Raw genomic sequence first — 56,329 nt, 5'->3', positions numbered from 1 at the left:
CTATGTTGAAAATACGCTGATCAACGCTTTATTTGGCCTTTTGTGCTGGCCGGTGATCTTCAGGCCCCTGCCCGGGGCGTTCTTTCATCCCTTTCATGTGGGGCCGGCCGATCTGACCCGGGAGGATTTTGTCACCCGGCGCCAGCCGGGGTTCGATGAACGGCTCCGTCTGCTGGAGACCGGGGCATATCGGCAGGCGATTCTGCAAACCTTCAGGGATAAATCCGGCATTGCCAATCCATTTGTGCTCTGGCCGGCGGTCAATGAAGCTCTGCTGATCCATGCTCTGGACAGCATTCCGCCAGCGCACCTGAACGACCTGTTCCTGCGCCTGCTCGACAACCTCCGGGAACATCGCAGTGGGTTTCCGGACCTGATTCGCTTCGTTCCGGGCGCCAAAGCGCCCGAACAGCGCTATGAAATGATTGAAGTGAAAGGGCCGGGCGACCGTCTGCAAGACCACCAGATTCGCTGGCTGCAGTTTTTTGCCCGCCGGGGGATACCGGCCAGTGTCTGTTATGTGCGTTGGCAGGGCGATGGGGAATGCCCGTGAAGGTTGCCGTTCGTACCCTTTGTGAGTTCGCTGCTCGCCATGGTGATCTGGATTTCCGGTACACCCCGGCGCCCACCGCCGAAGAGGGCATTGCTGGCCACCAGAAGCTTCAGGCTCGCCGTGGCTATGGTTACAAAAGTGAGTATTTGCTGACGGGTGAGTGTCTGGGGCTGCAGGTTTCCGGGCGTGCCGATGGCTATCATCCACATAAAAATCGTCTGGAGGAGATCAAGACCCACCGGGGTGACCTGTCACGGATGCGAGCCCATCAGCGTGCCCTCCATTGGGCTCAGCTGCGGGCATACGGCGCCCTGCTCTGTCGGCAGGAAAAGTGTGCACGGGTGGAGTTGGCGCTGACCTATTACGACACCGGGCGGGATAAAGAAACCACTCTGACAGAAACCGCCACGGCGGACGATCTCTGGCAGGGGCTGTTGCACTTGTGTGATCTATACAAAGACTGGGCGGAACAGGAAGCACGACATCGGCAGCAGAGGGATGCTTTGCTGGCCAGCCTGGTTTTTCCGTTTCCCGACTTCCGCCCCAGGCAGCGGCAACTGGCGGAAACGGTGTACAAGAACTCGGCCAGAGGCGGCACTCTGTTGCTGGAAGCCCCGACCGGGCTGGGGAAGACGCTGGGTACCCTGTTCCCGGCGTTGATGGCCATGCCGACGGCCAGTCAGGACCGGTTGTTCTACCTCACCTGCCGGAATACCGCCCGACAACTGGCCCTGGCGGCTGTGGATAAGTTGCGGGCGGCCAGAAGCCCACAAGAACACTGGCCGCTTCGCACGCTGGAGTTGGTGGCCCGGGAGGATGCCTGCGAGCATCCGGACAAAGCCTGCCATGGGGAGGCCTGCCCGCTCGCACAGGGTTTTTTCGATCGCTTGCCTGACGCCCGGGCGGAAGCGGCCCAGACCTCAGAGCCGTTAACCCGGGAAGTTCTGGCGAAGATCGCCGCAGGCCACGACATCTGTCCCTATTTCCTGGCTCAGGAAATGGCGCGCTGGTGCGATCTGGTGATTGGTGACGTCAACCGGATGTTTGACCAGTCTGCGCTCTTGCACGGGTTGATTCGCCAGAACAACTGGAGAGCCAGTGTGTTGGTGGATGAAGCCCACAACCTGGTGGATCGGGCCCGGGGAATGTATTCCGTTCAACTGGACCAGCAACGCGTACTGAGATTGCGGAAGACCGCCCCGAAACCGGTAAAGAGCGCGTTGGACAGGACTGTCCGGGCCTGGCAAAGCCTGAATCGGGAGTGCGGAGAGAGCGCCGCCCCAGTGTTTCTGAGTACCCTGCCCGGGTCGCTGTCCGGGGCCTTGCAAGGCCTGGTCTCGAGCCTTGGGGATTATCTGGCCGATCACCCGCCAGATCTGGCATTGCAGGAACTGTTGTTTGAAAGCATCGCCTTTATGAAACTGGCCGACCGCTTTGGCGATCATTCGTTGTGTGCGTTCGAGCGGGCTGGCCGTGGGCGCGCCAGCCTGACGATTCAGAACCTGATTCCGGCAGACTTTCTCTGCGACCGGTTTACCGCCGCTCACTCGGTGCTGCTGTTCTCCGCCACTCTGAGCCCCGGGGGCTACTACCGTGACCTGCTCGGGCTGTCGGAGGAAGCTCGTTTCACCTCCTTGCCGAGTCCGTTCAGTGCCGAACAGCTGCAGGTACATTTCACCCCCGGTATCAGTACCCGTCAGGCGCACCGGGAGGCCTCCCTGCAGCCGATTGCCGAGGTGATTGCCGGGCAGTACCGGGCGCGGCCGGGCCACTATCTGGCATTTTTCAGCAGTTTTAAATACGCGCGAGCCGTGAGCGACGCTCTGAAAGCGCGGGCACCGGATGTGCCTCAGCGCAGCCAGCAGCCGGGTATGAGCGAAGCCGAGCGCTCCGCCTTTCTGGAGGGGTTCCGGCAGGCTGAAGGCCGTGTGGCGTTTGCCGTGCTCGGTGGGGTGTTCAGTGAAGGCATCGACCTGCCGGGCAACCAGTTGATCGGTGCCTTTGTGAGCACCCTGGGACTGCCCCCTTTCGATGCCTGGCATGAAATTCTGAAAGAGCGGCTCCAGAGCCGGTTTGGCGACGGCTATGGTTACACCTATCTGATTCCGGGCTTGCAGAAAGTGGCTCAGGCCGCGGGGCGGGTTATCCGGACACCCGACGATGCCGGAGTCATCTGGCTGATCGACGATCGCTTTCTGCAACCTCGGATTCGCCGTTTACTGCCGCCCTGGTGGTTTTCCTTATGAGTGCTGAACCTAACTAAATTGTCGTCTATGGCGTCAGTTGTTACATATCGCTATGGAAAAAATGGTGTACTTCCTTAAAATTCGTGGCCCGCAATGACAACCTGCCCGTTAAGCAAGGACACTGACTGCAAATGAACCCGACGGATCTTGTTTTCCAGAGTTATGGCCGTTGCTGCCGCAAGGACCAGTTTTTTGTCGATTTCTACGATTTTTTCATGGCCAGCTCGGACGCGATACGTGCTCGTTTTCAGGACACCGACATGGCGGCTCAGCGCCACCTGCTGCGCAACGGTGTGATGCAAATCATCCTTGTGGCCCGGGGTATGTCCGATCGCAAGCTCCGGGATCTCGGGGAAAGCCACAATCGCCACAACTACAACATCCAGCCGGAATGGTACAGCTTCTGGGAAGACGCTCTGCTGAAGACCGTGCGGGTGCACGACCCGGAGTTCACCCCGGAGCTTCGCGATGCCTGGCGGCAGGTACTGAAACCAGGCATTGATCTGATTCGCGGGGCCTACTGATCCCGGACGGGCGTTTCAGAATTGATAAATCGCAAGGGACTTGATTCGCGTCAGCGAGACGGTCATACAACTGGACTATACTCGCGATACCTTGTGAATCCTCTTCTTTCTTCAAGGATGGACTATGGCCAGATCCGGCAGTAAAGCGTTAAACCGTACCCTGATGATTGTGGTGGCTCTGGGGCTGATCGCAGCGGCCGCCTGGTATCTGATGCCGGGTGACGATGAATTGTCCGGTCCGATTGCCTCGGGGAATGGCCGGATAGAAGCAACGGAAGTCGACATCGCGACCCGCATTCCCGGCCGCCTGGAATCCTTTGGAGTTCGGGAAGGTGACATGGTTGAATCCGGTGCGTTGCTGGCGGTCATGGATACCGACGAATTGCAGGCCAGTCTGGCGTCGGCGCAAGCCAATCTGCATCAGGCCGAGCAAGGTCGCAGGCTGGCGGAAGCCGTGGTGGCCCAGCGTGAAAGCGAACGCCGGTATGCCCGCGCCGAACTGGCCCGGATCGAGTCTCTGGCTGACCGCGGCCATGCCTCTCAGGAACAGCTGGACCGTGCCCGCACCGCAGCGGAAACGGCAGAGGCAGCGCTGCAGGCCGCCAGAGTTCAGGTGGCCTCTGCCGACGCAGGTATTGAAGCGGCCCACGCCAGCATTCGTCGCATTCAGACCAACATCGACGACAGTCAGTTGACCACCCCGGTGGGCGGTCGGGTTCTGTACCGGCTGGCTGAGCCGGGCGAGGTTCTGGCGGCGGGGGGCAAAGTGGCCACCGTTCTCGATGTGACCGATGTGTACATGACCATCTTCCTGCCCACCGCCCAGGCTGGCAAAGTACGTGTAGGGGCTGAGGCCAGAATCATTCTGGATGCGCTGCCAGACTACGTGGTGCCGGCCGAAGTCAGCTTTGTGGCTGCAGAAGCCCAGTTCACGCCAAAGTCTGTGGAAACCCGCAGTGAACGTGAAAAACTGATGTTCCGGGTACGCATCCGCATCGATGCGGATCTCCTGAAGGCATACCGGGACCGCGTAAAAACCGGAGTTCCGGGTGAAGCGTTCGTGCGGACCGATGAGAGCCAGCCCTGGCCGGAAAACCTGAACGTGGCACTGCCCAATGGCTGAGAGTGTGGCCTGGCTGGAAGGCGTCAGCCATCGCTACGGGGAAACCGAGGCGTTGTCTGACATTTCCCTGGCATTTCCGGCTGGTTGCATGGTCGGGCTGATTGGTCCGGACGGGGTGGGAAAATCCACACTGCTGGGCTTGATTGCCGGAGCACGGGAGCTGCAGGAAGGCCAGTTGCAGGTACTCGGCGGCTCGATGGCCAGCCAGCGTTTTCGCAACCGGGTGGCCCCCCGCATTGCCTATATGCCGCAAGGCCTTGGGGGCAACCTCTACCACACCCTCACCGTGGACGAGAACATCGCGTTCTTTGCCGACCTGTTTGGTGTGGTGGGAGCCACGCGCAGGGAGCAGATCGACCGGCTGCTCGAAGCCACCGGCCTGCTGGCATTCCGTGATCGGCCGGCGGGTAAGCTATCCGGCGGCATGAAACAGAAACTGGGCCTGTGCTGCGCCCTGATCCACAGCCCGGATCTGCTGATTCTCGACGAACCAACCACCGGCGTAGACCCGCTCTCCCGCAAGCGCTTCTGGGACCTGATCGATACCATTCGCCAGCAGCGCAGTGGCATGAGCGTGTTGGTCGCAACCGCCTACATGGAAGAAGCGGAGCGTTACGACTGGCTGGTGGCGATGGACGATGGCAAAGTTCTGGCCACCGGCTCGCCTGCCGAACTGCGTGAGCAAACGGGAACGCACTCACTGGACGATGCCTTCATTGCCCTGTTGCCGGAAAGCCGTCAGGCTCAGGAGCGTGGAGGGGCGATGGAGCAGCGGCCGGAAAACCCGCCGGGGAATGATCAGGTACCCGCCATTGAGGCCCACGACCTGACCCTGCGTTTTGGCACCTTTACGGCGGTCCGGGACGTGAGCTTTTCCATTCCGAAAGGCGAGATCTTCGGGTTTCTCGGCTCCAACGGGTGTGGCAAGACCACCACCATGAAGATGCTCACCGGGTTGCTGACGCCTTCGGAAGGTGAGGTCCGGCTGTTCGGCGAGCCGCTGGATGCCAAAGACCTGGCCACCCGGCAGAAAGTCGGTTACATGTCTCAGGCGTTCTCACTGTATGGCGAGCTGACGGTGCGTCAGAACCTGGAACTGCATGCCCGGCTGTTTCATCTGCCGGAGGCAAAAATTGCCGCGCGTATTCAGGCTCTGGTGCAGGAATTCGGCCTTGAAGATGTACTGGATCAACTGGCAGGGAGTTTGCCGCTCGGGGTTCGCCAGCGGCTTTCTCTGGCTGTGGCGGTGGTGCATGAACCAGAACTGCTGATTCTGGATGAGCCCACCTCGGGTGTTGATCCGGGGGCCCGCAACCGTTTCTGGCATCTGCTGATGCGCCTGTCGCGGGAAGACGGGGTGACCATTTTTATCTCCACTCACTTCATGAACGAGGGCGAGCGCTGCGACCGGATCTCGCTTATGCACGCTGGCGAGGTGCTGGCCTGCGATACTCCGGCCCGATTGATTGAAGCCTCCGGCACTGACAGCCTGGAAGGGGCGTTCATGCAAACCCTGGAAGCGGTGGATAAAGAGCCAGAGACCGGGGCCGACAACCTGGCCCTGGCGCCCGCCAATCATAATGACCGGCCCAGGGCCTTCAGCCCACGACGACTGTTGGCCTACGCCACCCGTGAGGCGAGAGAGCTGCTGCGGGACCCCATTCGCATGGCCTTCGCGTTCATTGGCTCAGCCCTGTTGATGCTGATCCTGGGGTACGGCATTACCCTGGATGTGGAAGACCTGTCGTTTGCGGTGCTGGACCGTGACCAGACACCCCAGAGCCGCGATTACATTGCGGCGGTATCGGGTTCCCGTTACTTTCTGCAGCAACCGGAACTGCAGGATATGAGCGAGCTGGAGCGACGCATGCGCTCCGGTGAGCTGAGCCTGGCGATTGAGATTCCGCCGGGCTTCGGTAAGGATCTGAAACGGGGCCGGCCGACCGAAATGGCGGTCTGGGTGGATGGCGCCATGCCATTCCGGGGCGAGACCATTCTGGGGTACGTTCAGGGCATGCACATCAGCTACCTGAGCGAGCTGGCCCAGCGCACGCTGGGCGTGGTGCCCACACTGACACTGGTCACGCTGGAAGACCGGTACCGCTATAACCAGGGCTTCCGGAGTCTGGATGCGATGGTGCCGGCGGTGATCCCCATTCTGCTGATTTTTATCCCTGCCATTCTGATGGCTCTGGGGATCGTTCGTGAGAAGGAACTGGGGTCCATCACCAACCTGTACGTAACGCCGGTTACCCGGGTGGAGTTTCTGCTGGGCAAACAGCTGCCCTACATTGCCTTCAGCATGATCAGCTACGTCAGCCTGGTGCTGCTGGCGGTGTACGTGTTTGATGTTGAGATCAAAGGCAGCCTGCTGACGCTTACTCTGGGCGCCCTGCTCTTCGTAACCGCCACCACGGCCCTGGGCCAGGTGATGTCGACCTTTGCCTCGACCCAGATCGCGGCGCTGGCCGCCACGGCCATTCTTACCATTCTGCCGACAGTACAGTTCTCCGGCCTGACGGAACCGGTGTCGTCCCTGAGTGGTGCCGGCGCCCTGATCGGCCCGATCTGGCCCGCCACCTGGTTCCTGCAAATCAGCCGTGGTGTGTTTACCAAAGGCCTGTCGCTGTCGGATATGCAGGGCGCATTCCTGGCTCTGGCCGCCTTTGTACCGGTGCTGACCGTGATGGCGGTGGCGCTGCTCAGGAAACAGGGGCGCTGACATGAAGTCGTTACAGAACATCTGGCACCTGGGCCTCAAGGAACTGCGCAGCCTCTGGCAGGACAAGGTGCTGATGGTGTTTGTGCTGGTGGCGTTCACGGTGATGATCTACACCGCCGGTTCCGCCGGCTCCATGGAGCTTCACAACGCCCCGATCGCGGTGGTGGATGAAGACCAGACGGTGCTGTCGGGCCGCATTGTCAATTCACTCCAGCAGCCGTGGTTCCTGAAACCGGATCTGGTGGCGTACAGTGATATTGATGGCTTGCTGGACAAGGGTAGCCATACCTTTGCCCTGGTGATTCCCGAGGGTTTTGAACGGGATGTCCGGCAGGGCAACGCAGTGGCGTTGCAGCTGAACATTGATGCCACGCGCATGAGCCAGGCCTTTATCGGCACCAACTACATCCAGCGATTTGCCATGGCAGAAGTTGCCGAGTTCCTGCAGCCGGGCAGCTCCGCCAGCACCGGATTGCCCATTGAGTTGGTGACCCGGGTGAGCTACAACCCCAACCTGGACGGCACCTGGTTTGGCGGTGTGATGGAACTGATCACCCAGGTGACGCTGATCAGCATCATTCTCACCGGGGCGGCACTGATTCGTGAGCGGGAGCATGGCACCGTAGAGCATCTGATGGTGATGCCGTTGCGGCCTTTCGAGATCATGGCGTCCAAGGTGTGGGCCAATGGTCTGGTGGTGCTACTGGCGGCAGCCCTGTCGGTCACCCTGGTGATTCAGGGCTGGTTGCAGGTTCCCGTGGCGGGCTCTGTGCTGCTGTTTTTGCTCGGCGCCCTGATCCACCTGTTTTCCACCACCGCGATTGGTATTCTGATTGGCACGGTGGCCCGAACCATGCCCCAGTTTGGCCTGTTGTTGATACTTACCATTCTGCCGCTGCAGCTGTTGTCGGGCGGTATCACGCCCCGGGAAAGCATGCCTCAGCTGGTTCAGGACCTGATGCTGGCAGCGCCCACCACTCACTTTGTCAGCATGGCGCAGGCCATTCTGTACCGGGGGGCGGGGCTGGACGTGGTGTGGCCACAGATGCTGGCTCTGATGGCCATTGGGGCGGTGTTCTTCTCGGCCGCGTTGCTGTTGTTCCGCCGACACCTGTCGGTGTAAGCGGGTAACGCCACCACCCGCCCGGAATGGTGGCGTGAAACATCAGCCGAACTCGAAAAACGCCAGCTTGTTGCCGTCCGGGTCCCGCACGTAGGCACCGTAGAACATATCCGGAATGCGCTGCCCCGGCTCGCCATCGCAGGTGGCACCGAGTTCAATCGCCTTGCGATAAAACTTATCCACAGCCTCTTTTGAGCCGGCCGGAATGGCCACCATGTTGCCGTTGCCCGGGTGATTAGGCTCACCGTTAAATGGCTGACAGACCGCCAGCATTGGTGCACCCATGTTCTTGCCAATGAACGCAATCCGTTCCATGTCCAACAGCACTTTGGCGCCCAGGCCTTCCAGCAGATCCGTGTAGAACTGCTTTGCCCGGGCCATGTCGCTGACTCCGAGAGTGACGTATCCGATCATATGCTACTCCTTGGTGGGTTAACGCAGCTTGTACGAGTGCGTGGTGCTTTGGAGCATAGCACCAACCGCACCACCTGTGACTGCCGAATAGTTCGTCAATGACGATGGCGGTGAGCAGTGAGATGCGACTCACAGCGTCAGGCTTTGCTGTTGATTTGGGCAAATCGTCATCTGTATATTTTGCCGGCACCTTTGCGTGCGTGACTGGGGTTGCTTGAGGCCCCGGCGATATCATGGAAGACATTAAAGGGATAAGGATATGAAACAGTACAAGATTTTCACTCACCCATCCGGGCTTCAGGAAGCAGTGAAGCAGGGTTGGTCGTGGCCAGGCTTCTGCTTTAGCGGGTTCTGGGCCCTGGATAAAAAAATGTGGGGGCTGGCCGCTCTGATCCTGGTAGGTGGGGTCAGCATGGCCGTTATTTTTCTTGTCATCATGCCCTTGGAAACTGCCAAACTGGTCGCTAACCTTGCCGCTTTGGGTATCGCGATCGCTATTGGCAACAATGGAAACCAATTGCGAGAGGAAAACCTGCGTTCCCGTGGCTTCGACACCGACGGCGAGATGGTCGAAGCGGAGAATCCCGACGAAGCGATTACCAACTTCCTGGGAAGTGAAACGTCGGCAGTGGCCTGAGCAGGAGTCTCTCGGAGTTTGGAGCTCCGCTCCAGTGAGCTAAAGCCCTGGTATTTCATACTGGGGCTTTATGGATTCTTGGTGCTTGGGTTTGCCCTTTTTCCGTCAATTTTGAGCCCCTGATTTTAAGGAGTTGTTCAGAGAGAGGTTAAACGGTAGCCCGTTTGCTTCGAGTCTTCTTCACGGGCTTCATCGCCGCCCGCTCCGCCCTGGTCCTCTCCAGCGGCTGCCCCAACACCTTGTTCATCTGCTTCGCCCCGCCATTGTCGGCAAAGCGGTGCTTCACAAACTCCCGATCGATGATCATTTTGTGCACCAGTTGCTCCAGCCATTTGCGTTGATTGGGCGTCCAGTTGCGCTGAAGGTTTTGATTTCCCTCCCCCGCCAAACGTATCCCGCCCCTGTACCAGCTGTTCGCAGATCACGCGGTTGATGAGCTTATTTTATAAATAAATGCTATATACTCTTTCCGTTTTCTTGTTTTATATCAATGACACTTCTGGAAAATATGGCTGGCTCAGGAAGGCATTTTCGAAAATTTCTCAGGTCTGTTCTGGTTCTTGGCATTACGGTTGTGCTGGTGTTTACGGGCATTGTATTCGGCACTCTGGAGTATCGGGCCGGGCAGGAGCTGGAAGTTCTGAAAGCCCGGGAGCGGGCCAGAGTGCAGTTGACCTCGTGGTTGCTCACCCAGGCGTTCGACCACGCCGCCAGCGATGTACAGGCATTTGTCCGTATGCCATCCACTCTGGCGTATAACCAGAGTCGGAGCCCGGAGGATCGGCAACTGCTGACTCAGGACTTCGGAGTACAGCTGGCTCAGAAGCCGACATACAGCCAGCTTCGCTTCATTGGGATTGATGGTAGCGAGAAGGTTCGACTGGACCGGTTGTTCGGGCGGGTGCTGGTGACACCGGAGCGCCAGCTGCAGTCCAAGGCAGGCCGATATTACTTTACCGATAGCCGGTCTTTGTCCGATGGTGAGTTGTATGTCTCGCCGCTGGACCTGAACGTTGAGAACGGCGTTGTCGACGCCCCCTACCTGCCAACGGTGCGTTTTGCGGTGCCACTGACCGACCAGCCGTCAGGTCGCCGGGGTCTGGTGGTGCTGAATGTGGGCGGCGAGCTGTTGCTGGACACCTTCCGGTTCAGTATGACCACGCAGCATCAGGCGTTCTTGCTCAACAGTGAAGGATACATTCTGCATGGGCCTGACAGAGGCCGGGCCTGGGGGTTCATGTTTGGTCTGCCACCAGCCTTTGCCAGCGATTACCCAGAGGCCTGGGCTCAGGTCCAGGCGTCGGATTCCGGTGAGCTGTTAACGGAGGATGGGCTGTTTCTGTATGAAACCGTTTATCCGCTGGAGCGGATTGCGGCCCTGCCTGCGGTGGACGCGGGTACCGCCACGGCCGACAGCTATTTCTGGAAAACCGTGACTTTTGTGCCCCGGGAGCATCTGCCGGGAACGGACTTCTACCGTCAGCCCGGGGTTATGGGGGGGTATCTGGCGGGGGTGGTACTGTTGCTGGCGTTGCTGATCTATTTTCGGTTCTCCCATTTCCGGCGCCAGCAATTGCGCCGGGAGATTGTGCAACAGGCCAAGCGGTTCCGTGACATCTCCAGCGTGTTGGGAGAAGGCCTGATTGTCATGGACCGGGCGGGCCTGGTGACCTACGTGAATCCGGAAGCAGAGCGGATTCTGGGGTGGCCTCGTGAGGAACTTGAGAATCGAAAAGGGCATCAGGTATTCCATGTGCACGAGGAGGATGAATCCCAGTGTCCGATTCTTCTGGCGATGACCACACAGACGGTTTACCGGAGCAAAACCGAAGTGTTCCGGCGTAAGGATGGTGTGCCGGTGCCGGTGAGCCTCAACGCTGCCCCACTGAGCGACGATGCGGGAGCCGAGGGGGTTGTGATCTCTTTCCAGGATTTCAGCGAGATCAAGAACTATCAGGATGAAATCCAGCGGCTGGCGTATCAGGATACTCTGACCGGGTTGCCCAACCGGCGCGTTCTGGATGAGCGTCTGGCGCTGGCGTTGGGGATGTCGGACCGGCACGACCGGTGCCTGGCCCTGATGTTTCTGGATCTGGATCATTTCAAAGCGGTGAACGACACCTATGGCCACGACGCCGGTGATCAGTTACTGAAGGAAATCGCCAGGCGGATCAGTACGTGTGTCCGGAAGACCGACACGGTGGTCCGGATGGGCGGTGACGAATTTATTATCCTGCTTCAGGAAGTGGCCGGGCCTGAGAGCGCCGAGCGTGTGGCGGCGAAAATTCTGGAGGTTGTGGCAGAGCCGGTGGTACTGACAGAGGGGAAAGCTCGGGTTGGGGTCAGTATTGGTATTGCCATCGCAGAGGGCCAGACCGTGACGCCTGAGCAATTGATGGAGCAGGCAGACAGCGCCATGTACGAGGCGAAGCGCGCTGGCAAGAATCAGTATTACGTTTGGGGATAAAAACAACGAAGGGCGGGAAAATGGTCGGCGTGGCAGGATTCGAACCTGCGACCCCTTCGTCCCGAACGAAGTGCGCTACCAAGCTGCGCCACACGCCGATCAACGGCCGGTATTATACGGATTGCCGGCCGTTTTGCTACCCCTTCCCTGGGGAAAATCATCACGACATCTTCTGAACGTGCCTTGTCAGCCTGCGGTTGGCAGCAGGGAAATGTCTGCCACACGCAGGAACAGGTTGCGCAGACGATTCAGCAGGGCCAGGCGGTTGTTGCGTACGGCCTCGTCCTCTGCCATGACCATCACCTCGTCAAAAAAGATATCCACAGGCTCGCGCAGGCTGGCCAGGGACGTCAGAGCGCTGGCGTAGTCGCCTTGCTCAAACATTGGCAGAACCTTCTGTGCCTGTTCTTCCACGCGGGCGGCCAGGATCTTCTCGGCAGCATCCTGCAGCAGCGCGTTGTCCACCGTTTCACCAATGTGATCGCCACCTTGCTTGGTGAGAATGTTCGACACCCGCTTGTTCGCGCCGGCCAGAGCCTGGGCCTCCGGCAACTGGCGGAAGGCTTCCACGGCCTTGACCCGACGGTCGAAATCCAGCGGACGGGTTGGCCGACGGGCGTGTACGGCCAGGTAGACTTCGGCACCAATCCCCTGCTCGTCGTAGTGGGCGCGGAAACGCTCTAGCATGTAGTCCACCACGGTGCTGGCGGTGTTCTTTTCGGTCAGCACGGTGAAGTTCTGCTCGGCCCATTCGCACACGGTTTGCAGGTCCAGAGGCAATGCACGTTCAATGATGATGCGCAGGACACCCAGAGAAGCACGGCGCAGTGCGAACGGATCGCGGGTACCGGACGGGGGCTGGTTAATGCCGAACAGGCCCACGAGGGAATCGATACGATCAGCAATGGCGACAGCACACCCGGTCAGAGTGGTGGGCAGATCATCGCCGGCGAAACGGGGCATGTACTGCTCGTTCAGCGCCTTGGCAACATCTTCGTGTTCGCCGTCGTGGATCGCGTAGTACTGACCCATGATGCCCTGAAGGTCAGTAAACTCGAGCACCATTTCAGTACACAGGTCGGTCTTGGCGAGCATGGCTGCACGCTCGGCCAGCGCCGGGTCGCCATTGATGGCTTCGGCGATTTTCTTCGCCAGCGCAGCGACCCTTACGGATTTATCGTAGATGCTCCCCAGCTTGTCCTGGAAGACGATGGGTTTGAGGCTTTCAATCCGGTCTTCCAGTTTGCTCCTGCGGTCGGTCTCATAGAAGAAGGCCGCGTCTGACAACCGTGGCCGGATGACCTTTTCGTTGCCGGAAACGACCTGCGACGGGTCCTTGCTCTCCAGGTTGGCCACGGTAATGAACAGCGGCAACATCTGGTGGTTCTGATCGACCACGTGGAAGTACTTCTGGTGTTCTTTCATGGACGAGATCAGGGCTTCGGCGGGCACGTCCAGAAAGCGCTCTTCAAAGCGGCCCATCAGCGGCACCGGCCATTCGTTCAGGGCGGTGACTTCGTCTAGCAGATCTTCGTCGATCACGGCTGTGCCGCCGGCTTCATTTTCCGCCAGCGCGGTGACACCGGCACGGATCTGCTCACGACGTTCAGCGAAGTCGGCCAGCACATAGCCTTCCTGCTTGAGGACCACTTCGTAGTCGGCCGGCGTGGGCACGATGAGTTCTTTCGGGCAGTGGAAGCGGTGGCCACGGGTCTTGTTGCCGGGCTTGAGGTTCATGACCGGTGTGTCGATGACCTTGTTGCCGTACAGCTGAATCAGCCAGTGCACCGGGCGCACAAATTCCGTTTTCCAGGCTCCCCAGCGCATACGTTTGGGGATGGGCAGGGCCGCCAGGGATTTTTCGACCAGTTCGGGCATCAGTTCCACGGTGGGCTTGCCCTGTTCGACGGTGCGGTATACCAGCCAGGCCCCTTTGTCGGTTTCCATGGTGTCGAGCTGGTCCGGGGTAATGCCCAGAGAGGTGGCGAAACCGGTCAGTGCCCGGGTGGGGTTTCCGGCATCATCAAAAGCGGCTTTGACCGCCGGACCGCGCTTTTCCACCGACTTGTCGGGCTGAGCATCGGCCAGGTCCCGAATTCGCACGGCCAGACGGCGCGGGGCGGCAAAGCTTTCCACTGCACCAAAGGCTACGCCGGCGTCTTCCAGGCCTTTGACAATGCCCTGTGTGAAGGCATCAGACAGCGGCTTGAGGGCTTTCGGAGGCAGCTCCTCGGTACCCAGTTCGACCAGAAAATCCTGTGTTGCCATGATTATGCGTTCCCCTGTTCCTGCGGTGCCTTGTTGGCTTTCTTGCCCTTCTTGCTGGCCTTGGCCTCGGCGGCATCAGTGGCGGCCAGCACTTCCTTGCGGAGGTGCTCCGGTGCCAGCGGGAAGCCCAGTTTACGCCGACTCTCGAAGTAGGCCTGAGCCACGGATCGGGCCAGGGTGCGCACGCGCAGGATGAATCGCTGACGCTCAGTCACGGAGATGGCGTGACGGGCATCCAGCAGGTTGAAGGTATGGGAGGCCTTGAGTACCTGCTCGTAAGCCGGCAGTGGCAGGCCAGCGTCGATCAGGCGGGCGCTTTCGCGCTCGTACACATCGAAGCTGTGGAACAGGAACTCAGTGTCGGCGTGTTCAAAGTTGTAAGTGGACATTTCCACTTCCTGCTGGTGAAACACGTCACCGTAGGTGACCACACCATCCGGGCCGTTGGTCCAGACCAGGTCATAGACACTGTCCACACCCTGCAGGTACATGGCGATTCGCTCAAGGCCATAGGTCAGCTCGCCGGTGACCGGGTAGCATTCCAGACCGCCGACTTGCTGGAAGTAGGTGAACTGGGTCACCTCCATGCCGTTCAGCCAGATTTCCCAGCCCAGGCCCCAGGCGCCCAGCGTGGGTGATTCCCAGTTGTCTTCCACGAAGCGGATGTCGTGCACCAGCGGGTCCAGGCCCAGAGCACGCAGAGAATCCAGGTACAGCTCCTGAATGTTGTCCGGTGACGGCTTCAGCACGACCTGGAACTGATAATAGTGTTGCAGGCGGTTGGGGTTTTCCCCGTAGCGGCCATCGGTGGGGCGCCGACTGGGCTGCACGTACGCGGAGTTCCAGGTTTCAGGGCCGATGGACCGCAGGAAAGTGGCCGGGTGGAAGGTACCGGCGCCCACTTCCATGTCCAGGGGCTGGAGAACCACGCAGCCGTGCTGCGCCCAGAAATTCTGCAATGCCAGGATCAGACCCTGAAAGGTCTTGATATCCGGCGCGGAGTTGTTGGTTGCCTTGTCTGTCACGACGTTTGCCTGCTGATCAGTCTGTGTGTGGCGCCCGGTTTTCAGGGCACTCCGAAATTTTGAAAGGCGCATTATACGCCTGCTGGCGATGCTTTTCTAAGTGGCTCTAGGTGCTTGTTTTGCCGGAGATCAAAAGAATGTCAGCCCAACCTGGAACAGTTTCTCGACCTCTCGTATCCGGGATTTGTCCACCAGGAACAGGATCAGGTGATCGTCGGGCTGGACGCGCAGATGGTCGTGGGCAATCAGCACCTGGTTGTGCCGAACGATGGCGCCAATGGTGGTGCCCGTCGGCAGCTTGATTTCGTCCAGCCGCTTGCCGACCACCTTGGAGGAGCGGTGATCTCCATGGGCGATGGCTTCGATGGCCTCGGCTGCGCCTCGACGCAGCGCATGGACGTTGACCACGTCTCCCCGTCGCACGTGGGTCAGCAGGCTGCCGATGGTGGTCTGCTGGGGCGAGATGGCGACATCGATGTCGCCGCCCTGAATCAGGTCCACGTAGTCCGGGTTGTTGATCAGTGTGAAGACCCGTCGGGCTCCCAGACGCTTGGCCAGCATGGAGGCCATGATGTTGGCGTCATCGTCGTTGGTGACCGCGCAGAAAACGTCGGTATTTTCGATGTTCTCTTCCAGCAGGATGTCCTTGTTGGTGGCGTTACCTTCCAGCACCACGCTCTTGCGCAGCCGCTCGGAAAGCATGACACACCGTTCGTGGTCACGCTCCAGGATCTTGACCTGGTAGCGGTCCTCCAGCGTGTTGGCCAGCCGGTAGCCAATGTTGCCGCCACCGCAGATGAATATGCGCTTGTAGGGCTTTTCCAGCGGTTGCAGCTCGCTCATCACCGAGCGGATGTGATCGGCGGCAGCAATAAAGAAGACCTCGTCGCCGTCTTCGATCACGGTATCGCCCTGGGGCATGATGGCCCGGTCTTTACGGAAAACGGCGGCAACCCGGGTCTCGATTTTGGGCATGTGGGTGCGGAGGTATGACAGCTCCTGTCCTACCAGCGGCCCTCCCTCGGTGGCGCGTATGGCCACGAGGCGGGTCAGCCCCTTCGAGAACTCCAGTACCTGCAGGGCGCCCGGATATTCGATCAGTCGTGTGATGTGCTGGGTTACCAGGTGTTCGGGGCTGATCAGCACATCCAGAGGAAAGCCACGGAGGCTATCGAGATCTTTCTCGGTATCCCGGTTGTAAAACAGCGCCGGTTTGGCCAGATAGGCTCCCGCCCGCACCCGGCAGATGGTGGTGGGGGTTTTGTACAGTAGCTTGGAGACCTGGCAGGCCACCATGTTGGTTTCATCACTGTTGGTGACCGCGATCACCATGTCGGCGTCTTCGGCACCGGCCTGCCGGAGGACCGTGGGGTACGACGCGCGGCCATGCATGGTGCGAATGTCGAGCCGGTCCTGGAGTTCCCGAAGGCGGGCGCTGTCGTTGTCAACGACGGTGATGTCATTGGCTTCGTTGGCCAGGTTTTCCGCCAGGGTGCCTCCCACCTGGCCGGCTCCGAGAATCAGTATTTTCATGGTGCGGGTTTCTCCAGCACGGCGTAGAAAAAGCCGTCATGGCTGTCGGGGTCTGGTAACAGCTGGCGCCCGGTCTGCATATCCTGGCCCCAGTCTTTGTCCAGGTTGAGCAGCAGGGCCTGGTCCTGCTGTTTCAGGAATCGCTGGATTATACGGTGGTTCTCCTGAGGAAACACCGAGCAGGTCGCATACACCAGCCGCCCACCGGGTTTCAGGATAGCCCACATGGCGTCCAGCAGACCCAGCTGAATACTGGCCAGTGGCACGATGTCGGACTCCCGGCGCAGCAGTTTGATGTCTGGATGCCGGCGTACCACGCCGGTCGCGCTGCAGGGCACATCCAGCAGAATCCGGTCGAATGCCTGCCCGTCCCACCACTGGTCGATGTTGGCCGCGTCGGCCTGCTTCAGGGTGGCGTGCAGATCAAGCCGGTCGAGATTCTCCTGAACCCGGGGTAGCCGTTCAGCGGATTCGTCGATGGCAACCACCTCCGCCAGTTCGCCGCAGGTTTCCAGAATGGCGCAGGTTTTTCCGCCCGGGGCCGCGCAGGCATCCAGCACCCGGTGGCCCGGTTGCAGGTCCAGCAGGGTGGTGCATAGCTGGGCGGCTTCGTCCTGAACGCTTACCGCGCCGTCTGCAAACCAGGGCAGGCGGTCTACCGGTACCGGGCATTCCAGCTGAATGCCGTTCGGCGCGAAGCGGGTCGGCCTGGCGCGGATACCGGCCTCCTGTAAGTGCTTCAGGTAGTCGTCGCGGGTGAAACGCAGGGCATTGACCCGCAGGGTCATGGGGGCCTGCTGGTTATTGGCATCGAGAATAGCCTCCCAGTGATCCGGCCAGTTGTGGCGCAGTTTTTCGACCATCCACGCGGGATGGCTGAAGCGGCTGCTGTCGTCACGTGGCTCGGGGGCGCCCTCCCTTTCCGCGGCCCGTAGTACCCCGTTGACCAGACCGGTCAGGTGGGGTTTGTCCAGAGCCCGGCAGGCTTCCACGGTTTCGTTGAGCACGGCGTAGGTGGCCTGTTCGCTGTAGCGCAGCTGGAACAGGGCTACCAGCATCAGGTGATGAATCACCCGGTCAGGTTTGCGCAGGGGTTTCTTCAGGCGCTGGCGCAGCTCGTCGTCGAGCCGGTGAAACCAGCGGCAGGTGCCATAGCAGATGGCCTGGAGCTGCGGTCGTTGTTCCGGGGCGAGCTGGTTCAGCGCCGGGGGCAGACACTGAGACAGGGATTGGCCCTGTTCCACCGCCAGCAAGACGTTGGCGGCGACGGCCCGGAAAGGCAAAGGCTGGTACGCCATGGTCAGTGAAGCTCCTGGCCGGGCAGCAACACGTGTTTGCCGCCATTGATCAGGTCGTTGATGCTCTGGGCCTTGCTGCCCGGTAACTGAACCGAGGTGATGGTCAGGGTACCGGCACCACAGGCCACCTCGGCGCCGTCGCGCTCGCGGCTGAGGACGGTGCCGGGAGGCTGGTCACTGCCCTGCTCCCGCGCGGTGGCGTGGTGAATGCGGAGGCGTTGTTCACCAAGGTCGGTAAACGTGCCGGGCCATGGGTTGAACGCCCGAATCAGCCGTTCGATGTCTGCGGCATTCCGGGCCCAGTCGATATGACCTTCTTCCTTGGACAGCTTGTGGGCGTAGTTGGCTTCAGCATCGTTCTGGGGGGCTCCCGTCAGCCCGCCCTCGGCCAGTGTGGCCAGAGCCTGAACAATGGCCCCTCCCCCCAGATCGGCCAGGCGGTCGTGCAGGCTGCCGCCGGTATCGTCGGCGTGGATGGGCGTGGTCACCTTCAGCAGCATGTCGCCGGTGTCCAGGCCGGCATCCATCTGCATGATGGTGATGCCGGTTTCGGAATCGCCGGCTGCTATGGCACGTTGGATTGGGGCCGCGCCACGCCAGCGGGGCAACAGTGAGGCATGAATGTTCAGGCAACCGTGGGTGGGAATGTCCAGCACCGCCTGGGGCAGGATCAGGCCATAGGCGGCAACAATCATCACGTCCGGCTTCAGGGCGGCCAATTCCTGTTGTGCCGCGTCGGGTTTCAGGCTGACCGGCTGGAACACAGGAAGCTGGTTGTCCAGGGCCACCTGTTTGACCGGGCTCGGCATCAGTTTCCGGCCGCGGCCAGCGGGACGGTCTGGCTGGGTATACACGGCGATGACGTCGTGGCCGGCATTCAGCAGGGCTTTCAGGGCGGTGGCAGCAAAATCCGGAGTCCCGGCAAACACAATGCGCACGTTGATTGATTCTCTGTGTCGTTGATACGAAAAAACCGGGTCGTAACCCGGTCCTGACTTCACTTCTGCACTGGCGGTGCCTTACGCACTCTGCTTGTGGAGCTTTTCCAGCTTCTTACGAATGCGGTTACGTTTCAGTCCGCTCAGGTAATCCACGAACAGTTTGCCGTTCAGGTGATCCATTTCATGCTGGATGCACACGGCCAGCAGGCCTTCGGCTTCCAGAGTGAATTCTTCGCCATTACGGTCCTTGGCGGTAATCCGGCAGTGTTCAATACGTTTCACATCTTCGTAAAAGCCCGGCACGGACAGGCAGCCTTCCTGCATGGCTTCCAGTTCGCCATCCAGAACGTCCACTGTCGGGTTGATGAAGACCCGAGGTTCGCTTTTGTCCTCGGACAAATCCATAACGATGATCTGCTTGTGCACATCCACCTGAGTGGCGGCCAGGCCAATGCCGCGGGCATCGTACATGGTCTCGAACATATCGTCGATCAGCGTACGGATGTCGTCCGTGACTTCCTCCACTGGCTTGGCAATGGTGCGAAGGCGCGGGTCCGGGTACTCAAGAATCTCTAGAATCATAATGCTCTTGCTTCTGGCCTGTGTATAACGGGCAATCTGTGCTTTCCCGGGCATGAGAATGCGGCCCGGAGTTTTACGGTTTGTAACGCTGTGCAACCGATTGCCGAAATGCGACAGCGTACTGCGCAAATTTTCTTCACCCGCCTATGATGAATCACAACGTCTGGGCGGTATGAACCTATAATGCTGGCAGAGTTCCCGGGTTCAAGGACCAAGGGCCTGCCTGAATGTCTCTATTATCCAATAATTCGGTGATTGAGTACAAACTGATCAGTTAATAGCTAAAATCTTTTACTCACCCGGGCTGACCGGTGGAGAAATCACTCGAAGAACAAAAGATAACATCACAAATTCCGGGACATCTTCTATAGTAACGGGAATAACAACGTAATATGCTGCGGGGATTCTGCGGCGACATTACCGAACGCAAAGATTCAAGGTACGCGATCAAGGACATAAACGATGAGGAAACTGTTGTACGCTCTGGCAGCCGCGGCGCTGCTGTTTACCTCCTGGGCCCAGGCACAACCGGAGCTGAGGTCTGATCACCCTGAGCGTTACACTGTCGTCAAAGGGGATACCCTCTGGGACATTTCGGCGCGATTCCTGAACAACCCCTGGTACTGGCCGGAAATCTGGCATGTGAACCCGCAGGTTGCCAACCCGCACCTGATCTATCCGGGAGACCGGCTGGCTCTGGTGTACATCGACGGTAAGCCCCGCATCACCAAAGTGGCCTCCAGCGATGTGGTGAAGCTGTCTCCGTCGGTTCGTTCCGAGGCCATCGATACGCCGATTCCGGCGATTCCTCTGGACGCGATTGCCAGTTTCCTGACCGACACCCGTATTGTCAGCCCTGAAGAGATCAACGGCGCGCCCTACGTGCTCGAAGGGGAAGACGGCCGCATCATTACCGGCGCCGGTGACCGCATCTATGCCCGTGGTGAGAAGCCGGCGGATCGTGTGGGTATTTTCCGTCGCAGCAAGGAATTCGTAGACCCGGATACCGGTGAGTTCCTGGGTCTTGAAGCCCGGAGCATTGCCCGCGGCAATATCAATGCGGAAAACGGCGACGTTCTGACCGTCGGCATTACCAAGTCCAGCGAAGAGGTGCGCATCGGCGACCGGCTGCTGGTAAACGAAGACCGTCGACTGACCACCAGTTTCGTGCCCAGCTCTCCGGATGACGAGATTGAAGGCAAGATGATCTCCGTGGATGGTGGTGTCAGCCAGATTGGACAGTACGACGTTGTGGCTATCAACCGCGGAGAGCGCGAAGGCCTGAAAGCCGGGAACGTGATGGCGGTACTCAAGGCGGGGAACATGGTTCGGGATCCGATAACCGGCGAAACGATTGAGCTGCCGTCCGAGCGCGCTGGCCTGCTGATGGTCTTCCAGGTCTACGAGAAGATGAGTTATGGCCTTGTGCTGCAGGCCACAAGGCCGCTGGCGGTTGGTGACAAAGTGACCAATCCCTGAGTCGTTGGGTTGTGAATTGAGTCAGTAAGAATATGGCCGGGCCGGAATGCCCGGCCATTGTTGTTTTCAAGGAAGCGAAAATGTCAGAAAAGGAATTTCTGAAAACCCCTGCTGGCCAATGGCTGGTGCTCTCCCTCCTGCCCCGTTTCGGGATTCCCCTGAGGGAGCGGATTCTGAACTCGGTGGATAATCTCACCGACATTCTGTCCCTGAACGCGTCGACTCTCCGGGCCATGGGGCTGGCCGCTGATGCTGTTGAGGCCATTGGTGCCTGGCAGACTGATGATGCAAGTCAGACGGTGATGGCCAGGGCCCTGGCCATCCATCGACAGTGCCTGGAACAGGGGATCGGAGTGATTGGGCAGGGGCAGGACGCCTACCCGGAATGCCTTCGCCATATCCATAACGCGCCGCGGGTGCTTTATACCCTGGGTGATCCCGGCCTGCTGAAGCGGGACCAGTTGGGGGTGGTGGGTAGCCGCAACGCCAGCCGGGCGGGCCTGGACCACGCCCGTCAGTTTTCTGCCGAGCTCAGCCGTCGGGGTCTGCTGATTACCAGTGGTCTGGCTCTGGGGATCGACGGTGCGGCCCATGCGGGGGCGCTGGATGCAGGGTTTCCAACCCTGGCGGTTGTCGGGTGCGGATTGGACCGGCTGTATCCGGCGCAGCACAGGGCTCTGGCGCACCGGATCATTGGTCATGGTTTGATTGTTTCCGAATACCCTCCCGGAACGCAGGCGCGCGCGGCCTACTTTCCCCAGCGAAACCGAATCATCAGTGGGCTCGCCCGGGGTGTGCTTGTGGTGGAGGCCAGTCTGCGAAGTGGTTCTCTGATTACCGCGAGGACGGCCCTTGAACAGGGGCGTGAGGTTTTCGCCATTCCCGGCTCTGTGCACAGCCCTGTGGCCCGGGGGTGTCATCAGCTGATTCGCCAGGGGGCGCGTCTGGTTGAAACCGCAGACGATGTGCTGGAGGAACTCGGTACCTGGTGGTCGATGCAACCTGAAGCACCAACACCGAAGGCAGTGTCGTCGGAGCCGGATATGTCGTCTTTGGACAGCCGGGAAATCGCGGTGTTTGAGGCTTTGGGGTATGATCCCCTGTCTACCGATGCGCTGAGCGTGGCGACGGGCCTGCCCGCCGATCAACTGCTGCAGGCGTTGCTGATTCTGGAACTGGAGGGGCTTGCCCATACCTGCCCCGGGGGCTACCAACGCATCGGCTAGGACATCGTTCACTGTTTCCTATGAGGGCGCCGGATTACCATGGCGGTAACATCTTCTCCGAGCTTTTTTCAGTTGGCCCTTGCCCGCCAGACCGTTCTGGCAGGGGGCGTGATCGCCTATCCCACAGAGGCGGTCTGGGGGCTCGGCTGTGACCCCTGGAATGAACAGGCGGTTGCACACATTCTGGAGCTCAAGCAACGGCCGGTGGAAAAAGGCGTCATTCTGGTGGCAGCATCGGTTGAACAGGTGCGTTTCCTGTTAGACCCCCTGCCCCACGAATTGCAGCGGGAAGCCCTTTCTCACTGGCCCGGGCCGGTGACGTGCCTGTTGCCGGATGTAAACCACCAGGTGCCGGACTGGGTGCGTGGCAAACACCGCTCCATTGCTGTTCGGGTCAGTGAACACCCGGTGGTCCGGGCTTTGTGTGAGGCAGCCGGTATGCCTCTGGTCAGCACCTCGTGTAATCCCGCCGGCCGTTCGCCCGCCCGGGCCATCTGGCAAGTGCGGCGCTACTTTGGTGATCAGATCGATCGCCTTGTCCCCGGTCCGTTGGGAGGGAATCGAAAACCCAGCCGGATCATTGATATTGTGACCGGACAACAGTTTCGTTAGGAGAATTCATGTCGCAGCAACCGGACACCCAGGCCGTTAAAGAGTATCTGATGAGGCTTCAGTCGCGTATCTGTCAGAGGCTGGAGGCCATCGACGGCCAGGCGTCGTTTATCCGCGATAGCTGGGAACGCCCGGAAGGGGGTGGTGGCACCAGCCGTGTGATCGCAGAGGGCGCGGTTTTCGAGAAAGGGGGGGTTAACTTCTCCCATGTGATGGGCGACACCATGCCCGCCTCGGCTACCGCTCACCGCCCGCATCTGGCCGGTGCACCCTGGCAGGCCATGGGGGTGTCGCTGGTCATACACCCGAACAACCCTTATGTGCCCACCTCGCACGCCAACGTACGGTTTTTTATCGCGACGCCCAAAAACGGGGACCCGGTGTACTGGTTTGGCGGCGGTTACGATCTGACCCCTTACTACGGCTTTGAGGAAGACTGCGTGCACTGGCACCGGACCGCCCGGCGTGCCTGCCAGCCATTCGGAGAGATGGTTTATTCCGATTATAAACGCTGGTGCGATGATTACTTTTACCTCAAGCACCGACAGGAGCCCAGAGGGGTAGGTGGTCTTTTCTTCGATGATTACAACACCGGGGATTTTGACCAGGACTTTGCCTTTATGCAGGCCGTCGGTGATAGTTACATTGAGGCTTATGAGCCCATTGTTCGGCGACGAATGGATCAGCCCTGGGGCGAGCGGGAACGGGAGTTCCAGCTCTACCGCCGTGGCCGTTACGTTGAGTTCAACCTGGTGTATGACCGAGGCACATTGTTTGGCCTTCAGTCCGGTGGCCGGACCGAGTCCATACTGATGTCGTTGCCTCCTCTGGTTCGCTGGGATTACGACCGCCGGCCAGAGCCGGGCAGTGACGAGGCCCGTCTGACGGATCACTTTCTGACCGGTCGTGACTGGCTGGAGGGACTGGATGACTAACGACCTGTACGCGGTGGTGGGCAACCCCATCAGCCACAGCAAATCCCCTCGTATCCACAGCCTGTTTGCGCAGCAAACCGGTGAAGCGGTGGAATACACGGCGATTCAGGCGCCTCTGGACGATTTCGCCGGCACCGTGCGTCATTTCTTTGAGCGCGGCGGCAAAGGTCTGAACGTCACAGTACCTTTCAAGGAGCAGGCCTGGACCCTGGCCGGGCACCGGACCCATCGGGCCGAGCTGGCCGGTGCCGCCAATACCTTGTATCTGGATCAAGAAAACCGGCTGGTGGCCGATAACACAGATGGTGTTGGGATTGTCCGTGATCTGAGAGATAACCACGGTGTGTCCCTGAGCGGTGCACGGCTGCTGATACTGGGGGCCGGAGGCGCGGTTCGTGGCGTCCTTGGGCCCTTGCTGGATGAACAGCCCGGGGGCCTGGTGATCGCCAACCGAACGGTAACCAGGGCGGAAGCTCTGGCCCGGTTGTTTGCGCGGGAGAATCGCGCCATACCGCTGTCCGCGTGCGGGTTTGAGCAGGTGGCCGGGCCATTTGACGTGGTCATTAATGGCACCAGCGCGAGTCTGAAGGGAGATCTCCCGCCAGTACCGGCGGATGTGATCGGGGCCAACACGGTCGTTTACGACATGATGTACTCTTTGCAGACCACGACGTTCAACCAGTGGGCTCTGGACCACGGAGCTCGACGCGTGTTTGATGGTCTGGGGATGTTGGTGGAGCAGGCCGCCGAGTCCTTCTGCGTGTGGCGCGGGGTGCACCCGGAGACCTCGACGGTGATCGAGGAACTGAGAACAGACTGAGGCAGGCGATGCAGCCGCGCCGTCGATAAGGGTCAGTTATGGATATTCTTACGCTTGTCGGGTTGCTAGCCGGAACCCTGATTGTGGTGCTCGCCATGCTGGCGAATGCCTCGGTACTTACCTTTCTGAATTTGCCCGGCCTGGCCATTGTCCTGGGGGGCACGTTTGCGGTAACCCTGATCAAGTTTCGCATGCCCTCGGTTCTCAGCGCGTTCCGGCTGGCTTTCCGGGCTGCGTTTACGGATAGGCTGGCGCACCCGGCCGAGCTGATCCGGGAGGTCGGCGTGCTGGCCCGGGTGGTCCGGAAGGAAGGTATCCTGGGGCTGGAAAACCATGAAACCCAGGACGAATTTCTGAAAAAGGCCATAAACCTCTGTGTTGATGGCCACCCGCCAGAACTGGTGGAAGAAGCCCTGCTGCAGGAGAGTCAGCAAACGGCGGAGCGCTACGACGTGGCTGAACGGGTATTCCGTGGTATTGGCGAATCGGCGCCAGCGATCGGGATGCTGGGCACTCTGGTGGGGCTGGTCCAGATGCTCAACACCCTCGACGATCCTTCGTCCATTGGCCCGGCCATGGCCATTGCCTTGCTGACCACTCTTTATGGTGCGTTTATTGCGCAGCTGATGGCCCTGCCCCTGGCCGACAAACTCCAGCTTAAGGCGGAAGACGATGCCCGTAATCAGTTGCTGATCATCACGTCGATCAAGAGCATTATGCGCGGAGAGAACCCCAGAGTGATGACCGAATTGCTGTCGTCCTACGTCTCCCCTGAACATCGCACGAACCTCGAACCCGAGCGGGAGGCCTGAGGCTTGCTTCCGGTCAGGACGTTCAGGAGGCGCCGGGCAAAAAGCGGTGCACCGGACTGGATCGTCACCTTTGCGGATCTGGCCACCCTGTTGCTGACGTTTTTCATTCTTTTGTTGTCGTTTGCCGAAATGGATGTGGAAAAGTACCGGGCCATGGCCAATTCGATGGCGCTGGCCTTTGGTTCCAGTAATGTCGTGGCCCAGGATATCGGCGGTTCGCCCATTACTCTGGTGGAGTCTGACACCGTATCGTTGCCCGAGCCGTCGGAGTCGTTGCAGGACCAACCGGAATTTATTGATGAGCGCACTGAGCGCTCGGAAACCCGGCAGATTCCCGGTGGAGTGCTGGATCTGGCGGGTCGCCTGGTGCGGGAGCTTCAGTCTGAGGTGGCCTCTGAGGCCCTGCACGTGAACTATGACGAAGATCAGGTGGTGATCCGGTTCTCGGAAGAAGCGACCTTTCGGTCAGGAGATGCCGAAATCAAACCGGAGATGATCCCGATCATTGAGCGGGTGGTGGATGTGCTGGCGGTTTGTACCGGGGATGTGGTGGTCTCCGGACACTCGGACGACCGGCCGATCTCCAGCAGTCGCTATCGCTCCAACTGGGATCTGTCGGCGGCCCGGGCGGTGTCCGTGGTTCATGAACTGGTGCTCGATCGACAGATCCCTGCTGAACGTGTGGTGGCGGCCGGTCGGGCCGAAACCCGTCCGCTGGCCGTTAACGATACCCCTGAAAACCGCGCCATGAACCGTCGGGTGGAAATCGCGATTCGCAAACCTGAATGTGATGAGGATGCACCCACGGCGGACCTGCCGGTGGAAATCCTGCCCTGAACGACCGTCGCCTTATGCCGTGAGCGTAGCTTCTCATAGTGGATTCATATAACCCCTCTTCATTCAAAGCCTTATACTGTGCGCCCTGGATTACTGACAGCAGGAGATGCCAGCATGAGCGGACCGGACAAGCCCAAAGTTATTGGTGAAGAGTGGAGCGATGAGCGGGTTAGGAGTTATCTCGATCTCACTCCGTGGGATCAGAGCGTTAACGCAGATCATTTCGTTCTGAATCGTGCCTACGAGGCGATGCGGGCCGAGGATTTCGAGCGCTTTGTTGGCTTTTTTGTCGAAGCCGGCCGGGATCTGAACGCGGAAGACGAACAGGGTGCCACCATCCTGGATCGGGTCGCCAGCCACCGTCGCAGTGCGGATTACGTCCGAGCTCTGGAAAAGGCCGGGGCCAAAGCCGGGGCAACCGACGGACACTGAGGTCTGCCGATTGCACCAGCTCCGGGACAAGCGGTTTACCGAACTTCCACTTCAATCGCTTTCGGTTCTTTCGGCTCCGCCTTCTGAATCTTCAGCGTCAGCAGGCCGTCCTTGAACCCGGCTGTCACGCTGTTCTCGTCCACGTTGTCGGGCAGCGTGAACCGGCGCGTGAAGCTGCCATAGAAGCGTTCGATGCGGTGCAGCTTTTTGTCGTTGCTCTCTTCCTCGCTCTTGCGCTCCCCCTGAATGGTGAGCACGCCATCATGGACCGTCACTTTGACATCCTCTTTGGCCATGCCTGGCAATTCAGCTTCTACCAGAAAGGCTTCCGGGGTTTCCTTGATGTCGACCGCCGGGGCCCAATCACTTCGGCTGAACAGGTCTTTGCCTTCCCGCTCACCGTTGGCGCGGGCAAGGCCAAACATCCGGTTGTAGCGGTTCATCATGTCTTCGAACTCACTGATCGGATTCCAGCGTGTGATGTTGCTCATGGGAACTCCTCCATTAACGAATACGAATCTGAGGTTTTCATCAGCTTCGGTCGCGGAACAGCTCCAAACCGGTGGCGCCCCCGGATGGACTCCGTGAACTTCTGCTATTCACGAAAGTAGGTTCAAACAGACGAATTTCAAGTGCCCACTGATCAGAATTTGACCTGAATCAGGGGCGCCTGGGAGTTATTCGGTGGGGTTCAGGTACTCGTTTTTCAGTTTTACGTAGTTGGCGGCGGTGTACTTGAAGAAGGTTTTTTCTTTATCGCTCAGTGCCCTGGCCTGTTTGCACGGTGAACCCACATACAGGTAGCCAGATTCCAATCGTTTGCCCGGGGGGACCAGCGTGCCAGCACCGATGATGACCTCGTCTTCCACCACGGCGCCGTCCATGACCGTACAGCCCATTCCGACCAGAACCCGGCTGCCAATGGTGCAGCCGTGCAACAGGGCTTTGTGGCCCACGGTCACGTCATCACCAAGGATCAGTGGCCAGCCACCGGGGTTGTAGTCGCTGGCGTGGGTGATGTGCAGGACGGAACCGTCCTGGATACTGCAGCGGTCGCCGATGCGGATTTTGTGCATGTCGCCGCGGATCACAGTCATGGGCCACACGGAGCAGTCTTCGCCCATCTGGACGTCGCCGATGACCACGGCGCTGTCGTCGACCCAGGTGCCTTCGCCAAATTGTGGTGTGATACCCTTGTGAGTTCGTACATTCGCCATTACATATACCTCAATACTGTCCAAGTACGGTGCAAGCTATCTCATTAACGAACGGCTGAGAAGGGGACCTATGAATAACCCGCTACTGACTGACGATCTGTTGCCGAAGTTCGGCCATATCCGTACCGAGCACATGGAAACGGCCATCGACCAGATTCTCAGCGAGAACCGGATGAAGATCCAGGCACTGGCCGGGCAGGAAAACCCTACCTGGGAAACCCTCGCTCAGCCTATGCAGGCGCTGGAAGACAAACTGAGCAATGCCTGGTCGGTGATCTCACACCTGAACGGTGTGATGAACAACGACGACCTGCGCAAATTCTACAAGAATTGCCTGGAAAAACTGACGGAGTACAGCACCGAAGTCAGCCAGAATGCGGCTCTGTGCGAGGCCTATAAAAAGCTGGCTGGCCGGGATGATTTCCAGACTCTGAGTGAAGCCCAGCGCAAGTCCATCGATAACATCCTGCGGGATTTCCGGCTCGGGGGGGTGGATCTGCCGGAGGACAAGAAGAAGCGTTATGCGGAGCTGTCCCGGGAACTGGCAGAACTGTCCAACAAGTTCAGCGACAACGTTCTGGACGCCACCCAGCACTGGTTCAAACACATCACCGACGTGGACGAACTGTCTGGTCTGCCGGAAACGGCCATTGAAGGCGCAAAGCAGGCAGCCCGTCAGAAGGAGCTGGACGGGTACGTCATTACTCTGGATTTTCCCAGCTTTTATCCGGTGATGACCTATGGTGACAATCGCAGCCTGCGCCGGGAAGTGTACGAGGCCTTTGTTACCCGGGCATCGGACCAGGGGCCGGATGCCGCGACATGGGATAATACCCCGGTCATGGCGGAGATTCTCAAGCGTCGACATGCCCTCGCCCAACTGCTTGGGTTTGGTAATTACGCCGAACGTTCGCTGGCCACCAAAATGGCCCGCAGCGTGGATGAGGTGATGGAATTCCTGAACCAGCTCGCGGCCAAGTCAAAGCCCCAGGCGGAGAGGGAATTTGCCGAGCTGAAGGCGTTCGTTAAAGACGAGTACGGCCAGGAGGACCTGCAGGCCTGGGATGTGGGTTATTACAGCGAAAAGCTGCGCCAGAAGCGTTACGACATTTCCCCGGAAACCCTGCGCCCCTGGTTCCCGGTGGACAAGGTGGTGCCGGGCTTGTTCCGGGTGGCAGAGAAGCTGTTTGGTGTGCAGATCGAGGCGCATCCGGAGGTGGAAACCTGGCATGACGACGCCCAGGCCTATTGCATCAGCCGACACGGTGAGCCGATTGCCTGGTTCTATCTGGATCTCTATGCCCGCCAGGGCAAACGCGGTGGTGCCTGGATGGCGGACTGCCGGGTTCGCTGGCGGGATCTGCGTGGTAAATTGCAGCTACCGGTGGCGTTTCTGACCTGCAACTTTACGCCGCCTGTGGATGGTAAACCGTCGCTGCTGACCCACGACGAGGTGACCACCCTGTTCCACGAATTCGGCCATGGGCTGCACCACATGCTGACGCAGGTGGAAGTGATGGATGTGTCCGGTATCAATGGCGTGGCCTGGGATGCGGTTGAGCTGCCGAGCCAGTTCCTGGAAAACTGGTGCTGGAATCCGGAGTCTTTGGCACTGATTGCCAGCCACCATGACACCGGTGAGCCATTGCCGGAGGACCTGCTGCAGAAGTTGCTGGCGGCGAAGAACTTCCAGTCGGGGATGGCTATGGTGCGGCAGCTGGAGTTTTCGCTGTTCGATTTCCGTTTGCATGCGGAATTCAGCGAGCAAGCGCCGACCAATCCGCTGGACATGCATCGCACCGTGCGGGAAGGCATTGCGGTGGTTCAGGCGCCGGACTTTAACCGCTTCCCCAACGCGTTTTCCCACATCTTTGCCGGTGGGTACGCGGCCGGGTACTACAGCTACAAGTGGGCGGAAGTGCTGGCGGCCGATGCGTTCTCGCTGTTTGAGGAAAACGGCATTTTTGATCAGGAGACCGGCAAGGCCTTCCTGCATCATATTCTTGAGAAAGGCGGTTCGCAGGAGCCCATGGCGTTGTTCAAGGCATTCCGGGGCCGGGAGCCCGAAGTGGATGCCTTGCTGAAGCAGACCGGCATTACGGACGAAGCGGCCTGATACCACGATGCCCGGTGGTCATCATGGCCATCGGGTAAAGAATCTGGAGTTGAATGATGGCAAGTCCGAAACGTTTTATTGCCGGTGCGGTGTGTCCCCGCTGTGCGGAGATGGACAAGATCATGATGTTTACCAATGATCATGGTAAGCAGATCCGGGAATGTGTGGCCTGCGGGTTTACCGATGCCATGTCGGAACAGGCGTCGACAGCGGCGACGGAAATCGAGACACGGGTGAACAAGCGAGGCAACACCGACGACCATACAGTAAAGCAGGTCGTGTTCTTCAAATCGGGACCGGAAGACTGACCCCCTGCCTGCCGGTGACGGTTTCCGGTCGTCGACAGGCAGAGGTTGAGCGAGTGCGTCAGAGCACCATCGCGGCCAGCCAGCCAAAGGCCAGCAATGGCAGATTGTAGTGCAGGAACGTGGGCACCACGGTGTCCCAGATGTGGTTGTGCTGGCCATCCACGTTGAGCCCCGCGGTGGGCCCGAGGGTGGAGTCAGACGCAGGGGAACCCGCGTCGCCCAGGGCGCCGGCGGTGCCCACCAGAGCAACGATGGCCAGTGGGCTGAAACCCAGTTGCAGCGCCAGCGGTACGTACAGCGCGGCAATAATGGGAATGGTCGAGAATGACGACCCGATGCCGATGGTAATCAGCAGGCCGACGGCCAGCATCAACAGGGCGGCCAGTGCCTTGTTGTCACCAATGGCCGCAACGGAACCCTCCACCAGACTGGCGATTTCGCCGGTTTGTCGCATGACCTCTGCGAAGCCATTGGCAGCGATCATGATGAATCCGATCATGGCCAGCATTTTCATGCCTTCGGTGAACAGGTCATCGGCTTCCTTCCATTTCACCACACCAGAAACGTTGAACAGTACGAACCCGGCCAGCGCGCCAAGGATCATGGAGCCCAGCCAGAGCTGGACAACGAAGGCCACAGCGATGGCGACCAGAGCCATGACCAGGGTTCGCGGGCTGTATTTCACCTCGACGCGCTCGGTCTGTTCGATGCGTTTGAGGTCGTAACCGCGACCGCCCCGGTAGCTGAAAAAGACGGCAATCAGCAGCCCGGTCAGCATGCCCAGAGCTGGCAGGGCCATGGCTGACATGACGTTCAGCTCGCTGGCATCCACACCGTTGTCGGCCACATTGGCCAGCAGGATTTCATTCAGGTAGATGCCGCCGAAGCCGACCGGCAGGAACATGTAGGGGGTGATCAGGCCGAAGGTCAGGACACAGGCCACCAGTCGACGGTCCATGTGCAGTTTCGCCATGACGTACAGTAAGGGGGGCACCACCAGCGGGATAAAGGCGATATGAATCGGCAGAATGTTCTGGGAGGAGATAGCGATCGCCAGCAGCAGCCCGATGATCATAAACCGGATGCCGTTTGCGGCGCCGCCTTCATCCTGGCGGCCCACCAGCGTCAGCGCCTTGTCGGCCAAAGCGTGGGCAAGACCGGACTTGCCGATGGCAACGGCAAAGGCACCAAGCGTCGCGTAGGAGAGTGCAACGGTCGCGCCTCCCCCCAGGCCTGAGTTGAAGGCATTGATGGTATCTTCAAGGGACATACCCGCCACCAGGCCACCGGAAATGGCTCCAATGATCAGGGCAACGACAACGTGGATGCGGCACAGGCTCAGTACGAGCATGATCAGCACCGCGGCAACGACGGCATTCATGGCAAACTCCGGGCAGACATCGGGGATCAACCGGCGCCTTCCGACCGCCGGCAGTACGAAAAGTGCGCTAATGTGCAGGAAATGGCGGCGACAGTCAAAGCGGTTGTGCGCGGGTTACTCATTTTCGATGCGCATAAAACGGGGGACCAGCTCCCCGGCAACCTCCACGGTTTCCTGAAACATGGCCAGAGGCCGGACCCACAGGCTGTAGTCGCCATACAGGCAACGATAGACCACCATGGACTCTTCGGTTTCGCTGTGCCGGGCGACGCCGATGACATCGTAGGTCTGGCCTTTGTAGTGGCGATAGCGACCGGGTTGAACAGGATGTTTGCGTTCGTGCATGGCTTCCTCTCTGGTGGTACCAGGACGTTACTCCATAATGTCACCGGCCCTGGGTCGGAGTCTGTGGCCAGGGCCGGTTAGCTTCAGTTTTTCAGTTTGTACCGGCCCGGCCCCAGAAACATCACGGCCAGCGCGGTAAACAGGAAGAACCCCTGGAGTTCGAGGGCCCATCCGCCATTGCTGCTCAGGGTCAGCAGCTGGTGCCCGTGAACCAGGGCGATGGCTACGATCATGTTAAAAATGATGATCAGGGCGCCAATGCGGGTCTGGTAGCCCAGGATGACCATCAGCGGCGCAATGATTTCGCCGATATAGACACCGTAAGCCAGTATGGTCGGAAGGCCATGGCTGGCCAGTTGCCCTTCGATAAAGCCAATACCGTTGAGCAGTTTGGCGATGCCGTGGAACAGCAGCAAACCACCCAGTGTGAGCCTTACAATCAGTTTTCCCAGATCGGCATTGTCCAGCACGCTTGGTCTCCAGAGTTGGGTTCAAAAGAGAGCAGGATACGGCTTTTTGTGAGGCAATTCAGTGACGTGTTGTTAGCAATTGCCGAGTCAGCCGCCAGACCCCAGAGAAAAGCGGATGTGGTTGCGGTCCAGCAGGTTTTCCCAGTAGTGGCGCATCCAGTCCCAGGCCTGGTGATTGACCTGGTTTACAAACGGGTCCAGGTCGAGGTCGTAGTAGTCCGGGGTTCCCGCTGTCTGCAGGACGGTAACGGTGATGGCGTCGTCCAGCTCGTTGGCAAACGGCTCACCGATCAGCTCGTGCACCAGCAGGTTGGCCCGGGTGGCTTCCAGGTCAATCAACTCACTGGCGCGGATGGACCGGTTGTTGTCTTGCATCTCCTCCATCAGACGGTGACACAGATAGGCGCGGATGAGCAGACCGTCCAGGCCGTCGTAGCGCACCAGTAATACGGAGGGTTGGGTAAAGAATCGGATAGCGGCGTCAATGAACGGCTGGAACAATTCTGTGATGCCGGCTTCACGGGCGCAGGCGTCGACACATTCTATCAGCCGGGGGGCCATCTCGATGTATTCCACGGCAAACTGGAACAGCGACGTCGCTGGCTGATAGCCGTCCACGACGACCGAGCCCGGTAGTCGGGCGGCTTTTTCTTTCATCTGGCGTAAAAAGGCGCCGGATCGTGCTTCCTGACGCCTGGCCTGATCGATGATGTCAAGGACAGCCTTTGGTGTCATTTCTGGGGATGCCGAGGTCTGAATAATGTGAGGTCGCAAGGCGCCTCCTGTTCTAATAAGGAATAACCGGAGGCAGGATAGCAGGGGCTGGCTACCGCAACATGCCTGCCGTTTCTGATTAGTGTAGCCAAGATTTTCCGCCTTGCTTCACGAGACGTAAAATTTAACCCTTGGTACTGGCTGACAAGATTCAGTGTGGCTCAAACCAGCGGCCCATCCGGGTGTATCGCCAGCACAGCCAGCCCATACTGGCGGCCCGTGCCAGCATCAGGGCTATCAGCGCAAACCAGAGCCCGTGGTTCCCCCAGCCGGTGGTGAACCACCAGGCAGGCAGGAAGACAGCAAGGGCCGAGAACAGCATGGTGTTCTGCATTTCCCGGGTGCGGGTGGCGCCAATGAACACTCCATCGAACAGGAACCCCCAGACTGAGGCAAACGGCAGTAACCAGAGCCAGGGCAGGTATTGCCACGCCGTCGTGCGAACCTCTTCGATACCGGTCAGCAGGCTGATCAGCCAGCGCCCCCCGAGCACAAAGGCAAGGGTCAGGATCAGGGCACCCCAGACCGACCAGCGCAGGGCGCTGACGAAGACCAGCCGGAAACGGCGTTGACTGTTCTGGCCGACGGCCTCCCCGATCAGGGCTTCAGCGGCGTTGGCAAAACCATCCAGGGCGTTGGATATGACCAGCAGGAAGGTAATCAGAACGGCATTGGCCGCCAGGATGATATCACCCTGGCGTGCCCCCTGAGCGGTGAAGAATGCCAGCACCAGCAACAGGGCGACGGTGCGAACCATAATATAGCGATTCACCCGAAGAATGGTCAGATAGTCGGCGAGGTGGCCGAACAGGGCCCGGCTCAGAGCCTGGCCTTCGGGCATCCGCCGGAGCACGATGACAAAACCGATCAGGGCGGCGCCATACTCGGCCATGACGGTGGCCAGAGCTACGCCCCGGCTGTTCCACCCAAGCACGGTGACGAAAAACACGTCCAGCACGATGTTGATGCCGTTGGCAATGATCAGCATCACCATAGGCCCACGGGGGAACTGGGTGCCTATCAGCCAGCCCACCAGGGTGTATTGGCACAGCACGGCAGGGGCGCTCCAGATCCGGATAGAGGCGTATTCTGCCGCCAGTGCGGCCACGTCAGGACTGGGGTTCATCAACTGCAGACCCAGACGGATCAGGGGCTGATGGAACAGAATCAGCAGCAAACCGATCCCTGTCGCCAACAAGAGGGAGCGCAGCAGTAGTGCGACCTGGGCAAAGTGGTCCCGCTTTCCCCAGGCCTGGGCAGACAGGCCGGTGGTGCCCATTCTCATGAAGCCGAAGGTCCAGTACAGGATACTGAAGAGGTTAGCGCCGACGGCGACGGCCCCCAGATACTCCGGGCTGTCCAGGTGGCCCAGCACAGCCGTATCCACCAGGCCCAGCAATGGGACGGTGAGGTTGGTCAGCATCAGAGGCCACGCCAGTGCCCAGAGGCGTCGGTCAATCATGCCGACTGGGCGCCGCTTATTCTTTATGTTTCTCAAAACTCTGCACTTATCTTATTTGGATTTAAGGGTTTTTTAGTCTTTTTTTGATCTGTGTCTATACTCAAATTTGATGTATCCATAAGCAGGCTTTCACTCTGGGGTTATCCGGCGGTTGCGAGTGCCTTCGGTGATCACAGGGGGATAACGCAAAATCCGACAAGAATAACACTCTGTGGAGACACAGTATGAGCGTGCATGCCAAGCGGGCAGTAGCCCTAGCCGCTGGTTTGTCGTCACCGGCTGTTGTCATGGCTGACTGGACCATGAACATGTCGCCCGGTGTAACCGGCACCAGCAATCAGATTTTCAGCCTTCATATGACCATTCTCTGGATCTGCGTCGCCATCGGTGTAGTGGTGTTCGGGGTCATGTTCTGGTCCATCTTCGCTCATCGCAAGTCTCAGGGTGCCAAGCCCGCCAATTTTCATGAAAACACCGTGGTTGAGATTTTATGGACCATTATTCCCTTTGCAATTCTGGTGGCGATGGCGATTCCGGCCACGGCAACGCTGGTGGAGATGTACGACACCACGGAATCTGACGTCGACATCAAGATTACCGGGTATCAGTGGCGCTGGCAGTACGAGTACATCAACGAGGATTTTGGTTATTTCTCCAGCCTCTCCACGCCACGAGACCAGATTGAAAACCGCCAGGCCAAAGGCGAGAACTATCTTCTGGAGGTAGACAACCCGCTGGTGATTCCGGTGGGTAAAAAGGTGCGTTTCCTGTTGACCGCCAACGATGTTATCCATTCCTGGTGGGTACCGGAGTTTGGTGTAAAGAAAGATGCCATCCCCGGTTTTATCAATGAAACCTGGACCCGCGTTGATGAGCCGGGCATTTACCGGGGCCAGTGCACGGAACTCTGCGGCAAGGACCATGGCTTTATGCCTGTGGTGGTGGAGGCGGTGCCGGAAGAGGAGTACAACGCCTGGGTGGCCGGGCAGCGTGAAGCGGCCGAGAAAGAGCGCCAGCTGACGGAGAAAGACTGGACCATGGATGAGCTGATGGCCCGCGGCGAGAAAGCCTACCAGACTGCATGTGCGGCCTGTCACCAGGCGGACGGCAGCGGGATGCCACCGGCATTCCCGGCGTTGAAGGGCAGCCCGATTGCGACCGGTGAAATGGACGCTCACATCGATATCGTGGTGAACGGCAAGTCGGGCACCGCCATGCAGGCGTTCGGCAACCAGTTGAGTGAGGTGGATCTGGCGGCGGTGATCACCTATGAGCGCAATGCCTGGGGCAACAACACCGGTGACATGGTCACACCCAAGGAAATCTTTGATTACAAGAACCAAGAGTGATCAACGCCAGATAACAACAATCACCAGCCACATCAGAAGGCGGTAACGGGGGTTTTCATGAGTGCGGTTGCAGATACCCACAGCCAGGAACATCACCACGGCCCGGCCAAAGGCATCAGTCGCTGGCTGCTGACCACCAACCACAAAGACATCGGGTCGATGTACCTGATCTTCAGTTTTGCCATGTTCCTGCTCGGGGGCAGCATGGCGATGGTTATCCGGGCCGAGCTGTTCCAGCCGGGACTGCAGATTGTGCAGCCGGAGTTCTTTAACCAGATGACCACCATGCACGGATTGATCATGGTGTTCGGAGCAGTGATGCCTGCTTTTGTGGGGCTGGCTAACTGGATGCTGCCGTTGATGGTCGGGGCGCCGGACATGGCGCTGCCGCGCATGAATAACTGGAGTTTCTGGCTGTTGCCCTGCGCGTTCCTGATCCTGGTGTCGACCCTGTTCATGCAGGGGGGCGCACCGAACTTTGGCTGGACCTTCTATGCGCCGCTGTCTACCACGTACGGGCCGCCCAGCACCACGTTCTTTATCTTTGCGGTGCACATCATGGGGGTCTCGTCGATCATGGGGGCCATCAACGTCATTGCCACCATCCTCAACATGCGGGCGCCGGGCATGACCCTGATGAAAATGCCGTTGTTTGTCTGGACCTGGCTGATCACCGCGTTCCTGCTGATTGCCGTGATGCCGGTGCTGGCCGGTGTGGTGACCATGATGCTGATGGACATCAATTTCGGGACAAGTTTCTTTGACGCCTCCGGCGGCGGTGATCCGGTGCTGTTCCAGCATGTGTTCTGGTTTTTCGGCCACCCTGAGGTCTACATCATGATTCTGCCGGCGTTCGGTGCGATCTCCCATATTGTGTCGGCGTTCTCCCGCAAGCCCCTGTTCGGGTATGCCTCCATGGTCTACGCCGTGGGTGCGATCGCCCTGCTCTCGTTCATTGTGTGGGCGCACCATATGTTTACCGTCGGCATACCGTTGGCCGGTCAGCTGTTTTTTATGTACGCGACCATGTTAATCGCGGTGCCCACCGGGGTGAAGGTGTTTAACTGGGTGACCACCATGTTCCGGGGCTCTCTGAGCTTTGAGGCGCCCATGCTGTTTGCCGTAGCCTTCATCATTCTGTTCACCATTGGGGGGTTCTCCGGGCTGATGCTGGCCATCGCACCTGCAGACTTCCAGTACCACGACACCTACTTTGTGGTGGCGCATTTCCATTATGTGCTGGTTCCGGGCGCTATCTTCGGCATTTTTGCCTCCGCCTATTTCTGGCTGCCGAAGTGGACTGGCCACATGTACGACGAAACCCTGGCCAAGACCCATTTCTGGCTGTCCTTCATTGGCATGAACCTGGCGTTCTTCCCGATGCATTTTCTGGGATTGGCCGGCATGCCCCGCAGGATTCCGGACTATGCCTTGCAGTTTACTGATTTCAATATGATTTCCAGTATTGGTGCGTTCATGTTCGGGGCCACCCAGTTGTTGTTCCTGTTCATTGTGGTCAAGTGTGTCCGGGGTGGTGAAAAGGCCCCGGCCAAACCCTGGGATGGGGCGGAAGGGCTGGAGTGGACGGTGCCCTCACCTGCGCCTTATCACACCTTCTCAACGCCGCCGGACGTGAAATAACCGGGAGGTCGCCATGGCAGAGGTACAACCACAGCAGGGTAAGCGCAGTAACAGCCGGGTTATTGCCTGGTGCATGGCGGGGGTGGTGGGCATGTTTGCCTTTGGGTTTGCCCTGGTTCCCCTGTATGACGTGTTCTGTGAAATCACGGGCATCAACGGCAAAACCGGAGGGCGTTACGAGACCGGGGTGTCGAATGCGGTGGACGCCAACCGCACGGTGACCGTGCAGTTTCTTGCCAGCAATGGCCCGGGCATGTCGTGGGAATTCCGGCCGGTCACCCGAAGCATCCGGGTGCACCCTGGTGAGCCAGTGACGGTCAACTTCTATGCGGAGAATGGTACGGATGAGGCCATGGTCGGCCAGGCCGTTCCCAGCCTGTCACCGTCTGAAGGGACTTTGTATTTTCACAAGACCGAATGTTTCTGCTTCAACCAGCAGCCCCTGGAGGCCGGGGAGAGCACGGAGATGCCTCTGGTGTTCATTGTCGATCCGGAGCTGCCTGAGCACATCACCAAGCTGACACTGTCCTACACGCTCTACGATCAGAGCCAGAAGGCTGAGGTATCGGGAGCGGTTGGGGCAGGTAAAACAACCAACAATAACGGCTAAGCCGTCGGAGACAGCTATGGCGGAGCATCAGACCTATTACGTTCCCGAGCAGAGCAAGTGGCCTATCGTTGCGACCGTTGGCCTTGGGGTGACCCTTTATGGCGCGGCGTCCATCATGGTCAATGGCAATCAGGGCGAGAGTACCACCGGCTCTTGGATTATGTTCTGGGTTGGCGCCCTGATCATGGCGTATATGCTGTTCGGCTGGTTTGGCAGTGTGATTCGCGAGAGTCGCGCCGGTCTCTACAGCGACCAGATGGACCGTTCGTTCCGCTGGGGGATGAGCTGGTTCATTTTCTCGGAAGTGATGTTCTTTGCCGCGTTCTTTGGCGCGCTGTTCTACGTGCGGGTCTTTGTGGTGCCCTGGCTGGGAGGCGAGGGTGATAAAGGCAGCACCAACATGTTGTGGGAGGGTTTCCAGGCAAGCTGGCCACTGGTCAGCAACCCGAATCCGGAGGCCTATCCCGGGCCGAAGGAAGTGATTGGCCCCTGGGGGCTCCCGCTGATCAATACCCTGCTACTGGTGACTTCCTCCTTCACCGTAACCATTGCCCATCATGCCCTGAAGGCGGGAAACCGGGCGAAGGTCAAACTCTGGCTGGCGGCTACCATCGCCCTGGCGGTGGTGTTCATGTTTGTTCAGGGTTACGAATACATGCATGCGTACCAGGATCTGGACCTGACGCTTCAGTCCGGGATTTATGGCAGCACCTTCTTCATGCTCACCGGTTTCCACGGTGCCCACGTGATGCTTGGGACTCTGATGCTGGTGATCATGCTGGTCCGGATTACCAAAGGCCACTTTACCGCCGACAACCATTTCGGGTTCGAAGCGGCCTCCTGGTACTGGCACTTTGTGGATGTGGTCTGGCTGGGGCTGTTTATCTTCGTGTATGTGCTGTAAGGCTGGAAAATCAGGGAGTTGGGTTCAGGGTGAGATCACCGGTCCAGAGCGCGATCAGTACGACCGCTAACAGCAGGACGCTGAGGGTCACGCGCACCGCAAGGGAGTTGATCACGCGGTTAGTTTTTCCACCATCCCGAATCAGGAAGAACAATCCGCTGAACAGGCTGACGATCACGGCAAACAGAAGAACGACAATGGCTAGTTTCAGCATGAGGTATCCGGTTGAGGCATGTTCTTTCACTATAGCAGAGCGACCGTAAGTGGGGTCCGGGCCGGGTCGATGGCAGTTTGACTGGCGATTGCTGGTGTTTGCGGGTGCTTTTCTGCCGGTGCTGATCAGTCTGGGGATCTGGCAACTGAACCGGGCGGCGGAGAAAGCTGCGTTGCTGGCTGCCTGGCAGGGCCAGACTGCCAGCGTCGACTGGGAGGAAGTGTTCGAGGGTCCTTGGCAGGCCGGGCAGCCAGTGACGTTGACCGGCTGGTATGGCGAACAGACCTGGCTACTCGATAACCGGACCCGGAATGGCCGTGCGGGATACGAAGTGCTGACGTTGTTTATGCCGGTATCCGGCCCACCGGTCGTGATTAACCGGGGTTGGCTTCCGGCGCCGGCCACACGGGATCGTTTGCCGGAGGTTCAGACGCCTGAGTCTATACTCACGTTGAGCGGCTGGCTGGCCGGGTATCCGCAACCACTGGTGCTGGGGGGGCAGGAACCGGGGCGCGAGGGCTGGCCAAGGCGGGTGCAGGCGCTGTCGGGGGAACAGGTGGGTGAGCAGGTGATCAACCCGGCGCCCATGGTTGTGCATCTCGCCGACAGTCGACAACCCGGCGCCTACCGGGCTGACCGGTCGCCGGATGTGATGGGGCCCCAGACCCATTACGGATATGCGGTCCAGTGGTTTGCGCTGGCGCTGGTACTGACTATATTGACTCTGGTGGCGAGTTATAAAAAACAACGAAAGACAGGAGCCGACAATGACAACGACAACGGCTGACTCTATCCCTCATCACGATGGCCCTACCCCGGCACAGATCCGGCGCGGCAGGCGCACGGCCCTGCTGCTTTTTGCTGTTGGCTTAGGCCCGATGCTGGCGGCTACGCTGATGTTCTATACTGGCTGGCTTAACCCGGTTGGCCAGACCAATCAGGGGCTGCTGATTGAGCCACCCGTGCCGGTTGCTCAACTGAATCTCCAGACCGCTGGCGGGGAGCCCCTGCAGGCCAGGTTCGGGGCAGACTCCGCAGAGACCAAATGGTTGATGCTGGTGGTTGCCGGTACCTGCACGGAGGACTGTGAGCAGCTGCTTTATCTGGCGCGTCAGGTAAATATCGCTCTGGGTAAGAATGCGCCCAGGGTCGGGCGGGCGGCCTACATGGCCGGCGTGCCAGCGGATCTTGAGCGCCGCTGGCAGGAGGACTATCGCCTGATGGAGCGCCTGCGCCCGGTTACCGGTGAGTCACCGCGATGGCCTGCGGGTGTTGACCCGGAGCAGCAGCCGCGTCTTCTGCTGGTCGATCCGTTCGGTAACGTGATGATGAACTATGGAACGGAGCACACGGGTAAACAGTTGCTCAAAGACCTGAAGCACCTCCTGAAACTGTCTCAGATCGGGTAACGGGAGGTCTGCGGTATGACAGCGATGTCTGAACCCTCCCGGGCAATTGCCAGGAAGCTGGCTTTCTGGTCGACCCTGGCCTGTGCGTTGGCGGTGGTCGTCATTATGCTGGGGGCCTGGACGCGGCTGGTCCACGCGGGCCTTGGGTGTCCGGACTGGCCCGGCTGTTACGGGTTTCTGACGGTACCCCAGAGCGAGACCCACATTGCCATTGCCAATGCCCGTTTCCCGGAAACGCCAGTGGATGTGTCCAAGGGGTGGCCTGAGATGATTCATCGTTATGCGGCGGGTTCACTGGGGATACTGGTGTTTGGGCTGGCAATTGCCTCGGTGCGTCATCGCAAGGCGGGCCTGCCGCTCAGGCTGCCGGTTTTTCTGACGGGTTTCATTGTGTTGCAGGCGGCGTTTGGCATGTGGACGGTCACGCTCAAACTCTGGCCTCAGGTGGTGGCGCTGCATCTGCTTGGGGGGTTCACAACCCTGAGTCTGCTGCTCCTGCTGACGCTTCGCCTCCGGCGTCGGGCCTGCGGCAAAGGAGCTTCTCTGGCCGTCAGAGCGTCATCGCTGGCCAGATTCCGGCCCTGGTTATACGGCGGGCTGTTTCTTGTCATCCTGCAGATTGCTTTGGGTGCCTGGACGGCTGCCAACTACGCGGCAGTGGCCTGTACCGATCTCCCAACCTGTCAGGGCCAGTGGTGGCCAGAGGGCATGGATTTCCGTCATGGTTTTGATGTAACGCAGCACGTTGGCCCGAACTACCTCGGTGGTCAGTTAACCAGTGATGGCCGGGTGGCCATTCATGTGAGCCATCGTCTGGGCGCGGTGTTGGTGGTGGGGTATCTCGCCGTCCTGCTGTCGCTGCTCTGGCGCGAGCGGACCGATACCGCCCTGGGGCGAGGTATTCTGCTGGTGGCTGGAGCCCTGCTCGTCCAGTTCTGTCTGGGACTGACCAACGTCTGGCTGCACATTCCTCTGATTATTGCCGTTGCCCACAATGCCATGGGCGCTGGCCTGTTGCTGTCGATGATGCACCTGATCTGGCTGCATCATCAGCGGGTCCGGCCCGCAGCATCCCCCGCAACCCGTACAACAATCCTAAACCGGGAGGTAACGGCATGAGCGAGCGAGTGAAAGCATTGCCGGTTCAGCGTTCGGCACACACGGCCAGTCTGTCCTGGCGTGATTATCTGGAACTGACCAAGCCCCGGGTGGTCGCGTTGATGATCCTCACTTCGGTGATTGGCATGTTGCTGGCGGCGCCCGGTGTGCCGGGGTGGAGTGTCCTGTTGTTTGGCAACCTCGGTATTGCCTTGCTGGCGGGCGCGGCGGCTGTGGTTAATCACGTGGTGGATCAGAAAATCGATACAGTCATGGCCCGGACCCGCAAACGACCGGTTGCCACCGGGCGGATAGCACCCGTCGATGCCCTGCTGTTTGCGACGGTGCTGGCGGCTCTGGGCATGGTGGTGCTGGTCTGGCAGGTGAATGAACTCACCGCCTGGCTGACCCTGGCGTCTCTGGTGGGTTATGCCGGTGTTTACACCCTGTTCCTCAAGCGCGCCACACCGCAGAACATTGTGATTGGTGGTCTGGCAGGTGCCATGCCACCGCTGCTGGGCTGGACGGCGGTCACCGGGCAGGTGGAAGGGCATGCGCTTCTGCTGGTTCTGATCATTTTTGCCTGGACGCCGCCTCATTTCTGGGCTCTGGCCATTCACCGCAAGGAGGAATACGCCAAGGCGGGGATTCCCATGTTGCCGGTGACCCACGGTAACCGTTACACCGAACTGCACATTCTGCTTTATACGCTGATGTTGCTGGCGGTCAGCCTGCTACCATTTGTCACAGGTATGTCTGGCGGTATTTACCTGGTGGGTGCCGTGGCGCTAGGCTTGCGGTTCCTGCAATACGCCATTCGCTTGTTGAAAGGGGATGACCGGCGGGTTGCACTGAACACGTTCAAATACTCCATTACCTATCTGATGGCCCTGTTTGTGGTGTTACTGGTGGATCACTTTGTGTTTATCCCGGCCTGAGCGGCCGGGGTTAACCTGTTTGGGAGGCCCTATGGGGCGGTCGATTCGGATTACCCTGTTTGTTCTGTTGCTGCTGGTGGTGCTGGTGTTCGGGCTGACCGTTGGCCGGCAGGTGTTCCTGGTGGGTGGGGGGCCCTCACCGGCTCCGGATCTCAGCCAGTACAACACGTATGTGTATGAGCAGCCACGTCCGCTGGCCGACTTTTCCCTGACCAACGAAGAGGGCCAGACGGTTACCCGGGAAGATCTGAGGGGGCGATGGACCTTTGTGTTCGTTGGCTACACCAATTGCCCGGACATCTGCCCGGCTGCCATGGCAAACTTGCGGCGCACCGACCAGTTGCTTGCCCCGGAACTGCCGCAGCCCGATTATCTGCTGGTGACCGCTGACCCCGAACACGACACGCCCGAGAAACTGAAAGCTTACACCGGCTTCTTTGGTGAGCATTTTCATGGCCTGACCGGAGAGCTGGCTACCTTGAGGGAGGTAGCAAAGAGTGTAAGCGCCGTCTTCGTGCATCGGGAGGTGAACGGCGAACTTCTGGTCGACCACAGCGGGCATTTTGCCCTGCTGAATCCGGAGGGCGAGCTGCAGGCCCTGATACAGCCGCCACACCAGCCGGAAAAGCTCGTTGAGGCATTTGAACAGATCTACCAGTGGGCCAGGGCAAACCGAACGGGTTCCTGAGGCCCCGCTGACAATCCCCTGCGAGTCGCTTAAACTGCCCGGTTGTTATCTACTCAAAACCGGGTTGGCCCATGACTTCAAGCCCCACCATTTCACCACGACAGTTGTTCACCGTTCTGCTTGCGGGCAGCCTGGTTCTGATGGTGGTGCACACCCTGGGGCGTTTTATCTACACCCCGCTTCTGCCTTATCTGGTGGCCGATGGCCAGTTCAGCGCGGCCGATGGTGCAGCGGTTGCTACCTGGAATTACCTGGGGTACCTGATGGGGGCGATGCTGGCGATTCGCTGGCATCGCATCGATCATATCCGGCAGCTTCTGCCCCTGTTTCTGGCGATTCATGTTCTGACCACCCTGTTGCTGACTCAGATTGATAACCTCACGCTGATCTCTGCAGCCCGCTGGCTCAATGGCGTAGCGAATGGTGTGGTCTTTGTGCAGGCGCCAGCATTGATACTGGAATGGCTGGTGCTGCGGAACCGGGCGTCCCTGAGCGGCCTGGTGTACCTTGGGGTGGGCGTGGGATTGCTGGTCTCCAGCGGTCTGGTGAGCGGATCGGCCGGGATGCTGGATGGGGCTGAACGCTGGTGGCCGGCGGCGTTGCTGTCGATCCCTCTGGCCTGGTGGGGGGTTGTCCAACTGCGTAAGCTCGACGTACCGGTGCGTCAGCACGATGAGGCTGGCCAGGCGGTGGTGAACACGCCGTTACTGGATCGGGCCAGCATTCCTTTGTTTCTGTCCTACGCCGGTGCCGGGCTTGGTTATATCCTGCCCATGACCTTCCTGCCCCTGCTTGCTCAGGGCGAGTTGCCAGCAGGCCATGTTCTGCTGGATGGCACCTGGATGATTGTCGCTTTGTTCACCATTCCGGCACCCTGGCTCTGGAACAAGCTGGGGGCCCGGATGGGAGATTTGCCAGCGCTACGCCTGAACTTTCTGATCCAGTTGGCGGGGGTGCTGGCAACGGTGGTCTGGCCTGGTGCCGTTGGGTTGGTCCTCTGTGCGGCGCTGGTTGGCAGCACGTTCCTTGGCACCGTGTTGCTGACCCAGCGTGTTGGGCGCGCCCTGCACCCGCACCAGGGGCCTCGCCTGTCTGCAGCCATGGTGGCCCTTTATGGCTTCACTCAGATGGTCGGTCCCTGGTTGACCAAACAGTGGCTTGAGGCCGGCGGTACCCTGGTGTCGGCGTTCGGAATCGGTGTTGCTGCCCTGGCATTTGGCCTGTTGTTCGCTTTCTTCGTACCTCGACCAGACGCCTGATATCGCCGCCCCTATGCTCCCGATTGAGACCTTGCTCCCCGAGCTGAAGCAGACCCTGGAGGCAAACACGACGGCGTTGCTTCAGGCTCCCCCGGGTGCGGGCAAAACCACCCGGGTCCCGCTGGCTCTGCTCGATGCCCCCTGGAGACACGACCGTAAAATCCTGATGCTTGAACCCCGGCGGCTGGCTGCACGTTCGGCAGCCCGGTTTATGGCAAAACAGCTGGGGGAAGCGCCGGGACAGACGGTGGGTTATCGAACCAGGCTGGATACCCGGGTTTCAGAGGCAACACGGATTGAGGTGGTGACGGAGGGGATTCTTACCCGCCTGATCCAGAATGACCCGCTGTTGGAAGATTACGCGGCAGTGCTGTTTGATGAGTTCCACGTTTTGCTGTTTTGTGATTAATGCCACATATCTTGTCAAAAACTACTTTTCTGATATTCAGTTCCAGAGTGTCAACAGATGTTCTCAGGACATCAGAATCATCAATCTGGACTTACCCCGGTCCACTAGACACTCCTGGCCTATGATTGTCTGCTAAGCCTCCAATGCAGTGGCCTCCCTGAGAGCCCTTAAGGCGCTGAGTCCTCGCCGCACTAACCCCCTGACTCTTTATCGATGTCTTTGATTCAGAGTTCTGAAGAAACGAACTAAATCGATAAGGGTATTGAGAAATGCCCAACGTGAGCTTTCAGTATTCTTTGAGTGAGGAACCCCAGAAAGCGAGGAGAAACCTTATGCATTACGAGTCTTCATCTTTAAACCAGAGATGCATTGTTCTTTTCTTCGCTTCAGGAAGATCCACAGATGCAATCCATTTTTTTACCTGATCCGCATTAATAGCGTGTTCAAGGTCTTTGTACTGAACATTTGGGACAGGTTCTCCGATTTTGGAGAAGTGGTGTAGCAGATCAAAAACCGCTCTATCCCAGTTTGCCGCAAGCGTTCCTTCTGGCGTTTCAGGAGCATAGCGCCGCAATATCTCTGTCGCATCATATATGCCTTCGCGCTTCAGCAAATGGACTGTCGATTCGATCTTACTACCTGACCACGTCCAGCGCTCACGATTAGCCAGCTGATGACTGTGCCAGCCAGGAGCATCGCCATCTTCGTTGGGAATATTGAGAGCGGTGAGCCCAGTCACATAGACAAGCGGTCGGCGACGATTAGGCGGTAACCAGCGGCCTTCTGACCATAGCTGCTCCCAGACCGTAGACTTGTCTTCCGATCTAACACCCCGAGCCAGGATACTGTTGACTCGCTCAGCTTCGATTTTCTTCAGCTCGCGAATCTCTTCGATAGTCAGCGGCTCACCCGGCGGTTTTCGGTTGAGCTTCTCACGAATCTCGTAATTCGGTTTGTCGTCCATGATTCATAATTAAGCGTTGTAGCAGTGGTATCGCAGGTATTTTTTCACTTGTTCTATGTCGCCGCTCACAATCGCATCGATAGGAGGAGTATCGTCAAACGCCTTGTTCGGTCTCAAGGGCCACTGTATAGCTCGCTCGGGACTCTCGGAGTAGATGCATTGGAGAGACTCATGGATCGACAGCACCGAAAGGACTCTCTCTTTATCATCGAGAATCTGCACCTTCTGTGCTGCATCGAGACCCCAAGCATCGATGATCCGAGAGACTACTTCAACGCGCCTTTCTTTGCTCACAGTATCCATCGTGCCCCCTCCTTGTTCCGGTCTCTCTGCTGAACCAGTATACCTACATAACGTCGATCAGGGGATTATCATGGAAGGCTCTGTTGTTGGCCCAAGGCTCGTTTAAGAGACTGTTATGGTCCGCACCGTAGGCGGTGCGAATTGGCCAGGGCTCGCTTGCTTCACGCAGGGTTAGGGAGTAAGTAAGATCGAAAGTAAGTTAGGGAAGCTTTTTTCTTTGAGCTGACCGATCTGTTTCTCCATTGATTGGATGCTTGCCCCAAGGCTCTCGATCTTTTTTTCCGCTGCTATAAGCTTCTGAAGCGTCCCATATCGCTCAGCCATTCCAGCGGATGAGGCACCCTCTCTGACTGGCCGAATCGGTATTCCAGGCTGAAGGCTACACGGACAACCTCCTTGTTCCAGCAGCGGATTTCAAAGCCATCTGAGCATCAGCGAAGGTCCGACTTCAACGTAATAACCTGGCCATTGTGGCAGCGCTCTTGAGGTCGCCCTGTATATCGGGGTAACAGCAGCCCATCCTGCTTCATCAGTCGGTACACGCGCTTGTGGTTCACTCGCTCGTCGTTGGCTGCGAGCAACCGATTCAGTCGTGCGGTGATCCTTCGATAGCCATTGGCAGCACGGGCTTCACACAGTGTCAACAACAGTGAGTTTTGACACTTGTCAGCAACAGCTCACGGATAAACGGTAAATGCCGATCATCGTCCTGCTTGTTGTATCTCGGGCTTCGGCCTTTCTGGCGACCATGAAGGCGATCCAGAAGATTGGAGCGCGATACCTTCAGCACTTCCGCAACCCGCTTCAGAGGGTATCGTCCGGTGGCAGCAACGGCATGCGCGAGATTGTCGCCTAATGTCTAGAGTCCAGTGCACGCTTATTACGGATCTCACCAGATAGTTGCCCCTCACTATCCTAATCATCAGTTTCCATATCGATAGATGACTCCACAGCAACCACTGAAAATGGTTAATCGGCTGCGCAGTAGTCAGAATTCCAACAGATTCATTACGTGACCGATCCCGGATCTACATGACGCTTTATATCACATAAGTCATATAAGGTATTTAGGTTTGTTATATTATTTGACTGATTTGCATTGCTTAAGTAATATAACCAACATCGGTTAATTGCCCTGAATGAGCGCGCTATGGCAAAAGGTGACTCTGGACGAGTGGTCTTGGAAATTGATCCCAGTTTGAAGCGAAAACTTTATGCGGTCCTCGCATTAGAACAAAAGACGTTGAAAGAATGGTTCACTATAACCTCGGAAGCTTATGTGAAGGACAGGCTGAGGGCCGAATTAAACAATCTTGAGAACGAAGAAGATGAAATTTAAAGCTGACCAAACGGCCCAGAAGCTTAGAGGAGGGTACTACACGCCTAAACCCTTAGCTGACTACTTGACGCATTGGGTATGCGCAACACGTCCGGAGAACATTCTAGAGCCCAGTTGCGGTGATGGTGTTTTTTTGCAGAGCATTGCTGAAAAAATGACCAATGGATCAGCCCATATTACAGCCTACGAACTATTCGACACTGAGGCCCAAAAATCACGAGAACTTGCACGTCAATGTGGCTTGAGGAATGTCGATATATTTGAAGGGGATTTCCTAGAGTGGGCAAATGTGGCGCTTCTTGAAGGCCAATCACTTTTTGATGGCGTTGTTGGTAACCCACCTTTTATCCGCTACCAATTTCTAGAAAAGCAGTTTCAGTTAAATACTGAGGGCGTATTTCAGACCTTAGGATTAAAATTTACGAAGCATACAAATGCTTGGGTGCCATTTATCCTCGCATGTGTAGCTTTGCTTCGACCAGGAAAGCGCCTAGGAATGGTGATACCCTCAGAAATTGTACATGTACTTCATGCTCAGTCTCTCCGAACGTTTTTGGGTACTGAGTGTAGAAAGGTTGTTGTTATTGACCCGCAAGAAATCTGGTTTGAGGGTACTCTGCAAGGCGCGGTTATGTTGATGGCTGAAAAAAAACACAGTCATAATGAAGTTACACAAGGAGTTTCTATAGAGAGTGTCCAAGGCCTAAGTTTCCTAGATACAGATCCTAATATTCTTTTTGAAAACACAATTGGGATTAATGGCGAAACAGTGGTCGGAAAGTGGACAAAAGCTCTTTTTCGTCCAGACAGCCTAGATTTTTATAATTCAATATGCAGCCATAGGGGTGTGTTCCGGTTTACAGATATAGCTACAGTTGATGTCGGAATTGTAACGGGAGCAAATAAATTCTTCCTAATAGATGATAAAACTGTGGACGAGCACGGCTTGCATGATTATGTTCACCCAATGTTCGGGAGAAGCGAGCATTGCAAAGGAGTTATCTATGATAGTGTACAACATCAATCCAATCAAATCTCCGGGAAACCCACTAATTTCCTTCTATTGGAGGAAGAGCTAGAGTTTTATCCAAAAAATGTTAGGGACTATATTTCAGCAGGCGAAAATGAACGCTTACACCAGCGCTACAAGTGTCGAATTCGCAAACCATGGTATAAAGTGCCCTCAGTTTATGCCACAAGCATTGGCATGCTTAAGCGCTGTCATGATGCGCCTCGACTAATCTCTAACACAATCGGTGCCTACACAACCGATACAGCTTACCGAATTAAAACCTTAGGGAACGTTGACCCAGACACTCTAGTATATTGCTTCATGAATCCTTTAACTGCTATTTCGGCAGAACTAAATGGCAGGTACTACGGAGGAGGAGTTTTAGAGCTGGTGCCATCTGAGATAGAAAAGCTGTGGATTCCTCTTCCTAATCAGCTGAAAGTAGAGCTTGACCTTTTAGATAAAGAGATCAGAACAATGCCAATGGAGGAGGTCCTTCGCCGAAATGGATATAGAGTGTTAAGCAATATAGGCATAGACGAGAAATCTGTGGATCGACTAGTCGAAATCTGGTCTTGGTTTAGAAACCGGCGGCAACGTAAGTAAGCCTTAGCTGATCTGTGGGCGTGCAATATTTCATTACACGCCCTTTCTTGTTCGACCTATGTGATGGTCATTTGATAATTTGTCCCACCCAAGTGGTAGAGGCTCATGTGCTTACCCAACAATCCGCGCTGGGAGATGATTGGCCTGGCAGGCCCCCAATGTACCTGCGTCATGGCATTATTTTGCCGATAAGTTGGAGTATTGGTGAGCGAGTTGTGAGTTAATCGTAACCTGAAAACTCCGTTGGAAATGCCATTGATAATAATTTCAAAATTCGCCTCAGCCCTCAGCAAGTGATGTCGATTTGGAGCAGGATCGGGAGTCCAGGTTAACGGAGCAAACACGACGTTTCTAAAGTAGTCTCGTTGATCGATTCCCTCAAGTAGCCCTTTCTTGAAATACATAGATCCCGTCGGATTTGTGTTTGCACCCGTTGGAATACTTAGATCACGCTCTGAAAGCTCCCTACTCGACCAGACCAACCCCTGAGCTGGGGCTGTCGGTTGAGCCGTTGCTGCCTGCGCTGTTGAAGGCAAGGGGGCAGCCGGAACAGGGGGCGGCGGAACCACTTTTGGTGCCCTTCGGTAAACAGGGAAAGCAGGCGTGGCAACCGCAGCAGCTCCTACCGATTTCGTTCCAATTACAGGAGCTTGTGGTTTGATCGACTCATCCTCTAGCCTGCCTTCGGAGACTAGGACATCCAGTTGATGCTTCGTTGTGACCTGAAAAATATTCTGTGGATAATTACCTATTAATGCATGGAATGGACTAATTAGTGCATTTAAATATTGGAAGTCATTTTGATTATGCATATCCAATTCGATAAAGGAGCTGACTTCAATGTTGTCACTGAGGCCACTTGAGGTTAAATTGGCGCTGCCTAAAATAACTCGGGACGTTTGTGCACCAATCGCCGCGTAGAGCTTAGGATGGAAAATGCTTGCTTGGGTTCCCATATCCACAACGAAGGGGCAAACACCGATATCAAGAAGTCTAGCTAGCGCTTGCCGTGACGTTATGCCGTTAGCTATTCCCGAAAAAAATTGAACAGCGTTGCTTCGGATTCTCAATTGCGGCTCAATTTTCGCCACCCCGCCGTCACGCACAAAAGCAACACTGAGAAAAAAGTTGTCAACATCTGTGTGGCTTAGTAATTCATTGACAGCGTTCTCATGGTCATGATCTGGAACCAAGCCTTGTGTTAACGCGAAGACCCTTGCCATCTTATGTCTCGCTATTGGAAATGTGAAATTTCAAAATGGCGCTGTGCACCAACCTAAGAATGCTTATTCTACTTTTATTAATAGACATTGCCACTGTAGTGCAATAAAACTGAATCGCGCCTGCTAAACCAATGATAAACGATAGGCTTCATAGCTCTCCGTGAACCGCGTAGTGAAGACGCCATTCTTTAGCGCCTATTCAAATTCCGTTCAGATCAAAAATGACAAAGCGGCATGGCACTCAATCCATATCGATAGATCATCTGCTACGTTCAGCGTCCAACTAAGTTCCTTTAATGAAGAGAGGTGATGAGAAGCAAGTCATTACTGATTCGCGTTCATGGAACCCCTAGAGTGCCGTCGTAGTCGAAGTTCTTTGGCTATAATAGGCGTCAATCGCGCCAGTATTAAGGAGGAGCTTATGAATGTTGCTAGCCAAGAAAATCGACGTGACGTTGCGTTATCCATTCTTAAGGCGTGAGGCTTGAATGTCGATCAGAGAGCAAATCTGCTGATGATCAGGAGCGGGTCATAGCGGTGCTATCAATTTATGAATCGCTTAGGGTTTGTTATTTGCACCGTTATTAGCGTTTCCTTTATAGCCGCTCTACGTTTGTCACCGGGCTGAAACAAGCTGCAAAAAATCCATCATGCATCCGTAAGTTCGTCCAGTATCGATCTGATTGCACCGATACGTCCAGATAGCTCCAGATATTTTGCATTGAGTGAAGCAGCTTTTTTCTCAAGAGTTTCGGCCAAAGGCGGCATTTCATCTGCTAGGTCCTGAGTTTCTTTGATTGACCCCATAAGCATTTGAATGGTTCGGCGGTAAACCTCTATTTTATACTTTAGGTCCTCGATTCGTTTCATTTCTAACGCTTTTTGTGCGGGTTGATGAAAAGGCTCTGGCACGATGCTGATAGGGCATTCTCCAAAGTGCTGGCTAATCTCATAAACCTTTCCCTCACAGCTGTCTGAGCGCTCTAAGGTTCTCACCAATCCGTAGCTTCGTAACTTTTCCATCTCCGTATATACGTACCACCAAAGGTCTTTTTTCGAGGGCCTTACATTTTCGGAAATGCTATTAGTGTATTGATTCCGAATCCGTGTCAGCTCGAATCGATTGCCAGCCGCTTCCGCGAGGATTTCGTGGAGGACCCTATCCAGAGTTGGGGCGTTCTCGGACATATTTTCCTCACCACTGACAATTTCACCATTACACAAATGGGTATTATATGCCGTGGCCTATTTAACTCAAGGTATTGATAGTTTGGGTGTCAGTCAGAGGCACCTATGGATACAGTTCGACTAGAGTTTGGTAAAAACCTCAGGAAAATCAGAAAGCTCAAAGGGTTTTCGCAGGAGCAACTCGCTTACACCGCTGGTATTGACCGAAGTTACATTGGGAAAGTCGAACGCGGGCAGGTAAATCTCACCATCGAAAAGCTGTATATTTTGGCTGGCACTCTTGGCTGCTCACCAAAAGATTTGGTTCCGGACCAGAGCAAGGTGGGAGCTGATGACTCAAAACCAAGGACGTAGAGTGACCAGTTCAAGTCAATAACAAGTGCACTGAGGCCGCATCAGTCGTCTCTTGCCTGTGCTGTTTCGAAGTCTTTATTCCTGAGTGAGATAAGCTCCTGAAGCTCAACATAATGTTGATCAACTGTAATTGTGCCGTTCTGGAGCTTCTGAGAAAGCTCCAGAAGCATCTTGTCGAAAATCTCTTGTGCTCGGATCAGATGGACAGACGAGACTGTGTGGGCGTAATTCGAAACCTTTGCAAACGCAAAATCGATGTAGTGATCTAGGGAGGAGGGGTCTTGATGCCCTGTCCACTGCATGACTTCCATCCTGAATTTCTCGCTGCCGAGAAGGGCTTTACGGAAGTCATTAGTGTTCTCAAACTCATGCCTTTCAATGAGAAGAACAAACAAATTGGTGACGAATGAGTGCCTGAACATGTGAGCACAGGCCTGCTCTTCGATACCTGCAATCGAACGAAGTTTACTAATTTCATTGGTTATCAGATCCGCGCCAACGGGCTTTCCTGTGGTTTCTGATACCAGGAAAAAATCATGATCGTTGACCTTGCCCAGCTTTGATTTGATAACTTTGTTCCGAAAGAGGCGAATGTGCTTTTTGAGCTGGGCTAGAAGCATGTGAGTGACCGGTACAGATCGATAGCTGTCTTCTCCTTGCTTCAGGTTAAGAATTTTGAGCATAGGGTGCTCCATCCCTGATGCTTTCATGATCTCCGAGACACGCAGCTCTACAACTTCCCCTCTGCGAGGTCCAACTTGCTCCAGAATGGATAGGACACAATGCCTGCGGCTTTGCAGAAAACGCGATCCCCCGGCCTTATCAACGGCCTTTCGCAGCTTTTCGATGTTTTCAGCAGGGATCGGGTTTCTCTTCTTGATTCGCTCACCGCTAGAAAACGAGTGGTGGTGCCAGTAACTGCGCTTTATGTCCTTTCCACGATTTCGGCTAGGAATGCTGAAGTCCTTTTTGGTAGCGCGAATGGTTCCTTGTTCAGATACGAAGCTGGAGTCACCATAAAAGGCACCTACATATTCCAGAAAATCCAAGCAAACCCTACCAACAGCAGTAAGGGTTGTTTCCGTTTTCTTCCTTGCTTCAGGGTTTTGGCTCGATCTTTCAGATCGTAAGGCGTTGATAAACAGGGTGAATCTGTCATCAGTCAACTGGATTAAATCCCAGCCATTGGTATGGCAGAAACGAACTAGCTGGCTCAATTTTGCTGCATACTCGCCCATCGTTCCGCCTTTCGATCCGCGCCTGGACAGCCCTTGTTTTTCGCCACGTCCTGGGCGCTCTCGAAGATTGAGCATGTACAGGTTGGCCAGCATGCAAGGCGTTCCGTCAGGCCATACGATGTGGGGCATGTTCGATCCATCTTTCGTCGCAATTCGGCCAAGCGCCAGGTGACTAAACAGAGTTAGCTCACGCACTGGCTGATAGAGTTGAGATGAATTTTTACTTCTCATTCTTGTAGTCCTTCAAGCTGACCACAGTTGACGGTTTAATTTGGTCAAAAGGATGGGGATTTAGGCTGGCTATGGCGCGAATTCTATCGAGCCCATCCTCCGCCCGCTTTGCTCTGATCTCCTCGCTAGAGGCATCCCTGACGCCCTTTATCGTGGCCATGGCAGAAGAGATGGCCTGGAGAAGTAGAAAATTGGTCGATCGGTGCTTTTCTAACTCCTCTTCCAGTTCTTGTACTTTCAACAGCAACCCAGCTCGGGAACGGGAGTCCGGCCTTATTTCCCGATCTAGATGCGTCTGAATGGCTTCTAGGGCCTTAATGCGAAGTTGGTCAAGGTCTTCAAACCCCCGATCAAAAAGATCGCCTGCATAGCGCTTGAGGGTGTTCAGGCTCATAGGACCCTTGTAAACATCCTTCTGGTCGATTACGACCTCATACTTCAGCTTTGCGATGCCTCCCTGGCTCTTGAGGGACTGCTTAAGGTCTTCGTCCTCGCAGAACTGGTCAGGGGTTTCGATAATGGCAAGAAGTATCTTTCGAATAGCCTGAGTAGAGGCGAGATTGCCCTCAACGCGCCGATCCATTGTTATGCCTCCGCCCCTTCGAGTTCTCGAACTTTGACAATGACTCTCATCTTTTCGCCATCAGCGTCAGTAAAGAACTCGGGCTCGATCTCTATGTCGCCGTCCTCAAGGAGGTTTTCAATATAGTCTTCAAGTTCGTCGGTATCGATTAGGGTGAAATCATCCGTTCCATATTTCGATTTCAACAGGGTCGAAAGCTCCTTGAAATTCTCTGCATCATTGTGATGCAGGCTCTCGGCGACGTATTGGGACTTAGCGCTTCGTAGAACGTCGCCGCTCATGGATTCTGTAATGTAGTGCCAAACGTGCTTCAGATCGGTATGTCCCAGCATCCACTGCAAGGTTTCCAATCCGCCAAAAGAGTTGCTGTAGAAGAAAAGGAGTGCGAAGAATCTCCGTAGTTGATGCTGCCTGAAGTAATACCGTTGGCCATTCGCATTAATACTGGTCTCGAAGTAGTCGCAGAATACGTCAAAGCACAAGTTGTAAATATAGGAGTCAGGCGCAACACGCTTGTTATGCCCCCTCCGGTTCGGAGGAGAAAAGAGCGCGACCTCTTTATCCGGAAAACCTAGTCTGTTGAGTATCTTGTGGAACCGAACAAGTTCTTGGATCATCTTGGCGGCGATGGGCTCGACCGGTCGGACTTCTGTGGATCTGAGGCCCATCAGCGAGCGTGTGCTCTTCCTGTTTTGAAAGACAATCCAACGTTTAGAAGAATCCAATGCCTCTTCAGCCAAAAGATCCCTTAGCTCCCCACCTCTTCTAGCCGTCAGAGCACCGACCACGATCTGGACCGCCCCAAAGTACACATAGATCAGTTCAACAAGTCCCTGATTCCGCCTTAGAGCTTTGAAGTAGTCTGATTTCGGCAGTTTCTGTCGGAGTTTTTCAGTCGAAGAGTTCCTCTCTAGTGCCTCGGATAATTCAAAGTGCTTCACGCCAAACTCTTCAAGGCTAGGGAGAGTCTGAATAACCGCCAATTTTCATCGGCATGAGCCGGCAAAAGATCGAGAATTCAAACACTACCCTCCCGTTGTTTGTCTGTTTTTTACCCGTCTACCGCCGTTTTGGCGGAAAACAGGCGCACTGGCCCTACGCCAGTAGGTATTTTTCACCGATCAGTAGGTTGCTGAACGCGGCCAGCAAATGCAGCCGGTTGTTGTTCTTGGCCAAGCCGCGATAGCGGACTTTGCTGTAGCCGAAGACCTGTTTGATGTACCGGAACGGATGTTCCACTTTTGAGCGGATGCTGGCTTTGATTTTCTCGGCTTTCAGCTTGTCGGCATCCAGGGTTTTCCGAGCACCAGGGCGCTTGGCGATAAACCAGGACACGTTCTTGCGGTTTTTATGCTCCGCCCATTTTTGGAGGCCAAGGTAGCCGGCATCACCGAATACTCGCTGCTCTTCACCGTGCAATAGCTTGCCGGAAGGCACGATGTCATGAACATTGGCAGCAGTGGTGTCGATGCTGTGGATCAGACCCAGCGTGTCATCGACACCAATGTGCATCTTCATGCCAAAATGCCATTCGTTGCCTTTTCTGGTCTGGTGCATCTCAGGATCTCGCTTGCCAGAATTGTTCTTTGTGGAGCTGGGCGCAGAGATAATGGTGGCGTCCACAATGCTGCCTTCACGCAGCATCAGGCCATTTTTCTCCAGGTGCTTGTTCACTTCTTTGAACAGCACGTTGCCAAGGCCATGTTGCTCCAGGAAATGACGAAACTTCAGAATCGTGGTTTCATCCGGCAGACGGTCCAGCTTCAGCCCGGCGAACTGACGCATGGATTCGATCTCGTACAGCGCGTCTTCCATGGCAGGATCACTGAGGTTGTAGAACAACTGCATGCAGTGAACACGCAGCATGGCAGACAACGGATAGGGAGGGCGTCCGTTCTGACCCTTGGGGTAATATCGGGCCACCTTCTTCTCCAGCTGTTTCCAGGGAATCAGCTTGTCCATCCGTTCCAGAAAGATCTCGCGGCGGGTTTTGCGCTTCTTGGTCTGGTACTCGGCTTCGGAGAAAGTGATCTGATCCATGGTGGCAACGATCCTATGCGGTTGACGATGGCCGTATTATCGCTGAT

General features: G+C 57.2%; 55 protein-coding genes, 1 tRNA gene and 2 pseudogenes (1 of these 58 cut by a window edge). 33 read left to right on the top strand and 25 right to left on the bottom strand.

Translation table 11 applies throughout. The annotated features are described in order from the left end of the window. The 6 genes from K325_RS0114170 to K325_RS0114145 all read left to right on the top strand — a co-directional run. Positions 1 to 553: the 3' portion of a VRR-NUC domain-containing protein gene (locus tag K325_RS0114170; protein WP_029654924.1), read on the top strand. 1,148 nt of this gene lie to the left of the window's left edge; the window shows 553 of its 1,701 coding nt (coding positions 1,149–1,701); its start codon lies beyond the left edge, outside the window; its stop codon occupies positions 551 to 553. Then, positions 550 to 2,799 carry a helicase C-terminal domain-containing protein gene (locus tag K325_RS0114165; RefSeq protein ID WP_036193644.1) on the top strand — a complete coding sequence of 750 codons (2,250 nt, stop codon included), beginning with the start codon at positions 550 to 552 and terminating at the stop codon, positions 2,797 to 2,799. Before K325_RS0114170 ends, K325_RS0114165 begins: the two co-directional genes overlap by 4 nt. Before the next feature lie 131 nt (positions 2,800 to 2,930). Continuing rightward, positions 2,931 to 3,323 (top strand): globin domain-containing protein, encoded by a 393-nt coding sequence (locus K325_RS0114160; protein ID WP_029654922.1) that lies wholly within the window; start codon positions 2,931 to 2,933, stop codon positions 3,321 to 3,323. A gap of 124 nt (positions 3,324 to 3,447) precedes the next feature. After that, positions 3,448 to 4,446 carry an HlyD family secretion protein gene (locus K325_RS0114155; RefSeq protein WP_029654921.1) on the top strand — a complete coding sequence of 333 codons (999 nt, stop codon included), beginning with the start codon at positions 3,448 to 3,450 and terminating at the stop codon, positions 4,444 to 4,446. Further along, on the top strand, positions 4,439 to 7,168 hold the full coding sequence (gene rbbA, locus K325_RS0114150; RefSeq protein WP_029654920.1) for a ribosome-associated ATPase/putative transporter RbbA: 2,730 nt from the start codon (positions 4,439 to 4,441) through the stop codon (positions 7,166 to 7,168). The genes K325_RS0114155 and rbbA overlap by 8 nt, the downstream gene beginning before the upstream one ends. Before the next feature lies 1 nt (position 7,169). Then, a complete protein-coding gene (locus K325_RS0114145) occupies positions 7,170 to 8,291 on the top strand; it encodes an ABC transporter permease (protein WP_029654919.1) in 1,122 nt (373 codons plus the stop codon). 42 nt (positions 8,292 to 8,333) lie between these two features. On the opposite strand, the gene K325_RS0114140 is transcribed toward K325_RS0114145, so the two are convergent. Beyond that, on the bottom strand, positions 8,334 to 8,705 hold the full coding sequence (locus K325_RS0114140; protein ID WP_029654918.1) for a VOC family protein: 372 nt from the start codon (positions 8,703 to 8,705) through the stop codon (positions 8,334 to 8,336). A 259-nt stretch (positions 8,706 to 8,964) separates the two neighbouring features. Here K325_RS0114140 and K325_RS0114135 point away from each other — a divergent pair, with 259 nt between their 5' ends. Next, on the top strand, positions 8,965 to 9,342 hold the full coding sequence (locus K325_RS0114135; RefSeq protein ID WP_029654917.1) for a DUF2628 domain-containing protein: 378 nt from the start codon (positions 8,965 to 8,967) through the stop codon (positions 9,340 to 9,342). 148 nt (positions 9,343 to 9,490) lie between these two features. On the opposite strand, the gene K325_RS0114130 is transcribed toward K325_RS0114135, so the two are convergent. Next, complete coding sequence (locus tag K325_RS0114130; protein WP_169441809.1) at positions 9,491 to 9,658, bottom strand: hypothetical protein; 168 nt, start codon at positions 9,656 to 9,658, stop codon at positions 9,491 to 9,493. A 174-nt stretch (positions 9,659 to 9,832) separates the two neighbouring features. Here K325_RS0114130 and K325_RS18290 point away from each other — a divergent pair, with 174 nt between their 5' ends. Further along, positions 9,833 to 11,809, top strand: a complete 1,977-nt coding sequence (locus tag K325_RS18290; RefSeq protein WP_084694247.1) for a sensor domain-containing diguanylate cyclase — start codon at positions 9,833 to 9,835, stop codon at positions 11,807 to 11,809. A gap of 21 nt (positions 11,810 to 11,830) precedes the next feature. On the opposite strand, the gene K325_RS0114120 is transcribed toward K325_RS18290, so the two are convergent. From K325_RS0114120 to def, 7 genes are all read right to left on the bottom strand, one after another. Next, positions 11,831 to 11,907: transfer RNA gene (locus K325_RS0114120), tRNA-Pro, on the bottom strand. Between the two features lie 88 nt (positions 11,908 to 11,995). Beyond that, on the bottom strand, positions 11,996 to 14,077 hold the full coding sequence (gene glyS / locus K325_RS0114115) for a glycine--tRNA ligase subunit beta (protein ID WP_029654914.1): 2,082 nt from the start codon (positions 14,075 to 14,077) through the stop codon (positions 11,996 to 11,998). A gap of 2 nt (positions 14,078 to 14,079) precedes the next feature. Continuing rightward, the gene (glyQ, locus tag K325_RS0114110) at positions 14,080 to 15,102 is read right to left on the bottom strand and encodes a glycine--tRNA ligase subunit alpha (RefSeq protein WP_036193640.1); all 1,023 of its coding nucleotides are present in this window, start codon (positions 15,100 to 15,102) and stop codon (positions 14,080 to 14,082) included. Positions 15,103 to 15,231: 129 nt separating this feature from the next. Next, positions 15,232 to 16,635: a Trk system potassium transporter TrkA gene (trkA, locus tag K325_RS0114105; protein WP_029654912.1), complete on the bottom strand. Its 1,404-nt coding sequence runs from the start codon at positions 16,633 to 16,635 to the stop codon at positions 15,232 to 15,234. Beyond that, a complete protein-coding gene (gene rsmB, locus K325_RS0114100) occupies positions 16,632 to 17,933 on the bottom strand; it encodes a 16S rRNA (cytosine(967)-C(5))-methyltransferase RsmB (RefSeq protein ID WP_029654911.1) in 1,302 nt (433 codons plus the stop codon). The genes trkA and rsmB overlap by 4 nt, the downstream gene beginning before the upstream one ends. 2 nt (positions 17,934 to 17,935) lie before the next feature. Further along, positions 17,936 to 18,871, bottom strand: a complete 936-nt coding sequence (gene fmt / locus K325_RS0114095; RefSeq protein WP_029654910.1) for a methionyl-tRNA formyltransferase — start codon at positions 18,869 to 18,871, stop codon at positions 17,936 to 17,938. Between the two features lie 81 nt (positions 18,872 to 18,952). Next, positions 18,953 to 19,459 carry a peptide deformylase gene (def, locus tag K325_RS0114090; RefSeq protein WP_206557370.1) on the bottom strand — a complete coding sequence of 169 codons (507 nt, stop codon included), beginning with the start codon at positions 19,457 to 19,459 and terminating at the stop codon, positions 18,953 to 18,955. A 459-nt stretch (positions 19,460 to 19,918) separates the two neighbouring features. On the opposite strand from def, the gene K325_RS0114085 reads away from it, so the two are divergent. From K325_RS0114085 to K325_RS0114050, 8 genes are all read left to right on the top strand, one after another. Further along, positions 19,919 to 20,935 (top strand): LysM peptidoglycan-binding domain-containing protein, encoded by a 1,017-nt coding sequence (locus tag K325_RS0114085; RefSeq protein ID WP_029654908.1) that lies wholly within the window; start codon positions 19,919 to 19,921, stop codon positions 20,933 to 20,935. Positions 20,936 to 21,015: 80 nt separating this feature from the next. Beyond that, a complete protein-coding gene (dprA, locus tag K325_RS0114080) occupies positions 21,016 to 22,161 on the top strand; it encodes a DNA-processing protein DprA (protein WP_051146677.1) in 1,146 nt (381 codons plus the stop codon). Between the two features lie 39 nt (positions 22,162 to 22,200). Next, positions 22,201 to 22,773, top strand: a complete 573-nt coding sequence (gene tsaC / locus K325_RS0114075; protein ID WP_029654906.1) for an L-threonylcarbamoyladenylate synthase type 1 TsaC — start codon at positions 22,201 to 22,203, stop codon at positions 22,771 to 22,773. A gap of 8 nt (positions 22,774 to 22,781) precedes the next feature. Continuing rightward, positions 22,782 to 23,708: an oxygen-dependent coproporphyrinogen oxidase gene (hemF, locus tag K325_RS0114070; protein WP_029654905.1), complete on the top strand. Its 927-nt coding sequence runs from the start codon at positions 22,782 to 22,784 to the stop codon at positions 23,706 to 23,708. Next, the gene (gene aroE / locus K325_RS0114065; protein ID WP_029654904.1) at positions 23,701 to 24,528 is read left to right on the top strand and encodes a shikimate dehydrogenase; all 828 of its coding nucleotides are present in this window, start codon (positions 23,701 to 23,703) and stop codon (positions 24,526 to 24,528) included. Before hemF ends, aroE begins: the two co-directional genes overlap by 8 nt. A 38-nt stretch (positions 24,529 to 24,566) precedes the next feature. Continuing rightward, positions 24,567 to 25,340 (top strand): motility protein A, encoded by a 774-nt coding sequence (locus K325_RS0114060; protein WP_029654903.1) that lies wholly within the window; start codon positions 24,567 to 24,569, stop codon positions 25,338 to 25,340. A gap of 3 nt (positions 25,341 to 25,343) precedes the next feature. After that, positions 25,344 to 26,177 (top strand): flagellar motor protein MotB, encoded by an 834-nt coding sequence (locus K325_RS0114055; protein WP_029654902.1) that lies wholly within the window; start codon positions 25,344 to 25,346, stop codon positions 26,175 to 26,177. Positions 26,178 to 26,291: 114 nt separating this feature from the next. After that, positions 26,292 to 26,609, top strand: a complete 318-nt coding sequence (locus K325_RS0114050; RefSeq protein ID WP_029654901.1) for a PA4642 family protein — start codon at positions 26,292 to 26,294, stop codon at positions 26,607 to 26,609. Positions 26,610 to 26,644: 35 nt separating this feature from the next. Here the strand turns inward: K325_RS0114050 and K325_RS0114045 are convergent, their stop codons facing one another. Together K325_RS0114045 and K325_RS0114040 are read right to left on the bottom strand one after the other, a co-directional pair. After that, positions 26,645 to 27,100, bottom strand: a complete 456-nt coding sequence (locus K325_RS0114045) for an Hsp20/alpha crystallin family protein (RefSeq protein ID WP_029654900.1) — start codon at positions 27,098 to 27,100, stop codon at positions 26,645 to 26,647. Between the two features lie 186 nt (positions 27,101 to 27,286). After that, a complete protein-coding gene (locus tag K325_RS0114040; protein ID WP_029654899.1) occupies positions 27,287 to 27,826 on the bottom strand; it encodes a gamma carbonic anhydrase family protein in 540 nt (179 codons plus the stop codon). A gap of 70 nt (positions 27,827 to 27,896) precedes the next feature. Between K325_RS0114040 and prlC the strand changes: the two genes are divergently transcribed. Next, positions 27,897 to 29,942 (top strand): oligopeptidase A, encoded by a 2,046-nt coding sequence (prlC, locus tag K325_RS0114035; protein ID WP_029654898.1) that lies wholly within the window; start codon positions 27,897 to 27,899, stop codon positions 29,940 to 29,942. Between the two features lie 56 nt (positions 29,943 to 29,998). Beyond that, on the top strand, positions 29,999 to 30,250 hold the full coding sequence (locus tag K325_RS0114030; RefSeq protein WP_029654897.1) for a YheV family putative zinc ribbon protein: 252 nt from the start codon (positions 29,999 to 30,001) through the stop codon (positions 30,248 to 30,250). Between the two features lie 58 nt (positions 30,251 to 30,308). Here K325_RS0114030 and K325_RS0114025 read toward each other — a convergent pair whose 3' ends face one another. The 5 genes from K325_RS0114025 to K325_RS0114005 all read right to left on the bottom strand — a co-directional run bounded on the left by K325_RS0114025 (position 30,309) and on the right by K325_RS0114005 (position 34,682). Further along, positions 30,309 to 31,631, bottom strand: coding sequence for a Na+/H+ antiporter family protein (locus K325_RS0114025; RefSeq protein ID WP_029654896.1), 1,323 nt, complete (start codon positions 31,629 to 31,631; stop codon positions 30,309 to 30,311). A gap of 114 nt (positions 31,632 to 31,745) precedes the next feature. Then, positions 31,746 to 31,976, bottom strand: coding sequence for a DUF1653 domain-containing protein (locus K325_RS0114020; RefSeq protein ID WP_029654895.1), 231 nt, complete (start codon positions 31,974 to 31,976; stop codon positions 31,746 to 31,748). Between the two features lie 83 nt (positions 31,977 to 32,059). Then, positions 32,060 to 32,446 carry a DoxX family protein gene (locus K325_RS0114015; protein WP_029654894.1) on the bottom strand — a complete coding sequence of 129 codons (387 nt, stop codon included), beginning with the start codon at positions 32,444 to 32,446 and terminating at the stop codon, positions 32,060 to 32,062. 87 nt (positions 32,447 to 32,533) lie between these two features. Continuing rightward, a complete protein-coding gene (locus tag K325_RS0114010; RefSeq protein WP_029654893.1) occupies positions 32,534 to 33,181 on the bottom strand; it encodes a hypothetical protein in 648 nt (215 codons plus the stop codon). A 190-nt stretch (positions 33,182 to 33,371) separates the two neighbouring features. Further along, positions 33,372 to 34,682, bottom strand: coding sequence for an MATE family efflux transporter (locus K325_RS0114005; RefSeq protein ID WP_211218160.1), 1,311 nt, complete (start codon positions 34,680 to 34,682; stop codon positions 33,372 to 33,374). 224 nt (positions 34,683 to 34,906) lie between these two features. Here K325_RS0114005 and coxB point away from each other — a divergent pair, with 224 nt between their 5' ends. Genes coxB through K325_RS0113985 form a run of 4 tightly spaced genes read left to right on the top strand, consistent with a single transcriptional unit; the run spans position 34,907 to position 39,186 of the window. After that, a complete protein-coding gene (coxB, locus tag K325_RS0114000) occupies positions 34,907 to 36,031 on the top strand; it encodes a cytochrome c oxidase subunit II (protein ID WP_029654891.1) in 1,125 nt (374 codons plus the stop codon). 57 nt (positions 36,032 to 36,088) lie between these two features. Further along, complete coding sequence (gene ctaD / locus K325_RS0113995) at positions 36,089 to 37,672, top strand: cytochrome c oxidase subunit I (RefSeq protein ID WP_029654890.1); 1,584 nt, start codon at positions 36,089 to 36,091, stop codon at positions 37,670 to 37,672. Between the two features lie 13 nt (positions 37,673 to 37,685). After that, positions 37,686 to 38,282 (top strand): cytochrome c oxidase assembly protein, encoded by a 597-nt coding sequence (locus K325_RS0113990; protein ID WP_029654889.1) that lies wholly within the window; start codon positions 37,686 to 37,688, stop codon positions 38,280 to 38,282. A gap of 16 nt (positions 38,283 to 38,298) precedes the next feature. After that, positions 38,299 to 39,186 carry a cytochrome c oxidase subunit 3 gene (locus K325_RS0113985; protein ID WP_029654888.1) on the top strand — a complete coding sequence of 296 codons (888 nt, stop codon included), beginning with the start codon at positions 38,299 to 38,301 and terminating at the stop codon, positions 39,184 to 39,186. A gap of 10 nt (positions 39,187 to 39,196) precedes the next feature. Here the strand turns inward: K325_RS0113985 and K325_RS0113980 are convergent, their stop codons facing one another. Further along, entirely contained in the window at positions 39,197 to 39,400 is a 204-nt protein-coding gene (locus tag K325_RS0113980) for a twin transmembrane helix small protein (protein WP_029654887.1), read from the bottom strand. 49 nt (positions 39,401 to 39,449) lie between these two features. On the opposite strand from K325_RS0113980, the gene K325_RS0113975 reads away from it, so the two are divergent. The 7 genes and pseudogenes from K325_RS0113975 to K325_RS0113945 form a co-directional block, all read left to right on the top strand. After that, entirely contained in the window at positions 39,450 to 40,187 is a 738-nt protein-coding gene (locus K325_RS0113975) for an SURF1 family protein (protein WP_029654886.1), read from the top strand. Continuing rightward, a complete protein-coding gene (locus tag K325_RS0113970; RefSeq protein ID WP_029654885.1) occupies positions 40,168 to 40,809 on the top strand; it encodes a hypothetical protein in 642 nt (213 codons plus the stop codon). The genes K325_RS0113975 and K325_RS0113970 overlap by 20 nt, the downstream gene beginning before the upstream one ends. Before the next feature lie 15 nt (positions 40,810 to 40,824). Then, complete coding sequence (locus tag K325_RS0113965) at positions 40,825 to 41,928, top strand: COX15/CtaA family protein (protein ID WP_029654884.1); 1,104 nt, start codon at positions 40,825 to 40,827, stop codon at positions 41,926 to 41,928. Next, the gene (cyoE, locus tag K325_RS0113960; protein WP_029654883.1) at positions 41,925 to 42,845 is read left to right on the top strand and encodes a heme o synthase; all 921 of its coding nucleotides are present in this window, start codon (positions 41,925 to 41,927) and stop codon (positions 42,843 to 42,845) included. Before K325_RS0113965 ends, cyoE begins: the two co-directional genes overlap by 4 nt. Before the next feature lie 31 nt (positions 42,846 to 42,876). Beyond that, the gene (locus K325_RS0113955) at positions 42,877 to 43,533 is read left to right on the top strand and encodes an SCO family protein (RefSeq protein ID WP_029654882.1); all 657 of its coding nucleotides are present in this window, start codon (positions 42,877 to 42,879) and stop codon (positions 43,531 to 43,533) included. A 71-nt stretch (positions 43,534 to 43,604) separates the two neighbouring features. Then, complete coding sequence (locus K325_RS0113950) at positions 43,605 to 44,792, top strand: YbfB/YjiJ family MFS transporter (RefSeq protein WP_029654881.1); 1,188 nt, start codon at positions 43,605 to 43,607, stop codon at positions 44,790 to 44,792. Between the two features lie 13 nt (positions 44,793 to 44,805). Then, a pseudogene (locus K325_RS0113945) lies at positions 44,806 to 45,180 on the top strand (DEAD/DEAH box helicase); the annotation flags it as partial. A 358-nt stretch (positions 45,181 to 45,538) separates the two neighbouring features. Here K325_RS0113945 and K325_RS0113940 read toward each other — a convergent pair. Further along, positions 45,539 to 46,165, bottom strand: a complete 627-nt coding sequence (locus K325_RS0113940) for a hypothetical protein (RefSeq protein ID WP_029654879.1) — start codon at positions 46,163 to 46,165, stop codon at positions 45,539 to 45,541. A 171-nt stretch (positions 46,166 to 46,336) separates the two neighbouring features. On the opposite strand from K325_RS0113940, the gene K325_RS18600 reads away from it, so the two are divergent. Then, the gene (locus tag K325_RS18600; RefSeq protein WP_156836603.1) at positions 46,337 to 46,501 is read left to right on the top strand and encodes a hypothetical protein; all 165 of its coding nucleotides are present in this window, start codon (positions 46,337 to 46,339) and stop codon (positions 46,499 to 46,501) included. Between the two features lie 272 nt (positions 46,502 to 46,773). Here the strand turns inward: K325_RS18600 and K325_RS18425 are convergent. After that, a pseudogene (locus tag K325_RS18425) lies at positions 46,774 to 47,315 on the bottom strand (IS3 family transposase); the annotation flags it as partial. Between the two features lie 303 nt (positions 47,316 to 47,618). Between K325_RS18425 and K325_RS0113920 the strand changes: the two are divergent. Further along, positions 47,619 to 47,807 carry a hypothetical protein gene (locus tag K325_RS0113920; protein ID WP_029654877.1) on the top strand — a complete coding sequence of 63 codons (189 nt, stop codon included), beginning with the start codon at positions 47,619 to 47,621 and terminating at the stop codon, positions 47,805 to 47,807. Then, entirely contained in the window at positions 47,797 to 49,425 is a 1,629-nt protein-coding gene (locus tag K325_RS0113915) for an N-6 DNA methylase (protein ID WP_029654876.1), read from the top strand. Before K325_RS0113920 ends, K325_RS0113915 begins: the two co-directional genes overlap by 11 nt. 56 nt (positions 49,426 to 49,481) lie before the next feature. On the opposite strand, the gene K325_RS18740 is transcribed toward K325_RS0113915, so the two are convergent. Then, positions 49,482 to 50,648 carry a hypothetical protein gene (locus tag K325_RS18740; protein WP_211218159.1) on the bottom strand — a complete coding sequence of 389 codons (1,167 nt, stop codon included), beginning with the start codon at positions 50,646 to 50,648 and terminating at the stop codon, positions 49,482 to 49,484. A 648-nt stretch (positions 50,649 to 51,296) separates the two neighbouring features. Next, entirely contained in the window at positions 51,297 to 51,671 is a 375-nt protein-coding gene (locus K325_RS0113900; RefSeq protein WP_211218158.1) for a hypothetical protein, read from the bottom strand. A gap of 270 nt (positions 51,672 to 51,941) precedes the next feature. Between K325_RS0113900 and K325_RS0113895 the strand changes: the two genes are divergently transcribed. After that, the gene (locus K325_RS0113895) at positions 51,942 to 52,190 is read left to right on the top strand and encodes a helix-turn-helix domain-containing protein (protein ID WP_029654874.1); all 249 of its coding nucleotides are present in this window, start codon (positions 51,942 to 51,944) and stop codon (positions 52,188 to 52,190) included. A gap of 41 nt (positions 52,191 to 52,231) precedes the next feature. Here K325_RS0113895 and K325_RS0113890 read toward each other — a convergent pair whose 3' ends face one another. The 4 genes from K325_RS0113890 to K325_RS0113875 all read right to left on the bottom strand — a co-directional run bounded on the left by K325_RS0113890 (position 52,232) and on the right by K325_RS0113875 (position 56,282). Further along, positions 52,232 to 53,659, bottom strand: coding sequence for a tyrosine-type recombinase/integrase (locus K325_RS0113890; RefSeq protein WP_029654873.1), 1,428 nt, complete (start codon positions 53,657 to 53,659; stop codon positions 52,232 to 52,234). Continuing rightward, positions 53,649 to 54,242: a hypothetical protein gene (locus K325_RS0113885; protein ID WP_029654872.1), complete on the bottom strand. Its 594-nt coding sequence runs from the start codon at positions 54,240 to 54,242 to the stop codon at positions 53,649 to 53,651. The genes K325_RS0113890 and K325_RS0113885 overlap by 11 nt, the downstream gene beginning before the upstream one ends. Positions 54,243 to 54,244: 2 nt before the next feature. After that, entirely contained in the window at positions 54,245 to 55,183 is a 939-nt protein-coding gene (locus tag K325_RS0113880) for a hypothetical protein (RefSeq protein WP_051146660.1), read from the bottom strand. Between the two features lie 154 nt (positions 55,184 to 55,337). Continuing rightward, positions 55,338 to 56,282: an IS5 family transposase gene (locus tag K325_RS0113875; RefSeq protein ID WP_029652210.1), complete on the bottom strand. Its 945-nt coding sequence runs from the start codon at positions 56,280 to 56,282 to the stop codon at positions 55,338 to 55,340. Positions 56,283 to 56,329: the final 47 nt, after the last annotated feature.

Source organism: Marinobacter daepoensis DSM 16072 (assembly GCF_000421165.1).
GTDB classification, from domain to species: domain Bacteria; phylum Pseudomonadota; class Gammaproteobacteria; order Pseudomonadales; family Oleiphilaceae; genus Marinobacter; species Marinobacter daepoensis.
Note: the sequence above shows the minus strand (reverse complement) of the source record. Positions and strands in the feature narration are given on the sequence as shown.

Bases quoted from the DNA above. Each gene is read 5' to 3' on its own strand.
- K325_RS0113885 (WP_029654872.1), bottom strand. From the start codon at position 54,242: ATGGATCGGCGCGTTGAGGGCAATCTCGCCTCTACTCAGGCTATTCGA.
- K325_RS0114160 (WP_029654922.1), top strand. From the start codon at position 2,931: ATGAACCCGACGGATCTTGTTTTCCAGAGTTATGGCCGTTGCTGCCGC.
- cyoE (WP_029654883.1), top strand. From the start codon at position 41,925: ATGAGCGAGCGAGTGAAAGCATTGCCGGTTCAGCGTTCGGCACACACG.
- K325_RS0113875 (WP_029652210.1), bottom strand. From the start codon at position 56,282: ATGGATCAGATCACTTTCTCCGAAGCCGAGTACCAGACCAAGAAGCGC.
- rbbA (WP_029654920.1), top strand. From the start codon at position 4,439: ATGGCTGAGAGTGTGGCCTGGCTGGAAGGCGTCAGCCATCGCTACGGG.
- K325_RS0113965 (WP_029654884.1), top strand. From the start codon at position 40,825: ATGACAGCGATGTCTGAACCCTCCCGGGCAATTGCCAGGAAGCTGGCT.
- K325_RS0113985 (WP_029654888.1), top strand. From the start codon at position 38,299: ATGGCGGAGCATCAGACCTATTACGTTCCCGAGCAGAGCAAGTGGCCT.
- K325_RS0113950 (WP_029654881.1), top strand. From the start codon at position 43,605: ATGACTTCAAGCCCCACCATTTCACCACGACAGTTGTTCACCGTTCTG.
- coxB (WP_029654891.1), top strand. From the start codon at position 34,907: ATGAGCGTGCATGCCAAGCGGGCAGTAGCCCTAGCCGCTGGTTTGTCG.
- K325_RS0113980 (WP_029654887.1), bottom strand. From the start codon at position 39,400: ATGCTGAAACTAGCCATTGTCGTTCTTCTGTTTGCCGTGATCGTCAGC.
- K325_RS0114050 (WP_029654901.1), top strand. From the start codon at position 26,292: ATGAGCGGACCGGACAAGCCCAAAGTTATTGGTGAAGAGTGGAGCGAT.
- K325_RS0114025 (WP_029654896.1), bottom strand. From the start codon at position 31,631: ATGAATGCCGTCGTTGCCGCGGTGCTGATCATGCTCGTACTGAGCCTG.
- tsaC (WP_029654906.1), top strand. From the start codon at position 22,201: ATGGCGGTAACATCTTCTCCGAGCTTTTTTCAGTTGGCCCTTGCCCGC.
- K325_RS0113920 (WP_029654877.1), top strand. From the start codon at position 47,619: ATGGCAAAAGGTGACTCTGGACGAGTGGTCTTGGAAATTGATCCCAGT.
- K325_RS0113890 (WP_029654873.1), bottom strand. From the start codon at position 53,659: ATGAGAAGTAAAAATTCATCTCAACTCTATCAGCCAGTGCGTGAGCTA.
- K325_RS0113895 (WP_029654874.1), top strand. From the start codon at position 51,942: ATGGATACAGTTCGACTAGAGTTTGGTAAAAACCTCAGGAAAATCAGA.
- K325_RS0113940 (WP_029654879.1), bottom strand. From the start codon at position 46,165: ATGGACGACAAACCGAATTACGAGATTCGTGAGAAGCTCAACCGAAAA.
- K325_RS0114155 (WP_029654921.1), top strand. From the start codon at position 3,448: ATGGCCAGATCCGGCAGTAAAGCGTTAAACCGTACCCTGATGATTGTG.
- K325_RS18740 (WP_211218159.1), bottom strand. From the start codon at position 50,648: ATGGCAAGGGTCTTCGCGTTAACACAAGGCTTGGTTCCAGATCATGAC.
- K325_RS0113970 (WP_029654885.1), top strand. From the start codon at position 40,168: ATGACAACGACAACGGCTGACTCTATCCCTCATCACGATGGCCCTACC.
- ctaD (WP_029654890.1), top strand. From the start codon at position 36,089: ATGAGTGCGGTTGCAGATACCCACAGCCAGGAACATCACCACGGCCCG.
- hemF (WP_029654905.1), top strand. From the start codon at position 22,782: ATGTCGCAGCAACCGGACACCCAGGCCGTTAAAGAGTATCTGATGAGG.
- prlC (WP_029654898.1), top strand. From the start codon at position 27,897: ATGAATAACCCGCTACTGACTGACGATCTGTTGCCGAAGTTCGGCCAT.
- K325_RS0114060 (WP_029654903.1), top strand. From the start codon at position 24,567: ATGGATATTCTTACGCTTGTCGGGTTGCTAGCCGGAACCCTGATTGTG.
- K325_RS0114135 (WP_029654917.1), top strand. From the start codon at position 8,965: ATGAAACAGTACAAGATTTTCACTCACCCATCCGGGCTTCAGGAAGCA.
- aroE (WP_029654904.1), top strand. From the start codon at position 23,701: ATGACTAACGACCTGTACGCGGTGGTGGGCAACCCCATCAGCCACAGC.
- K325_RS0113990 (WP_029654889.1), top strand. From the start codon at position 37,686: ATGGCAGAGGTACAACCACAGCAGGGTAAGCGCAGTAACAGCCGGGTT.
- K325_RS0114085 (WP_029654908.1), top strand. From the start codon at position 19,919: ATGAGGAAACTGTTGTACGCTCTGGCAGCCGCGGCGCTGCTGTTTACC.
- K325_RS0113915 (WP_029654876.1), top strand. From the start codon at position 47,797: ATGAAATTTAAAGCTGACCAAACGGCCCAGAAGCTTAGAGGAGGGTAC.
- K325_RS0114020 (WP_029654895.1), bottom strand. From the start codon at position 31,976: ATGCACGAACGCAAACATCCTGTTCAACCCGGTCGCTATCGCCACTAC.
- rsmB (WP_029654911.1), bottom strand. From the start codon at position 17,933: ATGGCGTACCAGCCTTTGCCTTTCCGGGCCGTCGCCGCCAACGTCTTG.
- K325_RS0113900 (WP_211218158.1), bottom strand. From the start codon at position 51,671: ATGGAAAAGTTACGAAGCTACGGATTGGTGAGAACCTTAGAGCGCTCA.
- K325_RS0114045 (WP_029654900.1), bottom strand. From the start codon at position 27,100: ATGAGCAACATCACACGCTGGAATCCGATCAGTGAGTTCGAAGACATG.
- K325_RS18290 (WP_084694247.1), top strand. From the start codon at position 9,833: ATGACACTTCTGGAAAATATGGCTGGCTCAGGAAGGCATTTTCGAAAA.
- K325_RS0114145 (WP_029654919.1), top strand. From the start codon at position 7,170: ATGAAGTCGTTACAGAACATCTGGCACCTGGGCCTCAAGGAACTGCGC.
- K325_RS0114040 (WP_029654899.1), bottom strand. From the start codon at position 27,826: ATGGCGAATGTACGAACTCACAAGGGTATCACACCACAATTTGGCGAA.
- glyS (WP_029654914.1), bottom strand. From the start codon at position 14,077: ATGGCAACACAGGATTTTCTGGTCGAACTGGGTACCGAGGAGCTGCCT.
- K325_RS0114140 (WP_029654918.1), bottom strand. From the start codon at position 8,705: ATGATCGGATACGTCACTCTCGGAGTCAGCGACATGGCCCGGGCAAAG.
- trkA (WP_029654912.1), bottom strand. From the start codon at position 16,635: ATGAAAATACTGATTCTCGGAGCCGGCCAGGTGGGAGGCACCCTGGCG.
- K325_RS0114010 (WP_029654893.1), bottom strand. From the start codon at position 33,181: ATGACACCAAAGGCTGTCCTTGACATCATCGATCAGGCCAGGCGTCAG.
- K325_RS18600 (WP_156836603.1), top strand. From the start codon at position 46,337: ATGGATCGACAGCACCGAAAGGACTCTCTCTTTATCATCGAGAATCTG.
- dprA (WP_051146677.1), top strand. From the start codon at position 21,016: ATGTCAGAAAAGGAATTTCTGAAAACCCCTGCTGGCCAATGGCTGGTG.
- K325_RS0114030 (WP_029654897.1), top strand. From the start codon at position 29,999: ATGGCAAGTCCGAAACGTTTTATTGCCGGTGCGGTGTGTCCCCGCTGT.
- K325_RS0114005 (WP_211218160.1), bottom strand. From the start codon at position 34,682: ATGATTGACCGACGCCTCTGGGCACTGGCGTGGCCTCTGATGCTGACC.
- K325_RS0113955 (WP_029654882.1), top strand. From the start codon at position 42,877: ATGGGGCGGTCGATTCGGATTACCCTGTTTGTTCTGTTGCTGCTGGTG.